The 57671-nt window shown below is 45.9% G+C and carries 43 protein-coding genes and 2 rRNA genes (1 of these 45 running past the window's edge); 23 read left to right on the forward strand and 22 right to left on the reverse strand.

Features of this window, described 5'->3' with window-relative positions:
* The 8 genes from HMPREF0999_RS06855 to der form a co-directional block, all read left to right on the forward strand.
* A 23S ribosomal RNA gene (locus tag HMPREF0999_RS06855) occupies positions 1–2197 on the forward strand; the annotation flags it as partial.
* A gap of 82 nt (positions 2198–2279) precedes the next feature.
* A 5S ribosomal RNA gene (gene rrf / locus HMPREF0999_RS06860) occupies positions 2280–2390 on the forward strand.
* A gap of 258 nt (positions 2391–2648) precedes the next feature.
* Positions 2649–3806, forward strand: coding sequence for a sensor histidine kinase (locus tag HMPREF0999_RS06865; protein ID WP_005853831.1), 1158 nt, complete (start codon positions 2649–2651; stop codon positions 3804–3806).
* Between the two features lie 88 nt (positions 3807–3894).
* A complete protein-coding gene (locus tag HMPREF0999_RS06870; RefSeq protein ID WP_005867041.1) occupies positions 3895–4485 on the forward strand; it encodes a YceD family protein in 591 nt (196 codons plus the stop codon).
* Positions 4486–4497: 12 nt separating this feature from the next.
* Positions 4498–4683, forward strand: coding sequence for a 50S ribosomal protein L32 (gene rpmF, locus HMPREF0999_RS06875; protein WP_005634607.1), 186 nt, complete (start codon positions 4498–4500; stop codon positions 4681–4683).
* A 102-nt stretch (positions 4684–4785) separates the two neighbouring features.
* On the forward strand, positions 4786–5790 hold the full coding sequence (locus HMPREF0999_RS06880; protein WP_008779906.1) for a beta-ketoacyl-ACP synthase III: 1005 nt from the start codon (positions 4786–4788) through the stop codon (positions 5788–5790).
* Complete coding sequence (gene era / locus HMPREF0999_RS06885) at positions 5774–6664, forward strand: GTPase Era (RefSeq protein ID WP_008773803.1); 891 nt, start codon at positions 5774–5776, stop codon at positions 6662–6664. The genes HMPREF0999_RS06880 and era overlap by 17 nt, the downstream gene beginning before the upstream one ends.
* A gap of 24 nt (positions 6665–6688) precedes the next feature.
* A complete protein-coding gene (der, locus tag HMPREF0999_RS06890) occupies positions 6689–8002 on the forward strand; it encodes a ribosome biogenesis GTPase Der (protein ID WP_005853839.1) in 1314 nt (437 codons plus the stop codon).
* Positions 8003–8054: 52 nt separating this feature from the next.
* Here the strand turns inward: der and HMPREF0999_RS06895 are convergent, their stop codons facing one another.
* The 3 genes from HMPREF0999_RS06895 to HMPREF0999_RS06905 form a co-directional block, all read right to left on the reverse strand.
* Positions 8055–8330, reverse strand: coding sequence for a type II toxin-antitoxin system YafQ family toxin (locus tag HMPREF0999_RS06895; protein ID WP_009275544.1), 276 nt, complete (start codon positions 8328–8330; stop codon positions 8055–8057).
* Positions 8327–8536 carry a hypothetical protein gene (locus tag HMPREF0999_RS06900; RefSeq protein WP_008773800.1) on the reverse strand — a complete coding sequence of 70 codons (210 nt, stop codon included), beginning with the start codon at positions 8534–8536 and terminating at the stop codon, positions 8327–8329. Before HMPREF0999_RS06900 ends, HMPREF0999_RS06895 begins: the two co-directional genes overlap by 4 nt.
* A 114-nt stretch (positions 8537–8650) precedes the next feature.
* Complete coding sequence (locus HMPREF0999_RS06905) at positions 8651–9502, reverse strand: DUF6261 family protein (RefSeq protein ID WP_008779909.1); 852 nt, start codon at positions 9500–9502, stop codon at positions 8651–8653.
* 498 nt (positions 9503–10000) lie between these two features.
* On the opposite strand from HMPREF0999_RS06905, the gene HMPREF0999_RS06910 reads away from it, so the two are divergent.
* Positions 10001–11308: a hypothetical protein gene (locus HMPREF0999_RS06910; protein WP_226766827.1), complete on the forward strand. Its 1308-nt coding sequence runs from the start codon at positions 10001–10003 to the stop codon at positions 11306–11308.
* Between the two features lie 290 nt (positions 11309–11598).
* Here HMPREF0999_RS06910 and HMPREF0999_RS06915 read toward each other — a convergent pair whose 3' ends face one another.
* Positions 11599–11907: a nucleotidyltransferase family protein gene (locus HMPREF0999_RS06915; protein ID WP_008779911.1), complete on the reverse strand. Its 309-nt coding sequence runs from the start codon at positions 11905–11907 to the stop codon at positions 11599–11601.
* Positions 11847–12098: a DUF2442 domain-containing protein gene (locus HMPREF0999_RS06920; protein ID WP_009275546.1), complete on the reverse strand. Its 252-nt coding sequence runs from the start codon at positions 12096–12098 to the stop codon at positions 11847–11849. The genes HMPREF0999_RS06915 and HMPREF0999_RS06920 overlap by 61 nt, the downstream gene beginning before the upstream one ends.
* A 184-nt stretch (positions 12099–12282) precedes the next feature.
* Here HMPREF0999_RS06920 and HMPREF0999_RS06925 point away from each other — a divergent pair, with 184 nt between their 5' ends.
* On the forward strand, positions 12283–12876 hold the full coding sequence (locus tag HMPREF0999_RS06925; protein WP_005867067.1) for a hypothetical protein: 594 nt from the start codon (positions 12283–12285) through the stop codon (positions 12874–12876).
* A 59-nt stretch (positions 12877–12935) separates the two neighbouring features.
* Here HMPREF0999_RS06925 and HMPREF0999_RS06930 read toward each other — a convergent pair whose 3' ends face one another.
* The 5 genes from HMPREF0999_RS06930 to HMPREF0999_RS06950 form a co-directional block, all read right to left on the reverse strand.
* On the reverse strand, positions 12936–15287 hold the full coding sequence (locus HMPREF0999_RS06930) for a glycoside hydrolase family 3 C-terminal domain-containing protein (RefSeq protein WP_009275547.1): 2352 nt from the start codon (positions 15285–15287) through the stop codon (positions 12936–12938).
* A 185-nt stretch (positions 15288–15472) separates the two neighbouring features.
* On the reverse strand, positions 15473–17248 hold the full coding sequence (locus HMPREF0999_RS06935; RefSeq protein WP_005853860.1) for a glycoside hydrolase domain-containing protein: 1776 nt from the start codon (positions 17246–17248) through the stop codon (positions 15473–15475).
* A 50-nt stretch (positions 17249–17298) separates the two neighbouring features.
* Positions 17299–18375: a TIGR04133 family radical SAM/SPASM protein gene (locus tag HMPREF0999_RS06940; protein WP_009275548.1), complete on the reverse strand. Its 1077-nt coding sequence runs from the start codon at positions 18373–18375 to the stop codon at positions 17299–17301.
* Between the two features lie 3 nt (positions 18376–18378).
* A complete protein-coding gene (locus tag HMPREF0999_RS06945; protein WP_009017949.1) occupies positions 18379–18849 on the reverse strand; it encodes a radical SAM-associated putative lipoprotein in 471 nt (156 codons plus the stop codon).
* Positions 18850–18852: 3 nt separating this feature from the next.
* Entirely contained in the window at positions 18853–19695 is an 843-nt protein-coding gene (locus HMPREF0999_RS06950; RefSeq protein ID WP_009275549.1) for a radical SAM-associated putative lipoprotein, read from the reverse strand.
* A gap of 129 nt (positions 19696–19824) precedes the next feature.
* Between HMPREF0999_RS06950 and HMPREF0999_RS06955 the strand changes: the two genes are divergently transcribed.
* Together HMPREF0999_RS06955 and HMPREF0999_RS06960 are read left to right on the forward strand one after the other, a co-directional pair.
* Positions 19825–21672 carry an ABC transporter ATP-binding protein gene (locus HMPREF0999_RS06955; protein WP_005853867.1) on the forward strand — a complete coding sequence of 616 codons (1848 nt, stop codon included), beginning with the start codon at positions 19825–19827 and terminating at the stop codon, positions 21670–21672.
* Between the two features lie 82 nt (positions 21673–21754).
* Entirely contained in the window at positions 21755–24184 is a 2430-nt protein-coding gene (locus tag HMPREF0999_RS06960) for a glycosyl hydrolase family 95 catalytic domain-containing protein (RefSeq protein ID WP_009275550.1), read from the forward strand.
* Between the two features lie 60 nt (positions 24185–24244).
* Here HMPREF0999_RS06960 and HMPREF0999_RS06965 read toward each other — a convergent pair whose 3' ends face one another.
* The 7 genes from HMPREF0999_RS06965 to HMPREF0999_RS06995 form a co-directional block, all read right to left on the reverse strand.
* On the reverse strand, positions 24245–25465 hold the full coding sequence (locus HMPREF0999_RS06965) for an OprO/OprP family phosphate-selective porin (protein WP_009275551.1): 1221 nt from the start codon (positions 25463–25465) through the stop codon (positions 24245–24247).
* A 40-nt stretch (positions 25466–25505) separates the two neighbouring features.
* Positions 25506–26180 (reverse strand): phosphate signaling complex protein PhoU, encoded by a 675-nt coding sequence (gene phoU / locus HMPREF0999_RS06970; RefSeq protein WP_005853873.1) that lies wholly within the window; start codon positions 26178–26180, stop codon positions 25506–25508.
* Positions 26181–26211: 31 nt separating this feature from the next.
* Complete coding sequence (gene pstB, locus HMPREF0999_RS06975) at positions 26212–26964, reverse strand: phosphate ABC transporter ATP-binding protein PstB (protein ID WP_005853875.1); 753 nt, start codon at positions 26962–26964, stop codon at positions 26212–26214.
* Between the two features lie 15 nt (positions 26965–26979).
* Positions 26980–27867 carry a phosphate ABC transporter permease PstA gene (gene pstA, locus HMPREF0999_RS06980; protein WP_005867077.1) on the reverse strand — a complete coding sequence of 296 codons (888 nt, stop codon included), beginning with the start codon at positions 27865–27867 and terminating at the stop codon, positions 26980–26982.
* Between the two features lie 8 nt (positions 27868–27875).
* On the reverse strand, positions 27876–29063 hold the full coding sequence (gene pstC, locus HMPREF0999_RS06985) for a phosphate ABC transporter permease subunit PstC (RefSeq protein ID WP_005853879.1): 1188 nt from the start codon (positions 29061–29063) through the stop codon (positions 27876–27878).
* Positions 29064–29242: 179 nt separating this feature from the next.
* Positions 29243–30739: an acetyl-CoA hydrolase/transferase family protein gene (locus tag HMPREF0999_RS06990; RefSeq protein ID WP_009275552.1), complete on the reverse strand. Its 1497-nt coding sequence runs from the start codon at positions 30737–30739 to the stop codon at positions 29243–29245.
* 101 nt (positions 30740–30840) lie between these two features.
* Positions 30841–31296 (reverse strand): hypothetical protein, encoded by a 456-nt coding sequence (locus HMPREF0999_RS06995; RefSeq protein ID WP_005853883.1) that lies wholly within the window; start codon positions 31294–31296, stop codon positions 30841–30843.
* Between the two features lie 260 nt (positions 31297–31556).
* On the opposite strand from HMPREF0999_RS06995, the gene miaB reads away from it, so the two are divergent.
* A complete protein-coding gene (gene miaB, locus HMPREF0999_RS07000) occupies positions 31557–32930 on the forward strand; it encodes a tRNA (N6-isopentenyl adenosine(37)-C2)-methylthiotransferase MiaB (protein WP_005853885.1) in 1374 nt (457 codons plus the stop codon).
* A gap of 60 nt (positions 32931–32990) precedes the next feature.
* On the opposite strand, the gene HMPREF0999_RS07005 is transcribed toward miaB, so the two are convergent.
* Genes HMPREF0999_RS07005 through HMPREF0999_RS07015 form a run of 3 tightly spaced genes read right to left on the reverse strand, consistent with a single transcriptional unit; the run spans position 32991 to position 39377 of the window.
* A complete protein-coding gene (locus HMPREF0999_RS07005) occupies positions 32991–34634 on the reverse strand; it encodes a family 78 glycoside hydrolase catalytic domain (protein WP_008779921.1) in 1644 nt (547 codons plus the stop codon).
* A 24-nt stretch (positions 34635–34658) separates the two neighbouring features.
* Positions 34659–36245 (reverse strand): RagB/SusD family nutrient uptake outer membrane protein, encoded by a 1587-nt coding sequence (locus HMPREF0999_RS07010; protein ID WP_009275554.1) that lies wholly within the window; start codon positions 36243–36245, stop codon positions 34659–34661.
* Between the two features lie 21 nt (positions 36246–36266).
* Positions 36267–39377 carry a SusC/RagA family TonB-linked outer membrane protein gene (locus HMPREF0999_RS07015; protein ID WP_010184219.1) on the reverse strand — a complete coding sequence of 1037 codons (3111 nt, stop codon included), beginning with the start codon at positions 39375–39377 and terminating at the stop codon, positions 36267–36269.
* A 1546-nt stretch (positions 39378–40923) separates the two neighbouring features.
* On the opposite strand from HMPREF0999_RS07015, the gene HMPREF0999_RS07020 reads away from it, so the two are divergent.
* The 10 genes from HMPREF0999_RS07020 (at position 40924) to metK (ending at position 56453) form a co-directional block, all read left to right on the forward strand.
* Positions 40924–44892, forward strand: a complete 3969-nt coding sequence (locus HMPREF0999_RS07020) for a hypothetical protein (RefSeq protein ID WP_009275556.1) — start codon at positions 40924–40926, stop codon at positions 44890–44892.
* Positions 44893–44912: 20 nt separating this feature from the next.
* A complete protein-coding gene (locus HMPREF0999_RS07025) occupies positions 44913–50258 on the forward strand; it encodes an Ig domain-containing protein (protein ID WP_009275557.1) in 5346 nt (1781 codons plus the stop codon).
* 249 nt (positions 50259–50507) lie between these two features.
* A complete protein-coding gene (locus HMPREF0999_RS07030; protein ID WP_008779926.1) occupies positions 50508–51386 on the forward strand; it encodes a cell division protein FtsX in 879 nt (292 codons plus the stop codon).
* A 27-nt stretch (positions 51387–51413) separates the two neighbouring features.
* A complete protein-coding gene (locus HMPREF0999_RS07035; RefSeq protein ID WP_005853907.1) occupies positions 51414–51653 on the forward strand; it encodes a DUF3098 domain-containing protein in 240 nt (79 codons plus the stop codon).
* On the forward strand, positions 51650–52450 hold the full coding sequence (locus HMPREF0999_RS07040; protein ID WP_008779927.1) for an undecaprenyl-diphosphate phosphatase: 801 nt from the start codon (positions 51650–51652) through the stop codon (positions 52448–52450). Before HMPREF0999_RS07035 ends, HMPREF0999_RS07040 begins: the two co-directional genes overlap by 4 nt.
* 3 nt (positions 52451–52453) lie before the next feature.
* On the forward strand, positions 52454–53161 hold the full coding sequence (gene truB / locus HMPREF0999_RS07045) for a tRNA pseudouridine(55) synthase TruB (RefSeq protein ID WP_008779928.1): 708 nt from the start codon (positions 52454–52456) through the stop codon (positions 53159–53161).
* A gap of 12 nt (positions 53162–53173) precedes the next feature.
* A complete protein-coding gene (queA, locus tag HMPREF0999_RS07050; RefSeq protein ID WP_005853911.1) occupies positions 53174–54223 on the forward strand; it encodes a tRNA preQ1(34) S-adenosylmethionine ribosyltransferase-isomerase QueA in 1050 nt (349 codons plus the stop codon).
* A 10-nt stretch (positions 54224–54233) separates the two neighbouring features.
* Positions 54234–54692 (forward strand): 2-amino-4-hydroxy-6-hydroxymethyldihydropteridine diphosphokinase, encoded by a 459-nt coding sequence (gene folK / locus HMPREF0999_RS07055; protein ID WP_008779929.1) that lies wholly within the window; start codon positions 54234–54236, stop codon positions 54690–54692.
* A 30-nt stretch (positions 54693–54722) separates the two neighbouring features.
* On the forward strand, positions 54723–54917 hold the full coding sequence (locus tag HMPREF0999_RS07060; protein ID WP_008778718.1) for a hypothetical protein: 195 nt from the start codon (positions 54723–54725) through the stop codon (positions 54915–54917).
* Positions 54918–55166: 249 nt separating this feature from the next.
* On the forward strand, positions 55167–56453 hold the full coding sequence (gene metK, locus HMPREF0999_RS07065) for a methionine adenosyltransferase (RefSeq protein ID WP_009275558.1): 1287 nt from the start codon (positions 55167–55169) through the stop codon (positions 56451–56453).
* Positions 56454–56567: 114 nt separating this feature from the next.
* Here metK and HMPREF0999_RS07070 read toward each other — a convergent pair whose 3' ends face one another.
* Together HMPREF0999_RS07070 and HMPREF0999_RS07075 are read right to left on the reverse strand one after the other, a co-directional pair.
* Positions 56568–57338 (reverse strand): ABC transporter ATP-binding protein, encoded by a 771-nt coding sequence (locus HMPREF0999_RS07070; RefSeq protein ID WP_009275559.1) that lies wholly within the window; start codon positions 57336–57338, stop codon positions 56568–56570.
* A gap of 2 nt (positions 57339–57340) precedes the next feature.
* Positions 57341–57671 carry the end of an MlaE family ABC transporter permease gene (locus tag HMPREF0999_RS07075; protein ID WP_008773770.1) on the reverse strand. It continues 416 nt past the right edge of the window, so only the last 331 of its 747 coding nucleotides appear in the window; its start codon lies off the right edge, out of view; its stop codon occupies positions 57341–57343.

Genomic DNA, 57671 nt, shown 5'->3' on the forward strand with positions numbered 1-57671 from the left:
AGTCGGGGGGGGTAGACGCGAAACCGAGTGATCTACCCTTGGCCAGGTTGAAGGTTGGGTAACACCAACTGGAGGACCGGATGGGTAAGCGTTGAAAAGCTTTCCAATGAGCTGAGGGTAGGGGTGAAAGGCTAATCAAACTCGGAGATAGCTCGTACTCCCCGAAATGCATTTAGGTGCAGCCTCTTTATAGTATATCGTGAGGTAGAGCGACTGATTGGATGCGAGGGCTTCACCGCCTATCAAGTCCAGATAAACTCCGAATGCGCGATATATATTTACAGGGAGTGAGGGCGCGGGTGCTAAGGTCCGTGTCCGAGAGGAGAAGAATCCAGACCACCGGCTAAGGCCCCCAAATGATCGTTAAGTTGAACTAACGAGGTCGGATCGCAGAGACAGCTAGGATGTTGGCTTGGAAGCAGCCATTCATTTAAAGAGTGCGTAACAGCTCACTAGTCGAGCGATCTGGCGTGGATAATAATCGGGCATAAACGATCTGCCGAAGCCGTGGATGTCGCAAGACATGGTAGGGGAGCATTCCATGCCGCGTCGAAGATGAGGGATGACCCTTGTTGGAGCGCATGGAAAAGCAAATGTAGGTATGAGTAACGATAAGGGGGGCGAGAAACCCCCCCGCCGAAAGACCAAGGTTTCCTGATCAACGCTAATCGGATCAGGGTGAGTCGGGACCTAAGGCAAAGCCGAACGGCGCCGCCGATGGAAGAATGGGTTAATATTCCCATACTGCCTCATGGAGTGACGTGGAGACGGAGAAGTGACAGTCCTGCCGGCTGACGGAATAGCCGGTTGAAGGGTGTAGATATTGATTCCCGTAGGCAAATCCGCGGGGAGAGTCGAACCTGAGAGTATACGGAGCGCTTGCGCGACGTAATATGGACGTAACCATGCTCCCGAGAAAATCCGCTAAACTTATCCATGCGGCACCCGTACCGTAAACGGACACACGTGGTCGGGTTGAGAATACTGAGGCGCTCGAGTGATTCACGGTTAAGGAACTAGGCAAATTGACCCTGTAACTTCGGGATAAAGGGTCCTCGTCGTAAGGCGAGGCGCAGAGAATAGGTCCAGGCAACTGTTTAACAAAAACACATGGCTGTGCTAAATGGAAACATGATGTATACAGCCTGACACCTGCCCGGTGCCGGAAGGTTAAGAGGAGATGTCATCCGCGAGGAGAAGCGTTGAATTGAAGCCCCGGTAAACGGCGGCCGTAACTATAACGGTCCTAAGGTAGCGAAATTCCTTGTCGGGTAAGTTCCGACCTGCACGAATGGTGTAATGATCTGGACACTGTCTCAACCGTGAGCTCGGTGAAATTGTAGTATCGGTGAAGATGCCGATTACCCGCGATGGGACGAAAAGACCCCGTGAACCTTTACTATAGCTTTACATTGAGTTTGGGCAGACGATGTGTAGGATAGGCCGGAGGCTTTGAAGGGGGTACGCCAGTATCCTTGGAGCCGCCGTTGAAATACGGCCCTTCGGTTGTTTGAGTTCTAACTCCCGGACGGGAGGACACTGTATGGTGGGTAGTTTGACTGGGGTGGTCGCCTCCAAAAGCGTAACGGAGGCTTCTAAAGGTGCCCTCAGACCGATTGGTAACCGGTCGCAGAGTGTAATGGCATAAGGGCGCTTGACTGGGAGACATACAAGTCGATCAGGTAGGAAACTAGAGCATAGTGATCCGGTGGTTCCGCATGGAAGGGCCATCGCTCAAAGGATAAAAGGTACTCCGGGGATAACAGGCTGATCATTCCCAAGAGCTCATATCGACGGAATGGTTTGGCACCTCGATGTCGGCTCGTCACATCCTGGGGCTGGAGAAGGTCCCAAGGGTTGGGCTGTTCGCCCATTAAAGTGGCACGCGAGCTGGGTTCAGAACGTCGTGAGACAGTTCGGTCTCTATCTATCGTGGGCGCAGGAGATTTGCGAGGCTCTGACACTAGTACGAGAGGACCGTGTCGGACGTACCACTGGTTTACCGGTTGTCCCGCCAGGGGCACCGCCGGGTATCTAAGTACGGATCGGATAAGTGCTGAAAGCATCTAAGTACGAAGCCGGCCTCAAGATTAGATCTCCCTCAAGGGTGGTTATAGACGATGACCTTGATAGGCCACAGGTGTAAGGGCGGCGACGTCCGAGCCGAGTGGTACTAATAGCCCGGGACTTTCCTCACGTGAAGGTTGATATATTTTAAGGCGATAAGGCGAAGCTGGTCTCTTCGGATTGATGTCCGGTCAAAATCTTGATAATGAAATTAAGGTGGCTATAGCACGAGGGATCCACCTCTTCCCATTCCGAACAGAGAAGTTAAGCCTCGTCACGCCGATGGTACTGCGTAACAGTGGAAGAGTAGGTAGCCGCCGTCTTGAAGAAGGCGATAGCCGATGGAGAGGAGTCAGTCCGTAAGGGGTGACTCCTTTTTCTGTTATATACACCAGCCGTCGTAGAGACCTAGCGTGCCGCATCTCGTATCGTCTGACGATATTCTAAGTTACCATTTGAAGGGATGAGACGCTGCACGCTACGTCTCTACAATTGGGTGAGATTTCATTGTTTGCTGAATCGGGAACAATAAAGTTCGTATCTTGCCGTTATATTAAGAATTCACCGAATGATTCTGATTTATGAGCAGCATATATGATTCTCGTCAAAGATGGAAATTAGGCTTTATTTTTGCCGCTGTATTGATCGCTATGGCTTCTGTGGTAGTCTCGGATCTCTTGATTAAAGATCTGGCCCGAGAAGAGCGTCAGAAGATCGAGGTTTGGAGTGAGGCAACCCGGGTCATGACCAGTGAGAATCCAAGCCTTAATATGAATCTTATCCTAAAAATCATCCAAGGGAATACTTCTATTCCTGTTATATTATGCAGCGAGACGGATAGCGTGGTTTCTTACAATAATATAGAGATTCCGGAAAAGAATGTAGCGCAGTTCATGACGAATAAGGTTAAGGAACTGAGAACCAAAAATCCTCCGATCGTAATTGACATGGAGGATGGTACTTACCAATATTTATATTACGATGATTCGATTATCTTAAAGCGACTGCTTGTTTATCCCTATGCGCAATTATCAGTTGTATTTGTTTTTATATTAATCGCTTTTTTAGCCTTGGCTAGTACAAAGAAGGCAGAACAGAATAAAGTGTGGGTGGGGTTATCGAAAGAGACGGCTCACCAATTAGGAACGCCTATATCCTCGCTAATCGCTTGGGTTGAATATTTGCGAACGAAAGATATAGATCCTTCTCTATTGACAGAGATGGATAAGGATGTGAAACGCTTACAAACGATAGCGGAGCGTTTCTCTAAAATCGGTTCAGATCCGGATCCGGTTCCGACAAATATCGTGGAATCCATCCGTGCGGCTTTGGGATATATGGAGACCCGTATTTCCTCGAAGGTGAAAATTAATACGTATTTGCCGGAGCGGCCGATATTGGTCTTAATGAATGATTCCCTGTTCGCTTGGGTAATCGAGAACCTGACGAAAAATGCGGTGGACGCTATGGAGGGGCAGGGTGAGATTTCGCTAAAAGTAGAGGAAAGAGAGAAGGTCGTGCTGATCGATTTGGCTGATACCGGAAAAGGTATCCCGAAATCAAAATTCAAGACGGTTTTCAATCCGGGGTATACGACCAAGAAACGTGGCTGGGGACTAGGCTTGTCCTTGGTAAAGCGTATTATCGAGTCCTTCCAAGGAGGAAAGATTTTCGTGAAGAGTTCGGAGCTGGGGAAAGGGACGACTTTTCGTATAAAATTGAAGAAATATAAGGGTTAAATCGTATTATAGGAAAAAATAAGCATAAAGGTATTGTTTTTGTATTTAGTTTTTTCGTACCTTTGCAAGGTTTTTACACTAAAAGGCTTTGGGGAAATTTAAATTATATAATGTAGATTTGAAAAATCTCTCTCCGGGAGTACACGAATTCGAGTATCTTTTGGAGAACAAGTTTTTTGTGGACATTGACGGAACCGAGGTCCAGAAGGGCAAAGTGAAGGTTCATCTTACCGTAAAACGGTCGTCAATGATGTTTGAGATGAACTTTCAGATAGAAGGGGTTGTTGTTGTTCCATGCGATAGATGCTTGGACGATATGGAAATTCCTATTGATACCCACAATCGTCTGGTGGTAAAATTCGGCAAGGAATATGCCGAGGAAAGTGATGAGGTTGTCGTGATACCGGAAGAGGAGGGCGCTATTAATTTGGCGTGGTTCCTGTATGAGTTTATCGCTTTGGCGGTTCCCATGAAGCATGTACATGCGCCGGGTAAATGTAATAAGGCAATGTCGTCTAAATTGAAGAAACATACCGCCAGAAGTTCGGATGAGACCGAAGACGATTTTGAGGATGACATGGGAGGTGATGATTTGGCGTTGGAAGATGACGGAAACGCTAGTCCTGCCGATCCTCGTTGGGATGCTCTGAAAGGTTTGCTAGAGAATGATAACAATTAAATAAATAAAACAATGGCACATCCTAAAAGAAGACAAGGTAAGACAAGAACAGCCAAGAGAAGAACTCATGACAAGGCTGTAGCTCCAACAATGGCAATTTGCCCGAACTGTGGCGCATGGCACATCTATCACACAGTATGTGGTGAGTGCGGTTATTACAGAGGTAAATTAGCGATTGAAAAAGAAGCTGCTGTGTAAGTTTGTCAACTTATATGGTTTGATGAACAAAAGAAATAGCCCTAAAAGTTTTTTTAGGGCTTTTTTTTAATTGGGATAAGTAGTCCTTTTATTTTTAAAGTTATGGATAAGATAAATGCGGTTATCACAGGAGTGGGTGGATACGTTCCTGAAGATGTATTGACGAATGAGGATATTTCCAAGATGGTCGATACGACGGATGAGTGGATCATGACTCGTGTGGGTATTAAGGAGCGCAGGATATTGAAAGGGGAGGGCGTAGGACTCTCTTACATGGGTATACGGGCCGTGAAGCAATTGCTCGAGAAAACGAACCTGAATCCGGAAGAAGTAGAGGTTGTCTTGACCGCTACGACTACCCCGGATCATCATTTCCCGACAACTTCTTCTATCATCGCTTATCATACAGGTTGTAAGAATGCGATGACTTTTGATATGCAAGGTGCGTGCGCAGGCTTCTTGTATGCTTTGGAGACGGGCGCTAATTATATTCGCTCGGGGCGTTATAAGAAGGTGGTTGTCGTATCGGGTGATAAGATGACATCTATTACAGATTATCAAGATCGTTCTACTTGTCCTTTGTTCGGGGATGCTTGCGGAGCGGTCTTGCTGGAGCCAACTACCGAGGAGTTCGGTGTCTTGGATACTATTTTACGGACAGACGGCGTAGGCTATCCGCATCTGATCATGAAATCGGGCGGCTCGGCTTATCCTCCTTCTCACGAGACGGTGGACAACCGTGAGCATTTCGTTTATCAAGATGGACGTGTGGTGTTCAAGTACGCGGTTTCTTATATGGCGGACGTGGCCGCTGAGATCGCGGAGAAGAATGGCTTGACGCATGATGATATCGCGTGGATCGTTCCTCACCAAGCGAACCTGCGGATTATCGACGCTACGGCGAAACGCTTGGGCGTAGATATGGATAAGGTGATGATCAATATCCAGAAATATGGCAACACAAGCGCCGGTACGATTCCTATTTGTCTATGGGAATGGGAGAATCAATTGAAAAAAGGAGATAACCTGATCCTTGCCGCTTTTGGAGCGGGCTTTACGTGGGGAGCGGTTTATCTGAAATGGGGGTATGATGGAAAAAAAGCATAAATCGGGTTTTGTCAATATCGTTGGAAACCCAAACGTAGGTAAGTCTACGTTGATGAATCGTTTGGTCGGGGAGCGGATCTCTATTATCACCTCGAAGGCGCAAACGACAAGGCATCGTATTATGGGTATCGTGAATACCGACGATATGCAAATCGTGTATTCTGACACGCCGGGAGTCTTGCGGCCGAATTATAAGTTGCAGGAATCCATGCTTAATTTCTCTCAATCCGCCTTAGGCGACGCCGACGTGCTGTTGTACGTGACGGATGTCGTCGAGACGATTGATAAAAATAACGAGTTCCTAGCACGGGTACAGAGCATAGAGTGTCCGGTTCTCTTGTTGATCAATAAGATCGACCAGACCAATCAGCCGGAGCTGGAGAAGCTCGTGGCCCAGTGGAAGGAATTGCTTCCGAAGGCCGAGATCATCCCGATCTCCGCGCTTTCGAATTTCAATATAGATTACGTGAAGCGTCGGGTGGAGGAGTTGATGCCTGATTCCCCGCCTTATTTCGAGAAAGACGCCTTGACCGATAAACCGGCCCGTTTCTTCGTGACAGAGATCATTCGTGAGAAAATCTTGTTATATTATCAGAAGGAAATACCTTACGCAGTAGAAGTGGTCGTCGAGTTGTTCAAGGAAGATGATGAGCTGATCCATATCAAGGCGCTGATCATCGTGGAGCGTGATACCCAGAAGGGGATTATCATCGGGCATCAAGGGCAAGCATTGAAGAAAGTAGGTGCTATGGCCCGGAAGGATATCGAACGTTTCTTCGGAAAGAAGGTGTTTTTGGAAATGTTTGTCAAAGTGGAAAAAGACTGGCGTAACCGTGACAACATATTGAAGAACTTCGGTTATCAGCTGGACTAATAATAGCATACGAAAGGAGAATTTATGGGAAATATAGTAGCGATAGTGGGGAGACCCAATGTAGGTAAGTCAACCCTTTTCAACCGGTTGACGGGTACCCGTCAGGCGATCGTGAACGAGGAGGCTGGTACTACCCGCGACCGTCAGTACGGCAAGGTGGAGTGGACCGGCAAGGAGTTTTCGCTGATTGACACAGGCGGATGGGTGGTTAACTCGGAGGATGTTTTCGAGGAGGAGATCAACAAGCAGGTAAAAGTGGCCATCGAGGAGGCGGACGTGATCTTGTTCGTCGTCGATGTATTGAACGGCATCACGGATCTGGACATGGAGGTGGCGCAGATCTTGCGCCGTTGCAAGCGGCCGGTGATCGTGGTGGCGAACAAGGCGGATAATTATGATCTGCATCCGGCCTCGGCGGAGTTTTACTCGTTTGGCTTGGGAGATCCTTTCTGCATCTCGGCCATCAATGGTTCTTATACCGGGGATTTGCTGGATAAGATCGTGGCGACGTTGCCCGAGGAGAAGGTGGAGATACTGGAGGAGGAGTTGCCCCGTATCGCGATTATAGGACGCCCGAACGCGGGAAAATCTTCTCTTATCAATGCTTTTATTGGCGAGGATCGGCATATCGTTACCGATATCGCGGGCACGACCCGTGATTCCATCTACACGAAATATAATAAATTCGGCTTGAACTTCTATTTGGTGGATACGGCGGGTATCCGTAAGAAGGGGAAGGTGAATGAGGACTTGGAGTATTACTCGGTGATCCGTTCGATCCGCGCGATCGAGAACTCGGATGTTTGCGTGCTGATGTTGGACGCTACGAGGGGCATTGAGAGCCAGGATATGAATATCTTCTCGCTGGTGCAGAAGAATAAGAAGGGATTGGTGGTTTGTGTGAATAAGTGGGACTTGATCGAAGATAAGAGCCAGAAGGTGATCGACTCGTATACGACCGCTATCCGCGAGCGTCTGGCTCCGTTTACCGACTTCCCGATCTTGTTTATCTCCGCTCTGACGAAACAACGTATCCTGAAGGTGCTGGAGACCGCCAAGGAGGTTTACGAGAATCGCTCCAAGCGTGTCCCTACGGCCAAGCTGAACGAGGTGATGCTTCCGATCATCGAGAATTATCCTCCCCCAGCATGGAAGGGTAAGTATATCAAGATCAAATATATCACCCAGCTCCCGGCGGGCAGCGTGCCTTCTTTCGTGTTCTTCTGTAACTTGCCGCAATGGATCAAGGACCCGTACAAACGTTTCCTTGAGAACAAGATCCGCGAGAACTGGGATTTTACCGGTACGCCGATTAATATATTTATCCGGGAAAAGTAAATACTAGATACAAAAAAGCCGCTTCCTGTAACGGGGAGGCGGCTTTTTCTATTTAGAATAGGTCGGAATGCGTTCCGATATCGGTGAAAAGCAAGATTAGCTCCGTGTCATCTTGGCTCCATATCAGCAGCCAGTCTCCTTGGATATGGCATTCCCACAATCCTGCGTATTTCCCGGATAGCTTATGCGGGTGGTATTGGGAGGGAAGGGAACCGGTATTTTTGAGGATTTCTACAGTCTCTAATAAGAGGTTTATATCCAAGTGCCGCTTCTTGCACCGCTTGATGTCACGTTCGAATTTGGAAGTGGTATGTACGGTATAAGTCATAGCTCTAGCATTTTTTGCTTGAATGCCTCAAAGTTCTCGTATTTGTGTATCCTTCCTGCCTTCACGTCCTCCAAGGCCTCGTCCAATCCGGATTTCTTCTGTGCCTTCACCTTGCCTTCCAGCGAAGTGATGAATTTCTTCAAGATGTCGGCGTATTTCTCGGGGATGGTTACCTCGAATGTCTTTAATGATGTCGTTGTCTCCATATCGCTCTGTTTTAGGAATTTCCTTCGCGAATATACGGAATAAAAAGAGAAGGGGAATTGTTTTCCTTCTCTTTTTATTTCCCGCTTCCGCGTCGGGAGGGAGGGACGTGACGGTTAGATCTCGTCCGGGCTCTCGGAGTCTCCGCCGGGCGTAGGCTCGGGTGTAGGCTCGGGAGCGGGCGCCGGTTTCTTGGAGGCGGCCATGCGCTGGTTGTAGGCGGCGGTGGTCTCGGCGATCAGCTGGTTGAGGGCGGCGATGAAGGCGGTCGCTTTCTCGGACGGCTTCGCTATGCTATGGGACTGGGCCAGCAGGGTGAGATCGTCATAATACATGTCGATCCGCTTGCGCAGGTTGGCGCCGCTTTCCTTTTTGGAGGTGGTCCGGTTTTGGACGCGTTGCTGCGACAGGCGGTCGTAGGCGTTATTCTCTTTCTCCAGTTCGGCGAGGTAAGCGTCGAGGCCGAGCGTGGTGACGTACGGCTTGTTCTCGTCCTTGCGCAAATCCAGCAAGAGGCCCTTTATCTTGGCGGTCTCCTGCGCCATGGGGAGGCGGGCGACCCCGTTATAGGGCTTGATGACCTTGTATAGATACTTGCCCGCGTCACGCTCGGCCTCCAACGGGAGGGTACCGGCCCGTGAGATGCGGGTGATGATATAGATAGCGAGGTTGTCGCGGTTGGTATCGTGCAAGGTCATTTGCTCGGTCTCCTGCGAGGTGCGGCTCTCGTCCACCACGTCGGCCATGGCGAGGAGGTCTGCCTCGTAGGTCTCGAGGAATTCTTTGGTGAGGCCCAGCTCGGGGATGCCGTCGTTGCCGGTCAGCAGGGAGATCTCGTCGGGGGACTCGGAATCGCCGTCACCGCTATTTCCGTTGGCTAGGTCGAGGACGTGGTTCATGAAGGAGAGGTACTCGGCGTTGTTGAAAAGAGAGAGCGGAAGTGTCTTGATTTTTGTGTAAGTACTCATGGTAAATTTGATTTAGAGTTTAAAAACTTCTCTAAGTTAGGGATATTTGCTGAATAAGGGCTTCTTAGGTCTAAAAAATGGGGATTGAATGGCGCGAATAATCATCTTAGCCCTAAGAAGTCATTTTTCACCCTTCGAGGGCATTTCTTAGGGCTAAGAGACATTAAGAATCTGATTGTTTTGCGAATGTTTTAAAAAAACACGATCTTCGCGACGTATTGGAAAAATAACGTAGAAGCGTTTCGATATTATCTTGTACTGGAATCTGGACAATTTCATTACCCAAGATAATAGGAAAATGGCTCCTGCGCTTTATCTGTTATATACCTACCCATTCATGGATAGATTATATACCTGCATAAGGCGTGGGATCATTGTCTTATTATTGGGTAAGGGCAGTCCAGAGCCTCAGTACAGTGATAGACAATGGTCTCCACGCTTCTTTTATTTGTTAACCGCCTACCGGAGGAGGCACGGGAGGAAGAATGTGATAAAGATATGAGAAAATTGGTTTATTTGTTAGGTTTATTATTTTTTATGGCCTGTGGAGAAGATGCTAAAGAGGGAATTATTCCTGAACCTGATGTTCCTTATGATTATAGTGAGTTCGGCGGCTATCATGTGAAGGATACTGTCGGTTACGATATGGCGACGCTTGAGTTTTACTCATCTAATGATACGGCTTGGATTTATGCGATTAAAGGTCAAAAGGTGTGGTTTGGTATGTTCAATGACAATACGAAAGAACAAATTACGGAATGGAAGGCCTCCTCAAGTGAGGAATCAGACTACACCAGTTCATTTCTTGGTAATCCATTTAAGGTAGGAGATAAATATGTATGTTTCATGAAGATTGCTCCTGAGTTATATAAACCTTTTTTGTTGAAAGAGGAAAGCGCTATCTCTCTTAAAGAACGAGAAGCCAGTTGGGGAAGTGAGAACTTTTTTTCAGTTAGAGAGTTTGGAGAGAATATATTGGTTTATCATCCTCATTTTTATGGTAACCTATTATATTCATCAGAAGGAGTTGAGGTCATAAATTCTGTGGCTTTTCAGGATGATCCTGAATCTGATAATGAGTATTTATCAGGTTTTAAGAATGATAAAGTGTGGTTTGGTATATACGAAAATGGTGAATTGCGAGAAGAATATACGGGCGAGAATGTTTATGATAGAAATATAAAGATCAATAAAGGATATGGCGAATACGAGGAATATTTTGTGAAGGCCTTGTCTTTCGGTTATTCGAGCGGTTTGTTGAAAACAGAATGGGGGTATGTATTTTATCCTACGATCAAAGATTCTGAAAGTGGTGGTTATATTCATGATATGTTTTTTTGTAATGGAGGGAAAATGTTTCCGGTCTTTGTTGGAACATATTATTTAGATATAAGGAATTGGTATGATGGAAGTGTTCTAATGGGTAACAAAGTAGTCTTCTCTCCGGAAGGTAAGAGGCTGATAGAATTTGAAGATAATGATCTAGGAGATGATAGGATGTTGAGTGTATTTTGTAAAGAACCTAGTTCTTATACTCATATAATAAGGTTGATGCATGCAAGGATGTGGGCTGATTATACGGTGGTTACTATCGACAAATATGATTTGGAATCAAAGAATTCTCTTTGGAGCGTGAATGTGGATGCGCTGGGAGAATGTGCTGTGAATAGTAAATTTGTTGCTAAGGTATTGGGAAAAGATAAAAATATTTGGACGATGGAAGTGTCTGTGATATCATTTGAAGGACAAGAAAAGATCTCGAATTTTAAGTTGAATACGGATACGGGTGAGATTATCTATTTATAATCATTATCTGTGATAAGATCCTTTTAACGGATTAGTGAAAATATCTATATGACCATAAAACCTTCTCCGTCAAATCTTATTGTATGAAATGGAGAAGGTTTTATAGTTCCATATATTTTATTTTTCCAATATCCCTATCATGCCCCCCTTCAGCACCGGGATATGGTTTATGATAAGCGTCCAAAGAAAATCGGGATCGATCTTTAGTATCCTATTTTGGCCTACCCTCAAAGTAACTCTCAGTCTCTTCGATAGAAAGTAGCACATCATAAAGATGTTTCTCGATATATTCATCCATAGATCAGCAATTTTGTATTATCAATATTCTTTCTTAGGATCGGGTTCCGGATCGACTTGTCCTCTAGCAAGTCGATCTCCCGGTGGAAGATGGCAGATAAGGCGTTGCGCAGATCGAAGAAATTATTCACGTAATTCACCTGTTCCACCTCTTTGTCGAAATCCACCACAAGATCAATATCGCTCTTCTCCGTGAAGCGGTTCGTGAGGACGAAACCTGAAGCGAACCGCCGGCCTTGTCTTAAGCCTCCACCCCATTCCTGTACAAGTAATCCGGAGCGAAATCTGCCCCATTGTACCATTCGAGCGCCCAGTGTGTGAGCCCGAACTGGACGAAATTCCGGAGGTCTTTCAATGGCTCGAAAAGTTTCCCTTTCAGTAAAGGGAGGAAGTTCACTAATTTCACCTTACCGTTGCTAAATTCCAATCGCATGGTATAGCCCTTTACATATTCCACGCCAGTGACGCGTATTAAATCTATATCTTCAGTCATAACTTTTTCTCTTTTAAATGGGTCTTAGGGGATTTTCATCACGAATATATGGAATAAAAAAGATAAGGGTACGAGTTCGCCTCTCTTTTTTGTCTTTCTTTCATCCACATTTCCTTGAAACCCTTGGAATCCCCATTTATAATCGTACCTTTATGTCTCTTTACCTTAAAAATTAAAAATAATCATGTTTACGCCATCAATGACAAACGAGGAAATAGAGGCAGTGGCCTATAAGGACTTTCTGGAGATCCGGGGAAGAGTGGAAATCGCGAAGGATAAATTCGTACAAAGGGTGAGATGCACGCCCCCGGGATTTTGGGCCTTGCATTCCTTGCAGGAGACACATACCCTTCAAACCCGCTCCAAGAATACATGGACTGTATATTTCTATTATTTGTACACGACACCGGCCGGTGCCGTGAAAGTCTCATCTATGATCTACACCTCCCTGCCGGGAGATGAAGGCACGGATTACCTGTTTATGAATAATCTCGACCGCTTTCGGCTGGAGAGGGTGAGCTCGCGTTTCTCGCGACAATACGAGGAACGCTATATCGACCCGAACCAGATCCAACTGAACGGCCTTCTGCCCGCTATCTATTTCATGAGGACTGCCGGCGACCGGAAGATCGCTCCCTACACTCCCGATACATGGACCGAGGAAGAGAAAAAGGACAAATATCTCTTCGTGTCGGAGCAAGGGACCATGGAGGCGAAGCTGGAGGGGCGTGTGGAGACCTACCTTACTTTCTTAGAGCCGGAACAGCCGGGTGATTAATAAGTAGAGGGCGAGGTTGATACCCCGCCCTCCCGATAACTAGGTAGATACCTCCGGGCTTATCTTTTCAGAAGATCGATCCTCTCGCCGGGCAACAGTACCGCATGAACCTTCTCCGTTACCCGCCCCTTCACGTTGAAGGAATCCCTTAGGCGGATGTCGTCGGCGGAGGAGCCAATCTGCGCCTCATATTTACCGGACTCTACGACCCAATGACTGGCGCTCTCGTCGAAGGAGGCCAGATCCGTATCTTTCACCTTGAAGATGATCTCACGGCTCTCCCCCGGCTGGAGGAGTTGGGTCTTGACGAAACCTCTCAACTCTTTCGCCGGCTTATCCATGCTCTTGCCGGGGGCGGAGATATATAGCTGGACCACTTCCTTCCCGGCTACCGGGCCATTGTTCGTGATCGTGCAACTGATGCTGTAGTCCGTATCGCCCATGAACACTTTCAAGCTCGAATAATTGAAAGTTGTATACGACTGTCCGTAGCCAAACGGATAGGAGACGGGCACGCCGAACGTATCGAAGTAACGGTAGCCCACGTAGATACCCTCCTCGTAGTTGGTATAGTCAATATTCTTACGATCCGTATGCTCCGGGCCTCCTCCCATGAAACCGGCTAACATTTCTTTCAGGTCGATATCCGAAGCGTCCGGGAAATTCTTCGTGGAGGCTACGTCGGCGATGCTCACGGGGAAAGTCATCGGGAGCTTACCGGAAGGATTCACCTTTCCGGACAGGATATCGGCTACCGTGTTACCCCCTTCCTGCCCGGCTTGCCAAGCCAATAGGATGGCGTCCGGTTCCGATTTCCAGCTGGCGGTCTCGATCACGCCTCCGATATTCAAGATTACGACCACCTTCTTCCCTTCCTTATGGAAAGCGTCGGAAACCGATTGGATCAACGCTCGCTCATTCTCCGTCAGGTTGAAATCTCCCTCGATCTTCCGGTCTTGGAACTCTCCCGAGCTACGGCCTATCGTAACGAAGGCGATATCCGCCTCTTTCGCCTTAGCGGCCAGCCCTGCGGCATCCGGTACGAACTCCGGGATACGAGGGTGGTTGAAGAAAGCGGCGGCGGGACTCGTGTCTTTCGGCTGTTTCGCCTTTTCCTCGGTACTGTATTTCTCGTATAAGGCTTTCACTTCGGCGTCCATGGTATAACCGGCGTTCTCCAGACCTTCCACGAGGGATACGGTATAAGCCTTGTTCACGTCGCCGCTGCCGGTGCCTCCGGCGATAAAATCGTACGAGGTGGTACCGTAAGCCGCTATCTTCTTGATACCCGGGGCCAGCGGCAAGGCATTATTCGTATTCTTTAATAAAACCATACCTTCGGAAGCGGACGCACGGGTTACCTCGGCGTGAGCTTTCAGGTCCGGTTTGTCGGAATGGGCGTATTGGGCAAAGCGGGGGGCTTGAAGAATCAGTCGTAATACACGGGTTACGTCCGTATCCACGTCGTCGATAGAGAGAGAACCGTCCTCAAGCGCTTTTAGGAGGGCCTCTTTCTGGTCTGGCCGGCCGGGCATCAGCAGATCGTTTCCGGCGTGGATCTGGGCGGGGGCGTTCTTGCCGCCAAACCAGTCGGTCATGACAAGGCCGCTAAAACCCCATTCGTCACGGAGGATGGTCGTTAGCAAATCACGGCTTTCGGAGGCATACTCACCATTTATCTTATTGTAGGAAGACATGACCGTCCACGGGCTTGCCTCTTTTACGACCATCTCGAAACCTCTTAGGTAAATCTCCCGCAAGGCACGAGGGGTGAGGCGGGCATCCGTTCCCGTCCGGTTGGTCTCTTGATTATTGACGGCAAAATGCTTGATGGAGGTTCCCACGCCATTGCTTTGGATACCGTTTACCATCGCTGTCGCTATCCGGCCCGTCAAGTAGGGATCTTCGGAATAATACTCGAAGTTACGTCCGCAGAGAGGGCTTCGGTGGATATTCAGCGCAGGGGCCAAGAGTACGTCGCAACCGTATTCTTTCACCTCGTCGCCCATGGCGTTGCCTACGTTTTTGACCAATGCGGTGTTCCATGTGGAGGCTAGCAAGGTAGCGACCGGGAATGCCGTGCAATAATAGGTCGCCTCGTTCCCCTCGCGAGTCGGGGAGATACGTAATCCGGCGGGACCGTCGGCCACTACGATAGCGGGGATTCCCAGACGTTCGATCGGGAAGGTCGTTCCGGCGGCTCCCGGCACTATATTTTGCGTGCTGCCGACTACGGCTGATTGGCCGCCGAACCCGGGCATTCCGGTTCCGACTAACAGGGATACTTTCTCTTCGGCAGTCATGGCGGCTACGATTTTCTCGATAGGATCTTTACCCAATTGCGGCAAGGTTTGGGAGTGCCCTACTTGCATGGCCATCGTAAGGCATGTGCCCATTAATAGTTTGTTCATATAGAATGGTTTTTGTGTTTTTCAGTGCCCCAAAAATAGGCGAAGGAATCGAGGCGGACAAAGAAAAAGAAAGGTATCGGAGGTAAGGATTTCGTTTTTTGATGAATATCAAACATTGTAGGGGCTTGATGATATATTTAGGGGACGCAGACTGCGTGCTCTGCGTAGTCTGCGTCCTGTACTATTTATAATGTATTCAGAAGTTTATGAATCTCATTAACCATCTGCGTAGCGGATTCTTGTGTCTCGGATAAACCTTCCGGAGTGATCTTGGCAACCGTCTTGTTCAACTTCTCGAGTTTGCCTTTAGCTCCTTTCGTTGTCAGCTCTTCCCGGAGGATGCGGATCTTCTCGCAATCTTGTATACCCTCGACCAAACGTTCGAAGCGAATGCTACTGCGTGGACCGGGATAAATACTGTATGTATCGCCTGCCGCCCAAGTGCGGAAACGCGAGTCACGCAGAGGATCGGCGGTCCAGCTATTAACTGCCCAACGTAGATAACCGTCGTAACCACCGGCTACGGCGTGCAAGACCGTCCACGCCGCTTCCGCCGGATCGGAGAAGGTAAAGGTATTCGGGAACGCTTCTGCGCAACAGGTATAAACGGTACTGATCTGTCCCGCTTTATCACGGGCAGCCTTTACGTCTTCTGGGAATTTATGTCCATAGGGAATACTTAAATAGTATAAGTCCGATTGAATTTCCGGATGATAATTTCCGGCCAGCGTGATCTTGAACTCCGGATCGGCTTGCTTGATAACCTTGATCGCCTCACGCATCGCTTCCATCGGACGCTCGTCCATAGAGATAGCGGTTTTCTCGAACCAGCCTTTCTCGCGAAGGTGGCGGGAGAAATCTTTTAGGAAAGTACCCCAATAGTCTGCGTAAGCGGCGTCACCCGGTTTAGTGTTGAGGAATTGTACACGATTTGTCGCCTCGTCGTAATAATCGAAAGATAAAGCCCAAGGGATCATGGTGTAGCAACTGATCATATCATTGATACCGATCTCGTTCATCATGAATTCCACCCATTTGTCGAAGACGGCGTAATCATATGCCCAAGTGCCGTCTATCTTCTTGATCCGGGTGATCATGCTGTCGAAATGATCCTCGGTTTGTCCGGCCCAAGGTTTATGCATGATACTGGTGGTGATAGCGCGCTGTCCGGCGTTCGCCAGCATTTTCATGATCGGGCGCATAGCGTCGAAATGTTCTTTGCTCCAAAGAGGAACTTGGTAGTAACGGGCCACGGAATACGGGTTCTGCCATAAGTCCAGATGGAAAGCCCAGTCCTTCGGGGCGGGAAGTGTGCGGTTCAATACGTCCACTTCTATTTGTAATTCCATGGGGGAGGTATTTTTTCCCGTGACGGTCAATGTCCCTTTATATTTACCGGCTTTCGCGGATTGAGGTACCCAGATATTCATCCAGATCGGCTGGGTGGTGCGTGCCTTGATATCACGGATCTTTACGATATCCAATACATCGGCTACGACGGAGGAATCCCATTCCGCCTTATTCTCTCGGTGGCCGCAACCGCCTTTACGGTCTTTATTCAACTCATCGGTCATGACGTAACGGACAAAGTTCGTCGTGATCGCGGAGGATGGGATGATGGAAGAACCGCTCTTCAAGTCGCTCACGGTGATAGAGGCATCCTCGAGTCCCACCTTGGTCCATAACACGGCTTGCGCGTTTACCCGTTCCCCTTTCCATGCTTTCGTCTGCCAGCGATTGCTTTTCTTGACATCGGGAATACTGAGTTTCGGATATCGTATATCGGTCGTACCCCAGCTTAATTGGGTTGGGGCCGATAACTTGTCCCAGATCTCGTCGCTGTCATGCGGTTTCGTGTCGGTCAATTCCGTATAGTCGCCTAGCGGGTATTTCTCGGATTGCTGGGCTACGGTAAAAGAACTTAGTGCCAGAAAGGCACAAAGGATGAAAGTGTTTTTCATACGATTGCTTATTTTAGAATATTAACTAGGGCAAAGATAGGAATTAATTGTCACTTGTCAACTAACCTCTTGTAGTGGCATACGAGCAGATTCCCCTCATCATCGTATAAGTGCATGCCGTTGCCCTCGCAATAACGGAACATCTTACAATCCGCGCATTCCCCTTTTTTAGCCCACTGGCGGTTACGATACGGTTTAAACTCATTATTCCAGATATCAATGAAATCGTCTTTATAGATGTTCCCTTGGTGGAAGTTCGCCCGTATACTGGGACAACCGGAGATAGCGCCATCAGCGAGGACAGAGGCCGTATTGATACCGGCGTTGCATTGGAAAATCGAGTCTCTCACCTCTGCCTCATAATTCCCGAGGAAGCCCTCACAGCCGTAGCTAACGTGTATCTTACCCTCTTTCCGGCAGAAGCGGATGAAGTTCATGACCCATGTGAACTGTTCGTTCGTCAGTTGCAAATCGGTCTCAGTCGCGGCACGTCCAACTGGGAAGATCGTAAAGATACGCCACCGTTTTACGCCCATCTCGATCAAAAAATCCTTGAAGAGCATCAAATCCTTGAAGTTGTGTTGGTTTACGCAAGTCACCACATCCCAGATGATCTCCTTTTCCTCGGCCAACATACAGATGGCATTCAGTGCCTTCTCGAAACTTTTAAGATTACGGCGAAGCCAGTTATGCGCTTCCTCGAAACCATCCAAGCTGATAGTTGCCGAGTGCAATCCGGAAGCCAAGAGCGAGTCGAGCCGTTCCCGGGTCATCAGATAACCATTGGAGACGATCCCCCAAGGATATCCCCTGCGATACAGTTCCAGCCCGCATTTCTCGATATCCTTACGAATCAACGCCTCGCCTCCGGTAAAGATGACGAGTACTTTGTTCGGCTCGACATAAGGCGTGATATCGTCTATGACTTTCAGGAAGTCCTCGACAGGCATATCCGGGACAGAGGCCGAGACATGGCAATCGCTCCCGCAATGACGGCAGGATACATTACAACGAAGCGTACACTCCCAAAAGAGTGTACGCAATTCATGTAATTTAGCCCTGTTCTTCTTGATACTTCGAAAAAGCTCTAGGGCGATACGTTTTTTGATGTTTGGGCGTTTGTCCATATTTTATTCTTTTTTCTCTTTAAGTTTGATGTCGGGGATGTTAACCTCCGCTTTCCCATGGAACCAAGATTTACCTCCCTCAAATCCTTCGATCTTGACATCTATCGAATCCGTCTCGAATGATCCGTTTTCAGGCCCGTCAATATCTTTAGCGATAATGCGTACGATGCCCATTGGGGAATCCTCGAATTTTATATCGTAACTTCCGTCTTTTTGGGTTTGGGGCGATTTATACATCTCGCTTATATATGAGGAAAATAATACGTTATTATATATGCCTCCATAGTTGAGCTCTATTCCTTGGATGGGATCTCCGTTCATATTTGTAACTTTTCCTTTCAACTCGTATTCTGCGTAAGGGCTACCATACTCATCTGTAGCGCCACAGGAAGTAACGCTGAAGCCTAGTAGAGAAAGAAGCCCCGCTAAAATCCAGTTAAAACCTTTTAATATGGAATGATACACTGTTCCCATTTTCTAGTTTTTGCGTGTTAGTTGGAAGTTAATTTCTTTTGATCCTTTACCCATTAACATCCCTTTCCCTTGTGATAATTCAATTTCGGCGAAATTTACGATAATAGAATCAGTTTTGCAAGCGTTTGGGTCATTCCAATACGAAGATAATTTTGTGTAGATGGTATGTTCGATTGTCGTAGCCTTATCGTAGGTGAATTGATATCGTCCGGTCTCATCCGTGATAGCCGGAAAGCTGGAAAGGTCGTCCTCTTGAGTAGGGGTATATGCCGGTGAGGTTAAGATTGCGACTCCGGCCAGCGGATAACCTTGATCATCAGTTACTTTTCCGTAGATCGTGTATAATGCGTAAGGTTCCGTATGTGTATCTACATATTCCTTAAGTGTGATCTTGATTTCCTTTGAGGCGCTACCTTCGTACCATCTATCGCCTCCAGTAAGTTCCTCGCTGTCGAAGATTACTTGAGTCGTATCGGATGCGAATTGTCCTCCGTTCATTTCTTCATCTATGTCTTCCGTGATGAATCGGTATTTTAGGATTGGAAAATCAGTTTTCTTCCAATCAAACTCTCCGTTAGCGTCGGTCCTTACGGTATCGGTATGCAGCCATCCGTAAGGATAAATTCTTGCGTCATTTCGATTGATACGTATTTGGGCGTTAGGTATCGGATGATCGTTTGTATCCACGACTTTTCCTTTTATCTGAAAATTGGCGTAAGGAGTGCCATATTCACAAATTATGGGACCTTCTCCCTCGTCGTCAGTGCAGGAGAAACCTAAAAGCATTAATAAACTCGCCAATACGCAGTTGGCTTTTTTCAACAATTGCAAGTGCATCCTTTTCATGGTGTAAATTATTTTTATTTACGATTCTATTTATTTGATGAATGGGGCAGCAAAATAGTTGCATGCGAATGCGTAAGAAAATGTGATGACTTTTTGTATCTTTGCCACTTCAATGTAACAGATCAATTTATGAGAGATTTCATACGTATTTTAAAGCGTTTCGTTCCCCCTTACAAAAAGTATATGGTTCTGAACATCGTGTTCAATGTACTTTCCGCTATCTTGAACCTGTTTTCTTTCGCCTTGATTATCCCGATCCTTCAGATCTTGTTTAAGATGGATGAGGGGAATTACACCTTTATGGATTGGAATTTTAACGCGGGAAGCTGGGAGTCGTGGAAAGCCTTGCCGGAGTTGATCAAAAATAACTTTTTTTGGTATGTATCCGATCTGATAGAGGTACACGGAGGTTCGTTCGCCTTGATTATGTTGGGAATCTTCCTGATCGTGGCGACTTTCTTGAAAGTGGCGACCATGTATCTGGCCTTTTATACGATGATCCCGATTCGAACCGGAGTCGTTCGTGATATCCGTAATCAGATTAACAAGAAGATTACGCAGTTGCCGTTGAGCTTTTTCTCGGAGGAGCGAAAAGGGGATATTATCGCCCGTGTATCCGGAGACGTGAACGAGATTGAGACATCCATCATGAGTTCATTGGACATGTTATTCAAGAACCCGATCCTGATCGTGATCTATCTGGTGGGTATGATCGCTATCAGTTGGCAACTTACCGTGTTCGTCTTGATCCTGCTGCCGTTGGCGGGTTACGTAATGGGACAAGTCGGCAAGAAATTAAAACGGAAGTCTTTGGAAGGACAGCAACAATGGGGATTCCTGATGAGCCAGATCGAGGAGACATTAGGCGGACTCCGTATTATCAAGGCCTTTAACGCCGAGAAGAAGATACAAGACCGCTTTGAGCGAAGCAATGATACTTTCCGCCGGTTGACGAACCGTATCTATCGCCGCCAACAAATGGCGCATCCGATGAGCGAGTTTTTGGGAACCGTTACGATCGCTATCGTACTTTGGTATGGAGGTACGCTGATCTTGAGCGCGAATAGCCCGATCGACGCTCCTACGTTTATTTATTATCTGGTTATTTTCTATAGCATTATCAATCCCGCGAAAGATCTAAGTAAGTCGGTTTATGCGATCCAGAAAGGTCTGGCCTCTATGGAGCGTGTCGATAAGATCTTGAAGGCGGAGACGGATATCCATGACCCGGAACATCCGAAGAAGATCGCCTTGAAAGAGAAAATCAGTTATAAAGATGTTTGGTTTAAATATCAGGAAGCTTGGGTCTTGAAAGGAATCAATCTGGATATCCGGAAAGGAACAACCGTGGCTTTGGTCGGTCAATCCGGTTCGGGTAAAAGTACCTTGGTGGATCTATTGCCTCGCTTTTATGATGTGAATAAAGGGAATATCCGTATTGATGATACGGATATCCGTGAGGCCACCCTTTTCGATCTTAGGGGATTGATGGGAAATGTCAATCAAGAGGCTATCTTGTTTAACGATACCTTCTTCAACAATATCGCTTTTGGAGTGGAAGGGGCTACGATGGAACAGGTGGAGGAAGCCGCCCGCATCGCCAACGCTCACGATTTTATCATAGCGAGTGAGAAAGGTTACGATACCAATATCGGCGACCGGGGTGGAAAACTGTCCGGCGGACAACGCCAGCGAATCAGTATCGCCCGTGCGATCTTGAAGAATCCCCCGATCTTGATCTTGGATGAGGCCACATCCGCCTTGGATACGGAATCCGAGCGTTTGGTACAAGAAGCGTTGGAGAACTTGATGAAGAACCGTACGACCGTAGTGATCGCCCACCGTCTCTCCACGATCCGTAACGCGGATGAGATCTGTGTGATGCATGAGGGTGAGATCGTAGAACGGGGCAAACACGAGGAGTTGTTGGCTTTGGATGGCTATTATAAACGACTATGTGATATGCAAAGCTTTTAGGGTGATACTGCAACCCGGGTTGCAGTGGATCGCCTCTTCGGCTTTTGATGGAAAAACAATAACAAGGAATAATCGTATGAATATGAAAGGACTTTATTTGATTTTGTTATCGTTCCTTTTCGGTTGTAATTTACCGGATATGCAGACCGGGAAGGAGGTCTCTTATTATTTTGACCAACCAGCGCAGATATGGGAAGAAACCTTGCCTTTGGGAAACGGCCGTATCGGTATGATGCCGGATGGTGGTATTGAGCGGGAGAATGTGGTCCTGAATGAGATCTCCCTGTGGTCCGGAAGTAAGCAAGATACGGACAATCCTTATGCGTATTACTCTTTGGCGAATATTCGTCGCCTCTTATTTGAGGGACGGAATGACGAGGCACAGGATTTGATGTATAAAACTTTCGTCTGCAAAGGGACCGGGAGTAATCTGGGTGACGGTGCGAACGCTCCGTATGGGAGTTACCAATTATTCGGAAATCTAGTGCTGAGATATATGTATCCGAATGAATCGGATTCTATCGCTGAGTATCGCAGGCGGTTGAACCTAAGCGAGGCTATCGCTTCCGTCTCTTTTAAAAGGGGGAATGTGAATTATCAACGGGAAATGTTTACCTCTTTTTCCGGGGATCTGGGAGTGATTCATTTGGTAGCGGACGCAGATCGGGCCTTGAATTTCTCATTGGGTATGAATCGTCCGGAACATGCGACGATCTCTTTGGACGGAAAGGACTTGCTGATGCGGGGACAATTGCCGGACGGGGTGGATACGTTGGAGATGAAAGGGATGCGTTTCGCCTCTCGTGTCCGTATCGTCTTGCCGAAGGGGGGAGATTTGACCGCAACGGATAGTAGTTTATCGGTGCGAAGTGCCTCGGAAGCGATTATCTTGGTAAGTTTAGGTACGGATTATTTCGATAAAGACGGTGTCGGACAATTCTTGGAAAAATACTTATCGCAAGCGGAATCTAAGGATTTCTCCACCTTGCGCCGGGAACATACGCTCGCTTATCGCTCCCTGTTTGATCGGGTCTCTTTGGATTTGGGAAAAGGCGAAAGGGATCATCTTCCGATCCATGAGCGTTTGGCCGCTTTCGCTCAAGATAAGAACGATCCGGGATTGGCGGCTTTATATTTCCAGTTCGGTCGATATTTATTGATTTCCTCGACCCGGCAGGGATTACTGCCCCCGAATTTGCAGGGCTTGTGGTGTAATACGATTCATACGCCTTGGAACGGGGATTATCACCTAAATATTAATTTACAGATGAATCATTGGCCAGCGGAGGTAACGAACCTTTCCGAGTTGCACCTTCCGCTAATCGAATTGACGAAACAGCAAGTCCCTAGCGGCGAACGTACGGCCAAAGCTTTTTATAACGCACGAGGATGGGTCACGCATATTTTAGGTAATGTCTGGGAGTTTACCGCCCCGGGCGAACATCCGTCGTGGGGCGCCACGAATACATCCGCCGCATGGCTATGCGAGCATTTGTACACGCATTACCAATATACATTGGATAAGGCGTATTTGAGGGATGTTTATCCGACGATGAAAGGGGCTGCCCTATTCTTTGTGGATATGTTGGTGCAAGATCCCCGGACTAAATATCTGGTGACGGCACCTACTACCTCTCCGGAAAACGCTTATAAAATGCCAAACGGAAGTGTCGTGAGTATTTGTGCCGGATCGATGATGGATAATCAGATCTTGCGGGAATTATTTACGAATACCATTGAGGCTGCTGGGATTTTAGGTGTGGATAGCGCGTTCGCTGCTGAGTTGGCGGCGAAACGAGATCGCTTGATGCCTACGACGATCGGTAAAGACGGCCGTATTATGGAATGGCTCGAGCCGTATGAGGAGGTAGAGCCTACCCATCGTCATGTCTCTCATTTATATGGGCTTTATCCCGGGAATGAGATCTCGATAGAGCATACGCCGGAGTTGGCAGAGGCGGCTCGTAAATCCTTGGAGGTCCGTGGCGATCAAAGCACGGGCTGGTCTATGGCTTGGAAGATTAATTTCTGGGCCCGTTTACAGGATGGTGATCATGCTTATAAATTGCTGGGTGATTTGTTACGTCCCTGTGTAGATGAGCATACGAAGGAGGTGAAGGGAGGAGGTTCTTATCCTAATTTGTTTTGTGCCCATCCTCCTTTCCAGATTGATGGTAATTTTGGAGGAACAGCCGGTATTGCGGAGATGCTGATACAGAGTCAATCCGGATTGATCGAGTTCTTGCCCGCTTTGCCATCCGCTTGGAAAAATGGAAGCTTTAGCGGTTTAAAAGTCCGGAATGGCGGGGAGGTGTCGGCTAAATGGACGGAAGGTCTGTTGACGGAAGCTCGATTGAAAGCGATCGTTCCCGGTTCTTTCCTGATCAAGCTTCCGGCGAATTCCGCGAACATGAGCCTCAAAAAGAACCAAAAGCCGGTTTCCCTACCTGTAGTCGATGGAAAAGTAACAGTGGACTTGTTACAAGGGGAAGAGTTTGTGTTGCAATTCTAAGTTACCATTCTGAGGGGATGAGACGCAGCATGCTGCGTCTCTACAACAAATGAGAAAAATTTAATATAACGGTAATCTATAAATGAAACCGATCGAAAGGCGTGCGGTGTCGTCCAAAGAGGCATCGAGCGCCTTCGCTCGTTCAGATAGGTTATATTTTTTACCTATGGCAGTCAAGAAGATATGTAGATTATCATCGGCCATCGGATAGAACTCTAGTCCTCCTTGATACCCCCATGCCGTACGGTATTTTCCTTTCTCGTAAGTATCGTAGGCTTTATAGATCGATGCGCTTTCATACATTCCTTTTGCGAATAGTTGCCATTTGGGATGAAAACGATATTGTATTTCTCCCACCAGCGAAAGATAATCGATGTTTTGCATACGAACTGGTGGTTCCGGTTCCTCTTCCTCTTCTCCGGCGACTTCGGGCTGAGTCAATTCGGTCAATAATCCTAACGGATCTAATTTCCCCCGTGAATACATGACATCGAAATAAGCATAGACCGGTCCGGCCTCTATACTTTGACCGGTAAAGACGCTATACATATATTTTCCTTGGGCTTGCTCTGCGGCGGATACGGAGTATCGTAAATGAATCAACTCATCCAGAAAGTTACCGTTCCAGTTCAATGTGTAAAACAAGGGAACTCTCGGTTTCTTAAATCCTTCCGGCAGACGTCCATACTCATCTTCCATCGATCCCATACGACTGTTCGTCACCTGTAAGCGGATCTCTTGTGACTCATTCGGCTGATACCCCAGCCCGATTCCCGTAAGGTAGCAAAGGGAGTATTCATTCATATCGCTATACTCATAAATAAGCAAAGGATTCTCGTCGTACTCAAAACCACCGTAGAACACATCTTGTTTTCCGGCGGTTAAGGTAAAACGCTCATTCAGTTTATAGCCAATATACGCATATTCGATCGACTCATTCAAATTCTCCAAGGCTTGTCCCTCATAACCGCCATTCAGCGTTTGGCGATACCAATAGAATAACCGATCGTTCACTTCTCCGGTAACATCAATTTTGACATCCCTGAAACGAAAGGCGGCTTCATCCAGCTTCCCCGAGAAAAAGTCCGCGTTGAATCCTGCATGCATCTCCAAGTCCAGATTGAAAACCTTGTTGCGTTTCGGAATCTTAGTTGCGTATTCAAAAAGAGATACCGAAGAAGAATCCCGCTCTGGGATCGGAGAATTTGTCTGAGCGTAAGACGTTAACGCGGAACCGATAAATAAGAAGGCCGACAGCCAAGCCACTGTGAGTCGTTTCATTTACTGATGTTAATTATTAAAGTGGCCGCAAAGATACGAATTATTGCTCGGTTTTGCCCATATGCTTCATGACTTTAGCGTCCAGATAGAAAATGAGTTCTTCCGCTATATTCGTACAATGATCTCCGAAACGTTCCATTTTCCGGATAACACCGGCCATATATAACCCTGCCAACGCGCTACCTTTATGCTCCTCTATATATTTGGCGATAATAGCGGTAGAATTATGATTGATCTCATCGATCAAATTATCCTTCAAGAAGATACGGGAAGCGATCTCTGAGCTTTCTTTCTCAAAAGCCTCTTTGGTGAGTGAGATCATGCTTAATAACTCCGACAGCATTTCTTCTACCCGGGTTTCCTTGACCAGTTGCGGGTCAATCGGTTCCCCCTCGGGAAGGTTTCCTGCGAAACGGGCGATGCTTTCTGCGAAATCTCCCAGACGCTCTAGGTTTGTATTAATCTTATACATCGCCAATACGAAACGTAGGTCGATCGCTACCGGTGCGTACAAGGCGATGATATCCTCGCAATCACTGTCGATCTTTAGCTCGAAAGCATTTACCCGGCGTTCCCGGCTGATTACCTTATAAGCGAGTTCCTTATCTCCGGTAAGCATAGCCTCCCCTGCGTTGTATAATTGCTGGTGAACCAATGCCCACATCTCACTGATACTATTTTTTAAAGAATGAATCTCCTGCTCTATAACCTTCATACTCTTCTAATTTTCAATTTTTAATTTTCAATTACCCAAACCGTCCGGTAATGTAATTCTGTGTAGACTCTTTCTCCGGATTGGTGAAAATCTTCCGGGTATTATCATATTCAATCAATTCCCCTAAATAGAAATATCCGGTCTTGTCGCTAACACGAGCCGCTTGTTGCATATTATGGGTAACGATTACGATCGTATAATCATTTTTCAGCTCATGTATCAAATCCTCGATCTTACTGGTTGAAATCGGGTCCAACGCGGAAGTCGGCTCGTCCATCAACAAGATAGAAGGCGAGATCGCCAAGGCACGGGCGATACATAAACGTTGCTGTTGTCCGCCGGAAAGAGCGAATGCCGATTCTTTCAGTTTATCCTTTACCTCGTCCCAAAGGACGACCTGCTTTAAAGTCTTGACCACCGTCTCCTCAATATAATTCTCATCGTTGACACCGTTTACCCGCAGGCCATAAGCGACATTCTCATAAATCGTCTTAGGAAAAGGATTCGGTTTCTGGAAAACCATCCCCACGTTTTTACGTAAGCGATCCACTCTCTCGCTTTTCGTATAAATATCCCTTCCATCAATCAGGATCTGACCTTCCATGCGAGTGTCCGGAATCAAATCATTCATGCGGTTGAACAGGCGGAGGAAAGTAGACTTTCCGCAACCGGACGGTCCTATGAAAGCGGTGGACGTATTCGGCTCTATCTCCATGGAAATGTTCTTCAATGCATGGAAATCCCCATAATAAAAGTCTACGTTTTTAGCATCAATCTTTATCATAATTGTCTTATTTTTTTAATTCATTTTTACCTTCTTGGCGAAATAACTACGTAAAGCGTTCGCTAAAAGGTTTACTAATAATACGATGACGATCAGCACGAGCGCCGTGCCATAAGCCATCCCCCGGGAAGCCTCGATATCTGTACCGCTTGTAGAGATAACATATAAGTGGTAAGGTAATGCCATACATTGGTCGAAAATACTTTTCGGCAATTGCGGCAAGAAATAAGCGGCCACCGTAAAAAGGATAGGAGCGGTCTCTCCGGACACACGCCCGATCGAAAGAATCAATCCCGTAATAATATTGGGGAACGCCATCGGTAGCACGACCCTGCGGATGGTCTGCAACTTCGTAGCCCCTAACGCTAGGCTACCGTGACGGAAAGAATCATCGATACTTTTCAAAGCCTCTTCCGTCGTGCGGATGATAAGTGGCAAGGACATCAGCGCCAAGGTAAACGAACCCGCTATAATAGAGTCTCCCCATCCCAAGGTACTTACGAATAGAGACATACCAAATAACCCGAAAACAACGGATGGGACACCGCTTAGGTTATTCGTCATGATACGGATGAAACGGATGAGTTTCCCGTTTGTGGCGTACTCGTTCATATAGATACCACTCATGATGCCGATGGGAAAACTAATCAAGCTACTTCCGATCACTAAATAGAGTGTACCTACGATAGCCGGAAAAATCCCCCCGGAGGTCATGCCCTCTTGGGGTGCTTGTGTCAGGAAATCCCAACTGATCACGCTCGCTCCCTTTAAGATAATGAATCCCAGTATTACGAATAAGATCACTACGACCAAATAACTCAGGAAAGAAAAGAAACCGAAAGCAACCTGTTGAGAGGCCCGTTTCCTCTTGTCTATATTCCCTAAATGTTGAATAGGTGCCATATCTTTAATTAAATTTTACGTTTGGATGAAATATATTCTACGGCGATGCTCAACCCCAAGGTGATGAGGAACAACACGGCTCCCAGCATAAACAAGGCTTGGTAATGCGCTCCACCTGCGGGAGCCTCACCTAATTCCGCTGCTATCGTGGCAGGAATTGTCCGTACCGGTTCGAAGAACGAGGTAGGGATAACGGCGGCGTTTCCGGTTACCATCAATACGGCCATCGTCTCACCGATCGCACGTCCTATACCTAATACGACAGCGGACGTGATACCGGATATGGAGTAGGGGATTATTACTTTGTAGATGGTTTGCCATTGCGTGGCTCCCAATGCCAAGCTGGCCTCTTTCATGGCTCGTGGGGTAGTTCGCATGGCATCTTCCGCTACCGTGATGATGGTCGGCAACGCCATGATCGCTAAAACCACGCTTCCGGCGAAAGCGGTCTCGCCTACCGGAAGGTCTAAGGTCTTTTGGATAAGGGGAACGATCACCACCAATCCGAAGAAACCATAAACGACTGAGGGAATACCTGCCAATAACTCGATAATAGGCTTTAGCAAATTACGGGTTTTTGTATTGGCAATCTCTGCCATATAGATCGCTACCGCTACTCCGAAGGGGAGGGATAAGGCGATCGCACCTATACTTACTAAAAGTGTGCCTAGTAATAGAGGGATCAAGCCAAAGATCGGAGCGGGAGCGGAGGTAGGATACCATTTCGTCCCTCCAAAGAACTCCGAAGGTTTGATCGTGGCTCCCGATATGATTTTTCCCGTAAAGTTCTCCGACTTGTATTGTTCCGGAAAGAATGCGATAATCCCCGGCTCTTTATGGATAAGTTCATTGATTTTCTCGGGAACATATTGAAATTCTTCACCTAGCTCTTCTTCCGTATAATAGTTGGTTAGGTCCGAGAAACGGAAGACAAGTATATCTTGATTTTCTCCGTTTAAATCTTCCCAATTGGTGATATTGGCATCGAAGACATCCATGATTTGCTCGGGAGACAAATGTTCGACTGGATTTTCCTGATTCACAGCCAATATATATCCTTCCTCTACCTCCGGGCTGTTAAAAAGACCTGCGGCCTCTTTAAATAAGAAGACAATGATCAACAAGATCGTAAAGCTACTGACGCTTCCACTGATCAAGAATCCTCCTTCCACTAATTTTTCTATAAACTTTCTCACAATCTTTGCCTATTTATTCTGCTGCAAAGAAAGAGCCTCTATATTAAGGAGAGATTAAACCCGCTTGAAAGAATTGTTTCAAAATTATTACAAATGTATTACGCATTGTCTGCTATGAGAATAGGGCATGAGTTCGGTTGAACCCATGCCCTATGAATTATGCCTGTAATATGTTTGTATTACTTATTATACTTGTTCCAATCCACATTGTGCATATCGCCGCTGGCCGCTAGTTCCTCATGGAAAGCGAAACAGCATTTCAGGTTTTGAGGCGTATGTCCCTTGATACCCATAGCGAGGTATTCTTCCAATAACGGTTTGTAATCCGGATGAACACAATTGTCGATGATGCAACGAGCGCGTTGGATCGGAGATTTACCGCGTAAGTCCGCTACACCATATTCCGTGATAATGATCTTCACGGAGTGCTCGCTATGATCCAAGTGAGATACCATCGGTACGAACGCGCTGATCTTACCCTCCTTCGCTGTAGACGGAGTCGTGAAGATCGATAACATAGCCGAACGGGTAAAGTCGCCGGAACCACCGATACCATTCATCATACGAGTACCGGATACGTGCGTAGAGTTAATATTACCGAAGATATCAGCCTCCAAAGCCGTATTGATAGCAATCAAGCCTAAACGGCGGGCAACCTCCGGATTGTTAGAGATCTCTTGCGGACGAAGCAATATCTTATCCTTGAAGAAATCGAGATTTGCGTAGATCTCACGGATTACCTCATTACTTACGGACAAAGAGCAACCGCTGGCGAATTTAACGCGACCTTGTTTCATCAATTCGATAACCGCATCTTGAATAACCTCAGTATATACATTGAATGCGGGGATAGACTCATTAGCTCCCATGCAGCCCAAGACTGCGTTAGCCACGTTACCTACACCACTCTGCAATGGAACGAATTCTTTCGGAAGACGGCCGGCCTTGATCTCGCTAACCAAGAAGTCCGCAACGTTTTTACCGATCGCCATCGTAACATCATCCAGCGGAGAGAATTTTCCACCTTCATTCGGCTCATCGGTTCTTACCACACCAACGATCTTAGCCGGGTCTACTTTTACACAATCGTTACCGATCCTGTCAGAAGGAGTGTAGATAGGGATCTCACGGCGTAAAGGAGGATCAGCCGGCTCGTAAATATCATGCATACCGCGGATTTCTTTCGGGTGACGGCAGTTCAACTCAACGATGATACGGTCTGCCATACGACAGATAGTAGGTAAGATACCAACACCTGAAGTCGGAACGATCTCACCATCCTCAGTAACATCGGCAGCCTCTACGATTGCGACATCAATCTTACCCAAGAATCCGTAACGCAAGCTTTGTGCCAATTCAGACAAGTGCAAATCGAAATATTGTGCCTGATGAGCGTTTAATGCGGCACGTAAGTCTTTGTTAGATTGGTACGGTGTACGGAATTTGATGGCGTTAGCGCGAGCCAACTCTCCGTCTAGCTTATCACCAGTAGAAGCGCCGGTAAACATACCGATTTGAAAAGGGTTACCTTTAGCGTGTTCTTCCGCTGCCTTCCGGGCGATAGCTCCGGGAACGACTTTCGGGCATCCTGCGGGTGTAAAACCACTGAAACCGACATTGTCATTATGATGCACATAAGATGCGGCTTCTTCAGCTGTAATAAATTTTAATGCCATGATAATTAGTTTTTATGTTTTTAGGTAAATACTTACTGTTCAATATTTCGGGCGCAAACTTACATAAAATTACGCTGAATCGAATATAAGTGTGGCGTAAATTAATACTTCCGGTTTAGAATCTCCGCACAAATGATCGCTTTCTTCAATTCCTCGATGTCTCTGAAGGTATCTTCTGGCATAAGCCCCGGTTCTTCCTCGATAGCACTCATCCTTACGGATGGCTGGGTCGCGATATGATTCGGGATATTCTTCTCGGCGGAAAGGAATGGAGATGAGGCAGGCGATGAGGTTACGACTTGCGGTTTCTCAACCTTTGACTTTACCTGCTTTTGTCGGGGAGCGGGCTTAGGTTTTTGCGTTTCCTTTTGCATATCCTCCAATATCTCCCAGAAGCCTTTTCCTTCTGTAGGCTGGTCATTAGGCACAATTTCCCTGTCGGGTTGCCCCAATATATCGGGGCGACTCTTCTTCTTTTTGTCTTTCGAACTGAATAAGCCACTGACGGCGGCGATAATCAGGAAAACAATATATAACCAATCTCCTACGTTATCCATAAACTTTGATTATTTTTGCACCTCCAAATGTAAGAAGAATAATTGAGAAGTGAAAAGATGGGAGTATATAAAACATCAGATAGGTATAAAAGTAAATAAGGGTAACTTCACAGCCACCCTTATTCGATTTAACCAAAACCTTAACTATGAAAAAATTTACGTTTTTCGAATGCAAATATAACGGTGGGATTCGAACTATGCAAGCGTTTGCGTAATTATTTTTAAGAATCTTGCTTATTTAAATTATATTAACATATAGTATGGTAAATCAAGAAAACGGTGTGGACTTAAAATCCGCTACCCAAAGCGATGAACGAAAGTTGTTTATCGAGACCTACGGCTGTCAGATGAATGTGGCGGACAGCGAAGTTGTAGCTTCTATCATGAAGATGGATGGCTATAGTATGACGGAGAATATCGAGGAGGCGGATGCCATCTTCGTGAATACTTGCTCCGTACGCGACAACGCCGAACAGAAAATCTATGGGCGGCTACAGTATTTCCAGTCTTTAAAACGGAAAAAGAAGTCCTTAATTGTCGGTGTATTGGGATGTATGGCCGAACGAGTGAAGGAAGATCTGATCCATGTGCATCATGCCGACTTGGTGGTAGGACCGGATTCTTATCTGGACTTGCCGAACTTGGTGGGAGCGGTAGAGCACGGAGAGAAAGCGATCAACGTGGAGCTTTCTACCCAAGAGACCTATAAGGATGTTATTCCTTTGAAGTTACCGGGCGTACATATCTCCGGTTTCGTGTCTATTATGCGCGGTTGTAATAATTTTTGTACGTATTGCATCGTACCTTATACAAGAGGACGCGAGCGTAGCCGGGATATCGAGAGTATCTTGAATGAGATACGGGATATGCACGAGAAAGGCTTTAAGGAAGTTACGTTGTTGGGACAAAATGTAAACTCCTATTCTTTCGAGAAAGAAGGTGAGACCATAACCTTCCCGATCTTGTTGGATCGTGTGGCGAAAGAGGTTCCCGATATGCGAATTCGTTTTACGACCTCCCATCCGAAGGACATGAGCGATGATACCTTGCGTGTGATTGCCGCAAACGACAATATCTGTAAGTTTATCCATCTACCTGCCCAATCCGGCAGCAGTCGCATCTTGAAGGTCATGAATCGTAAATATACCCGTGAATGGTATCTGGACCGTATAGCGGCGATCCGTCGTATCGTACCGGATTGCGCTATCTCGACTGATTTATTCTGCGGTTTCCATTCCGAGACCGAGGAGGATTATCAAGAGACTTTATCCTTGATGCGTGAAGTGGGATATGATAGTGCTTTCTTATTTAAATATTCCGAACGTCCGGGTACATATGCCGCTAGCCATTTGGAGGATAATGTACCGGAAGAAGAGAAGGTACGTCGTTTGCAAGGTATGATCGATTTGCAAAATAAGTTGTCCGAGGAAAGTAACTTGCGGGATATAGGCAAGACTTTCGAGGTTCTGATAGAAGGATTCTCGAAACGTTCCCGTGAGCAATTGTTCGGACGAACCAGCCAAAACAAGGTGGTTATCTTTGACAAGAAGAACTATCATGTAGGTCAATTCATAAAAGTCAAGATCCATAAGGCTTCCTCGGCAACCCTGTTCGGGGAACCTGTGGAGGAATAAGAAAAAGAAAACGCCAATACGTTCCATTTCGAGCGATATTGGCGTTTCTCTTATTATCTTCTATCTTTGGAATATCTCCGGGTATTTGTTGATGAAATAAACCGGCGTGCAACTCCATGCGTGGCAATAACTATTGATCGGGAAAAATCCGTAAGGTGATAATTCGTCATTGTTCGGATCATATACCTCCCAGAATGTATCGGCTCCTTTATTCACCATGCCGCCCCAATAACTGGTTAAGAGCGAACGGGCCTCTTGCCGCATTCCACATTTCAACAAGGCTTCCATTACATAATGATAAGCGTACGGACATCCCGGATAGCATGCGTCGGGCATCGATAGGACGGTGGCCATCGCTTTTGCTCCTTCCTTGGCGGTAAGCGTCTCCGATAGGATCATCCACACTTGTGATAGGTAAGACACCTGACGGTTAGGGCCGCTTACGATCACCCCGTTCTTTTGGTCATAGAATGTTTTCCGGGCGGCTTTCTTTATCTGGCCGGCGATACGAGGCCAGTCTCCAGCCTCCTTCTCTTTTCCCAGCATTTTAGCCAGCTCATAGCTTTTCTCTAATGAGAATGCCGTAAGTCCCTGCATGGATGCTTGGCGATCATAATTATCTTTCCAGTCGAATACCAACCAATAAATCGGCTTCTTTTGCATATCGTAGATCCAATCGTCCGAGTATTGACGCAAGGCCATCTCTATTTGGCGGACCACTACCGGCCATAAGTCCAAGGCGACCTCCTTGTCTCCGGTCTCTTTCAGGTATTCCAGCAACGCTACGTTATACAGCAGGGAATAGTCCAAGCAATGCGTACCGTTTTGCGGATGAGGGGTCGGTGTCTCCAATACGGTGGCGTGCAGCAGTCCTTCATCATTGGCTAGAGCCGCTAATAAATAGAGGCAACGTTTCGTCAAGTCGTGGTTTTTATACGACCATGCGTTCGCTAGCGCCTCCAGATACAAGTCTCCGATCCATAACCGGCGATCCCGTTTCGGGCCATCCTCATAGACGGTCTGCATACATTCTTTTAATGTAAGCAATCCTACCTCATTGATTTTACGGATCAAGGGATCGGTCGTGGAAGCCAGTGGCAATGGAGCCGTCTTAGCCGATGTCTGCGCACGGAACGTTAGCTTGTCGAAGGCGAAATCGAAACTGGAAGCGCCTAGCAACTCTATCTTGAGATACCGAAAAGACACCCTTCTGGGGATGGAGGCCTCGATGGGTACGGTCATTAACGTCATCACCTCATCTTGTAGCCAAGCCCTTGACAGACCGCCCGGATAAGGGTCGAAAGGCGTGTTCAATTCCGAGGGAACTTCGGCGAACGTGAATTTGATACGTACCGGAGCGTCCGAAACCTGTTGGCTAAGGAGCTTGAGCGAGAAATCCAAATACCCCGTCAGATGCTCACCGAAGTCAACTATAACCGATGGATGTTTCTTCAGGGACTCATTGAATAACAGATCCGTGCTTCCTTCGTCCCGCATGCGCCAACCTTGGTAGGCTGACGCATCTTTGATGGAAGTGACCCGTTTGACCGGCTTATGTTCCGTATAGGTTAACACTGGCTTGCAGGCCTCACTCTTTTGAAGCCATGAAGCGCTTTCTTTGAAATAACGACTTTGTGCTGATAGGGTGAATACACCGACACAGCATAGTAAACTTAGCAGGATTTTCATATGTGCTCTTTTCATGATGCGAATATAAGAATAACTTCGTTAATATCCGGGATTTTGTTTAAGCTCGCTGTTCAAGTCGATTTCTCGCAGAGGTATGGGCAACAAGCATTTATCTGGGTTGAACAGATAAGCGTTCGCCACGGGTTGAACACCGTCGGGCCAATAATAAGATTCGGGATTTGCCTTTATCTTTTGTCCATGTCGTGTCATGACTTCCACGGCTCGTCCCGTTCTCAGAAGGTCTGTCCAGCGTTTGTTCTCGAATGCCAGCTCGATCCGTCTCTCTTGGTAGATAGCCTCTCTCAACGCATCTACATTCTGGGATTTGACAGGAGCTAATCCCGCCCTTCCCCGGATACTTGCTTGCCCGAAGGTGTCATTCAGATAATGGATAGCCTCGTCCGGCCTATTCTGCTCGTTGATAGCTTCCGCCAGAAAGAGCAATACCTCCGCGTACCTGTAGACCGGCCAGTTGTCATCCGTGTAATAGGGCTTTATATGCTCATGAAAATATTTTTTGATAAAAGGATAAGCGGTTATTCCCGGAGCTGGCTCATAGTCAACTATACTTTTCACGCCGGTAGCGTCGAGGGCGTAGCTATCGGTGAGCTTACCTTCCACCATACCGATGGATGCGTCCAACCGTTTGTCTCCCTTTTCGTATGCGTTGATTAGATCGATCGTAGGGGTGTTAAACCCACCATGGTCTACGTTGGAAGGACAAGGATTAGGGGTTGTTCCCGTGATGGCAGACGGATTCGTCATATAGGGCAAGAATCTGTATATGAAATCACTTTGTTGTTCTAATGAGGCGTCTTGCATGTATTGGATCTCGAAGATAGATTCCTTATGGTTCTTGTTCGAGATGGAATAGATGGAGCCGTAATCCGCTAATAACTCATACTCGCCTGAGGATACCACCTCTTTCAGCGTTTGTTCTGCTTCCGCCCATCGTTTTAGTACCATGTATACGTTTCCCAATAAGGTCTGTGCGGAGCTTTTGGAAACTCTTCCTACCTCTTGCCTTGATTTTACAGGTAGGAGATCACTGGCTTCTTGTGCGTCTTTCATGATTTGCTCATATACTTCGTCTACGCTCGCACGGGGTTTAAATGCCTCCTCATACACGGTAGAGGGTGTCGTATGCAGAGGTACGCCGCCAAAGTATTGTACTAGGTTGAAATAGCAGAATGCCCGAAGGAACAAAGCTTGTCCTTTGAGGTTGCTTTTTGCTTCTGCGTCAAAATCCGCTTGGTCTATTTCTGAGATAATCCGGTTACATCGTCCGATGATTACGTAGCAGTTATTATACTTCGTACCGACATTACCATTGGTGGATGTCTCAAGGAACTGATCCGGATCTTCTCCGTCTAAGGATGATTTGGCGATATGGATGATATACGTCGTATTATCCGATTTGGCCTCTCCCAGATTCCACTCTTCCGTGTTGTACATGTTCTGTAAAGGTTCGTAAGCTCCATTTACGGCTTGCCTGAAATCCTCCTCGTTCTGGTAGAAGTTCTCGGCGGTGATCTCGCTATACGGCGTAAGATTCAAGAAATCACTACAGGAGGCACAACTACATCCTAAAGCGATGCTTATGGCTATATTGAATATCGTTTTCATATATTTCGTATAATTAGATAGTTAGAAGTTAACATTTAAACCCAGCGTAATGGTCCGTGGAACGGGATAGGTGGTATAATCGAATCCTTGTTGCAAGCTATTCGCCGTTGTTCCCGTATTGCTGATATTCACCTCGGGATTAGCGCCGATGTAGCTAGTGAACGTATATACGTTCTGGAAACTGACGTAAGCTCGTAATCCTTTAATGATATCCCGGTTTCTTAACGGAACTTGGTAGCCTAAGGTGATATTCTTGATTGTCAAGTAGTTTCCGTTATAAAGGAAACGGGAACTGAACCAGTCACGTTCTGGTGCCGTGGTACCCATCTTGGTCGTTCCATAACGGCCGTTACCCGGATTCTCCGGTGATTTCCAGCGATTGTCTACCGCTTTATACACGTTGAACACACCATCCAGATTTCCAGCGAACTGATCTACCATATTGGCTAACTCAAAACCAAAACCGCCGGATACGACAATTGACAAATCGAAATTCTTGTAGGTGAACGAGTTTGTCATGCCTACTATCCATAAAGGGACCGGATTGCCGATGATATCGCGGTCATCCCCTTGGGTAACTTTGCCATCCCCGTTCACATCCTTGAAGCGAATGGTTCCGACATCGGCTTGTGCGTGTTTCGGGTATTTGTCGAATTCTTCCTTGTTCTTGTAGACCCCTTCCCATACTAAGCCGTAAAACTGTCCGATCCGTTCCCCGACTTGCGTGATGTTGTTACCGATGATCGGGGCGTCATCTACACCCAGTTGCAAGCATTTATTGTCATTGTAAGATATGTTCAGGTCGGTAGTCCATTGTAATTTGCCTGTCAGGTTCTTGGAGGATACGCTTAATTCATGTCCCCAGAACTTCAGTTTGCCTGCGTTCGACTGGATGTTGTAGAAGCCGGAAGAGATCGGTACCTCTAGCGAGAACAGCAGGGCGTCCGTTCGCTTGCTATAGTAATCGTACATGATGGATAAGCGATTATTGAAGAAACCGACATCCAGACCGACATCGACTTGCTTATTCCTTTCCCAGCCCAGATTCGGGTTTCCCATTCCCGAGATGCTTCTGCCGCTGGCCAAGGCGTTATTGAAGTTGCTGTTCGTGGTGGTGATCGTCGCCAAATGCGTATAGTTACCGATCTGGTCGTTTCCCACGATACCGTAACTGATACGGGCCTTGAGGAAAGAGATCGTTTTCTCCAATGGTTTCATGAACTCCTCGTCCGAGAGTATCCAGCCCGCCGATACGGATGGAAAATTACCCCAACGATTGTTCTTACCGAAACGGGAGGAACCATCCCTACGCATCGCTGCGCTTAAAAGGTACTTTCCTTTGTAATTATAGTTTATACGGCCGATATAGGATAAAAGGGACCATTCGTTTATGTTTCCATCCGCCGTGATGGTAGGGGCGGCATTGAATGTCGATATTTTATCGTCGGGAAAGTTCGTTCCGGTCACCATCGTATATTCGCTATGGTATTTTTGTGCGGATATGCCGAACAGGAGATCAAAGGAATGATCTTTTATCTGCTTGCTGTAGGTGGCGGTATTCTCCCACAGCCAAGTGTAGAATAGATTATTGGATTCCTTCGCCTCGGGGATCTGATAGGGAGCCTTATAGATCTCTCCGGAGGTGGAGGGCTTGAACGAGTTCCATTTATTCTGTGTCAAGTCCGCGTTGATGCTGGTCTTTACTTTTAAATCTTTGACCGGCTCTACCTCCAAGAAGGCGTTTGCGATCAGATGGGTGTTCTGGGTCTTGTTCTTGTTGAGGCTAACCACATTATACCAGTTCGGGTTATCGAACAATCCCGGCCCACTGGCCACAAGCGGAATACTGCCATCCTCATTCTTATAGGGTGCGAGAGGTGTTGTCAACATAGCTCCTTGCAGGATGGAACCTTTATCTTCCGTCCAGTTACCGTCCGATTGCGGGCTATTATTGATGGAGAAGCTAGGCGCTAGGTTCACGCCTACCTTGACGATCTTCGAGAATACGTATTCCGTATTGGCTCGTGCGGAGAACCGTTGGTAATTAGAGTTTGTCAACACTCCGTCTTGGTTGAAATAGCTGGCTACGGTGGATGATTTAAACTTCCCGTCTCCGTTGCTGTACGACAAACTGTAATTCTGGATAGCGGCGGGACGGAATAATACGTCATACCAATCCGTGCCTTTACCCAGCGCTTCGGGATGCTGGTAAGCGGGATCGACCGCCAATCCGTTCTCTTCAGCGATCTCTTTCCTGAACCGTGCGTATTCGGAGGCATCCATCATATCCGGCCTCCCTTTCTCGGGTACGTATTGTATGCCTCCATATACGTCGACGCTTAGTTTTTTCCCTGATTGGGCAGTCTTTGTCTGTATCAATACGACTCCATTGGCAGCCCGGGAACCGTAAAGTGATGTGGCAGAAGCGTCTTTTAGCACACTGATACTTTCTATCTCGTCTGGATTGATCGTGCTGATATCGCCCACGATAGGCATTCCATCCACTACATAAAGGGGCGTGGTTCCTCCGGACAGTGACGCTTGTCCCCTGATTCGCATGGTCATTCCTTGTCCGGGTTTACCGGATACTTGATTGATTTGGACACCGGCGAACTTGCCTTGCATCTTTTGCGAGATCTGGGCTACGGGCATATCCGCCATCTCTTCCGACTTGATGGATTGCACGGAGCCGGTTACCGCCCGCTTGATCTGTGTTCCGTACCCGACTACTACCACTTCATCGAGCTTCTGCGTGTCTTCCCGCAGCTGTACCTTGATATGATTCTCTCCTGCGCCGACCATAACGTCCTTGCTGTTATAGCCGATAAAAGATACTTGCAGGGTTTCACCATCCGATAATTCGATCGAGAATTTACCATCTAGATCCGTGATTGTCCCATTATTGGTACCTTTCACCACTACGTTCGCCCCGATGATAGACTCTCCGTTGGCGTCAAGCACGACACCTGTCACTTTTCTTGTTCTCTGTTGAGTTACGGAATCATCGTTCCGCTCCGTATACGGGTTCTCTTGTGATGGATTTGTAGCGATAGCCAATGCCGGCGATACGCAGAGGAAGAGCAAAGACAATGATCCCATCGCCACATTCCAAGTTCTCATTTTACTTTTCATACTTTTCATTTGTTCATAATTGAATAGATAATGTTAACTACATACGATAAGTCTGATAGATTCAGATTAACTAATACATTATTAGATATACTCCATAGGCTATATGTTATAAAGTTATTAAGTACCGTAGGAACTCAATGGGTAATTTATGTATAGGATATTAGAGGAGAGTGGTTTAGGATTGATTGCGGATCTGTTATGTCATTTATCTAACAAGAAATGTCATTTTTGTAACCATTTGATTCTTATTACTTCCCATCTTTGCCATATCGAAAGAGAGAGATAGTAAGGATTTAGTTCCTACGGAACTGTGGTTTTTTCTTGCGTATTATTTTATAGTACACGTACGTAAATTATGTTTATAGCTTCCCTTTTCATAATAGCGACAGCTTACCTTGATTTTTATTAGCCGTTCTTTTGGGTTCTTAATGCATTGTACTGATATTTTTCTGGAGTGGTACCTTGAGTATGAAATGAAAAAACTAAATCATCTACCATATCTGCCATTATCTATATAAGTATCTAATTATAAGAAATTTGTTGAATGGTGGTAGATAATAAACATCTACCACTATCAGCTTGCATCTACCACTATTTACTGCTTTTCAACCACTAAATGCAGCCGTTCACTATTCGCTAACCACATTACTCGTTCTGCGAGGGTATGCCAACAGGTTGCCTGCTTGGTTATTTGTATACCTTGTGTACGGATTTAATGTATTGAATAATAGGTATTTATAGTTTTTTTAGGCATAAAACAAAAGTTTTCATAGCGGAAAACTTTTGATTTGTGCTTACGAAACTTTAGTTTTCCCTAGAAGAAACTTTAGTTTTCTCTAGGAGAAACTCTTTGTTCCCCTAAGGGAAATGTCTTTCAAAAATAACACGTTTTCTTATCCAATGCAAAGAAAAAGTATCAATGTCAAGTATAAGTGGTAGATGTTGAATGATAATTGTAGATGTCAGGCTATCTACAACCTATATGTAATGCTTTGATTTATAAAGCATACATGGCGTAGTGGTAGATATTGTAGATGTTTTCATAAAATCAATATTGTAGAATTCCTTTTATCTCAATTATGTATAGTTGCAGTCTGATATTTGGTTAGTTATGCTATTCCACATGCTTTAAGAAGAGAATCTTATAGCTTGTGATGATATAAAGTTTTTATGGTAGAAAATTTTGTTTACGTAAAAATATTTGATCTATAAGTATTCTGTAATAGATAAAAACGCCTAGTCTAAACGATCGTTTATTCTAGGCGTTAAAGATAGGCTATATTTTTGAATAAAACAAAATCCAGAGAAACTTTTAAAAATTGATTATCAACGCATAAACGTAAATATGGACGCTTATGCGTTGAATTCAATAAAACGCCAGAATAAAATGATCGTTTAGACTAGTCGTTTTATAACCGATGATTTCGCATAACTGCTTGTAAATGATGATTATGAGAAGACTGATATGCAGGAAACTACAGAGTTTATGAATATAGGGTAAATGTTTTAAATAATTGAATATTACTAACTTATAAAAATTAATCGTATGAAAAGAAGACTACTTTTTTTGTTCGCCGTCTTTATGGTGGGTGCAAGTGTGGGGTGGGGACAAATGATCCCTACATACTACAAAGTGGCTGTAGGAACAGGTGGTGATGGATCATCTGCTGGTTCACCCATTTACAAGGCAAACTTGGAAGCAGCATTGTCTGATGCGGCATTATCTTCATTAGATAGTGTGATCATATTGTTACCTGAAGGGGAATACTCGGCTAATGCAGCTCCTTATTCTATCACCAAATCATCATTGGCTATCATTGGTGAAGGTGATACCTCAACAGTTACAATTAAGTCTCCGGTAGATATTGAGCTAACAAACGGAGGGAATGTGTCTTTCCAAAAGGTACATCTAACAGCAAAAACATCGACTGGACGAGGAGTTGTCGATATTAAATCCTCTAAAACGACAGTGTCTTTCAGTGAGAGTAAGATAACGATAGAGGGGCGGGGAACGGGTGATAGTGGTTCCGGGGCTTGTTTCGGTATAGTGTCTCAATTAACTGTAAATGAGAATACCGTAAACTTTATCAACTCCCGTATGTATATGTCTGAGGGTTTTGAAAGAGGACTTGCATTTCGTGATGGTGGAGGCCATACACTCAATTTTATAGGAAGTAAGATGGAGGGGCCTTCAGCTAAAGGTTTATATCCTTACGTGATCGGCATTTGCTCATGGGTGGGAGGAACTGATAATACTAATCCGGTAACTTATAATATAAGGAATTCTGTAGTAGATGTGAATTATTATGCAATATTTGCCATCAACCAAGCGGGGTACACAAATGCCGTAAATATAACTATCGACAATTCCAGTGTAACTGCTTGGGCCGCACTTTTTCTAAGAGGTGATTTAGTAAATGAAGCCTACCCGCATAATGTAGCGATCTCTAATACTCATTTGTATGGACGTTCTTACCAAAATGGGCCAAGTGATGGATTTGGAACTGTCGTTTTGGATAATTGTCAAAATTTGACTATGACGATGGACTCTAAAAGTTCTATCGTTTCAGAGAATAAAGCACCGATAGATAGCCCCATCACCTATATGTGTGTGGCTGATGTCCGTAAGAATACTTCCGGTACTTGGACGTTTACATCCACCGATGGCTCTAAGGCTTTAATCCAATCCAAGAATGACAAATATGCTCCTACATTATTTTTTGATGATGCAGGAACATATTTGGAGGTTTTAGGGGTTGAAAATGTTGAGTTTAAGACTGAAAACGAGAAGCCTTGCATTGTCTCGATTCATAAGAACGGGACTTTGAACAATGCGGCATCCAGTTTAGACGTATTATTGACGAATATGATTTTAGAAGAGGAGGATAAAGTGATTTTCCCGGAAGGAGAATATACTTTACCAATGACGCTGCCTCTGGATAAATCAATCACGCTTCATGGAGCTGGGCAAAGTCAGACAATTGTAAATGGGCATATTTCCGTTAATTCACCATCAGGAGGCTCAGTTGCATTGACCGTAAGCGATATGACCTTAAAAGGAACTGATAATTCCTCTGCGCATGGGCTTATTGGTATGATTGGAACGGGCAAGGATATCGTAAAGTTAACCAATTGTAAGTTAGATGGTGGTGCGGTTACCGCTCAAACCGCTGCCGTAGGTGTCCGTATGGAATCAGTGGGAGCGGAGTTAAGCTTGACGAATACGGATATCGATGTCAATTATTATGGAATAGGCTTACGGAATAAAGAGCAAGTCTTAGATATTACGGGAGGAACCTTTACCGCATGGGGGGCGATCATGACATCAGCCGGAAGTATGAGTCCAAGTGATGGTACATTAGCTAATACGAATACCCGGATAACGGCGAAAGACGCGACATTCATCAGTAGGACTCTTCTGAATGGGAAAAGCAATAGTTATGGAGCTGTTATTCTTCAGGAAAAATACAACGGAGTTACAGCTGATTTCACGAATTGCGAGTTGCGAGCGGTAGATGGATTAGATCCTTTGATAAATGCTACCCAAGCTACGGCTACGGATATACGTTCGTATGGAAATACGATCACATTTACAGGTTGTACGTTGTCTTCTTTGGAAGGAACGAATAATCTCCCGGATGGAAGTAACGGATATTTACATGCCGGAGTTATTCGGCTAGGTTGGAGTGGAACGGATGATAAGTCGGAATTTGCGGATAATACGATAACGATCAACAATTCTACATTGAATGGCAAGGAGGGAGAGAACTGGGTCTATTCACATCGCGAAAAGGAGGCGAAAAAATACGACAAGCTGACGATCAATGGAACTGTTTATGATCCGGCCTCGGGTCTTATTTGTTATGGAGAGCCAGATATTCAGAATAAGATTGATAATGCGGTAGCGGGAGAGACGATTTCTGTTCCGGCGGGAGAACATGCGGGTTTCAATGTCACTACCGCTGATGTCCGGATAAAGGGAGTTTATGGAAAAACGATTATTAAAGGAACGAAGAAGTATACGGGTTCTTCCATAGCTTGTATCTCTGCGGATAAGGTGACTTTGATGAATCTTTCTTTCAAGAGTTCAACGGATGGCTCGAATCGTCCAACAGCATTGTTTGTCGGTGGAGGTACGGTGGAGATTGATAGTTGTATTTTTGAGGATAAGCTACTCCAAACAGGTTTATATTCGGAACCGGGTAGTACTCTTAAAGATGCGACCTTGTTGGTTCATAACAGTACTTTTAATGTATATGATAAGAATTTGTTGATCTCAGCGGGACGACTTAACGCTATGGTCAAGAATAATGTTTTTACGGATAGTGATATTTCGGTAGCGAAGAATGACGGCTCGAATGTCGTTGAATCAAATGAGTTTCATAATTGTGTCGTGAAAGTTGAGGATGGTGTAACATTCCAATATAATAAGATGTACCCGGGCGACCAGACATATGTATATTCCATTCGTCCCAATAATTTAGAGGGAACGGTTGTTGCGCCGAATAATTATTGGGGAAGTGATAATCCGGATTTTTCTGCCTTGATTGATAAAAGCAGGGCACCGAACGGATCTGTAGATTATTTCCCCTATTATTCGGATGTCGCTTTGGGTACCTTAATCTATAAGATGGTAACGATTTCGGAAGATACGGTCTGGGCCACTCCGCATCCAAATCAAAAGGTCACCGTCTTGGATGGCGCGACTTTGACGTTGTCTGTTCCAATGTCTTTAGATACCGTTACCATGAGAGAAGGTGCGCAAATAAAGTCAAATCTTGCGGATCAAACAGGAAGCGTGACCACTAAGTCTCTTCGTTTCTCTCCGGATCTCTCCGGTACTGAGTGGAAGGCGTTAGGAGTGCCATTAGCCTCTGCCGTGATCAAGAACTCTACGGAGGAGGAGATCTCGGCTCCAAGTGTTCAAAATGTTGATAATGGTATCTGGTTCGCTAGGCTGAAGGATAACAAGACTCCGGAGTTCGTGGTGGATGAGAGTGCTTTTGGCATGGCTGGTCTTTGGGCGGCTAATGGCGATACCTATACGATCTCTTCTGAAGGAGCTTTTGAATTCAAGACCTTGGAAGAACCTGCCGCTCCAACTGAAACAGGTACTTTCTTGATGTGCTCGAATCCGAATACATTTACGATTACCTTGAAACAATCTGCTTATATATTGACAACGGATGGAACCTCTTTCGAGCAAGAGGCAAATCCGGAGATCAAGCCTTTCCAAAGCTTTGTCTTGACAGACGCCAAGACATTGAGTACGCTTCGCTCTTTACGTATCGGCGATGGCGTGGTTACGGGCAACCAGACGATCGAGCCGGTAGATGGTTATTACGTGACTACCGATCGTGGCGCTATCGTGATTCACACGCCGGAGCCTATGGACGTGGTGGTTATCAGAATGAATGGCAAGGTCGCTTATCGTGGCGAGGTTACGGACGGACAGCGGATCATGGTTCCTTCGGGCATCTATGCCGTGAACGGTCAATTAGTAAGGGTTAAATAACGATTAAAACAAAGATAAACATGAAAAAGAGTATATTAGCGATATTCCTTGCTGTCATTGCGATGGCACAGGTACATGCGCAAGATTCAGATTTACGTTCCGCCCCGGATCTTCCGACGTTCAAGGTGACATTGAATTATAGCTCGGCGAATACGGATCAAGGAACCATAATCAGTACGGTAGCCACAGGTTCCAAGGTGGCATATAATAGTAAACCCGTTTTCACGATCACGGCGAAGCCCGGATATGTCCTGTCGGATATAACGATGAATACGGCTACTATTGGCACGTTACCGAGCGGTACTTTTCAAAATGATAATACGACCACCTATTCCTATACTTCCACCGCTTTGACCGGTAGTACGGAAATCAAGGCGGTGTTCAAGGCAAAAGAGCAGGTGACAGTCACGATCTCTCCTGAGTATGCCACCTTGGATGAGATAAGGGCGAAGGTGAATTTGCCCAAGGTTACTTTTGACCCGGTTATTACGGGGTATAAAGTACAATACAGGGAGGATGGCTCTGCTGCTTTGACGGATGAGTTACCCGAAAAGGCTGGACTTTATTATGTTGTCGTAACCAAGTCGGAGACTGATACGCAAGCCGCCATAAACAAGGAGATTCTATTCAAGGTACAACCGCCCCATACGCTTTCTTACTCGTTTGAGGAGGCGCAAGGATCTGTAACCGCTTCTATGGATGGCTCCATTATCGCCAGTGGTGATGAGATCGTTTATAATAAGCCAGCCGTATTGAAGATTGCCTCCAAGCCCGGTTATGTGTTGAGTAGACTTACCGTAGATAATAATGAGGTGACTTTGCCGAAAGGAACTTTTAATTCTTCTACGAATGAGACTTCCTACGCGGATTATACGACATCGGCGTTGACCGCTTCTACGGTTATTGACGTGCGATTTGCCGCGAAGAAAACCGTATCTGTAACAGCCAATCCATTATCTGCCACGAAGGATGAGGTTTTGGCTGGTAAGAATCTTCCGGTTATTACATTTTCCCCCAATACGATAGCGGGGCAGAAGGTTCAATATAAGAACGCTTCCGGAGCTTTATCCGATAAACTTCCTGCGGCGGATGGTGTTTACACGGTCGTCGCGACCAGTCCCGAGACCGCGGAATATGCCGCCTTGAAGGATGAGAACATGAAGTTCACGGTATCTAAAGCGAATGTATTAAATTATAACGTGGAAACGGCCGGACAAGGTACGGTTACCGCCAAGATGGGCTCTACGGACATGGCAAGCGGTAGCGAGATCATTAACGGGCAACCTGCCGTATTTACAATTATCGCTAACCCCGGATTTCTATTGAATAAGATTGTTGTGAATGGAACCGCGGTATCAGCCTTGCCAAAAGGTGCGCTTAATAAGGATAACACCATCTCTTATACCTATACGACCGCCTCGTTAACCGCCTCTACGACCTTATCGGTAGGTTTCGCCGCAAAGAAAACGATTGCTGTGAATGTAACAGGTTCTTCGGCGACAAAAGATGAGATCGTGGCCGGGAAGAATTTGCCGGTTATTAAGTTTACGCCGGAAATAGCGGGACAAGCGGTTCGATATCGTGCGGCCGATGGTTCGGAGACTTCCACGTTACCGCAGATAGTCGGAGCTTATAAGATCGTCTTATTTAGTCCGGAGATCATGGAGTATGCCGCGTTAGAGGATTCCTCTAAAACGTTTACGATCCGTAATGCCAATACCTTGGCTTACGCTGTCGATGGTGGACAGGGCACGGTTACCGCCAAGATGGATAACAAGGACATCATGAGCGGTGGTGAGATCGCTTACGGTAAGCCCGTCATTTTCTCGATCGTATCGAATGCCAACTATAGGCTAGGGGCTATTAAGCAAGCCTCTTCGGATGTGGATATCTCGAAGATCAAGGGAACGTATGCTAATGGAAATACCTCTTACACGTACACGACTCCTAATCTGATGAGTGGCGATAGCTATACTTTTGCGTTCGTCTCCAAGGATACGGTGAGGTTCGTGGCTAACAACCTTGTCCAGACGGTCGGCTCCATCAAGCCGGTCACGGTAACAAGTGCTGTGGAGGATATCAAGATCGAATATCAATTGAGCGGTAAGGCTTGGGTTACGACATTGCCTTCCACGCTGGCCGTGGGTTCTTATAAGGCCCGTTTGAGCCGTGCGGAGGACTTGACATACCGTAGCCTCTCTGATACGGTTACGTTAGTGGTGGAGAGCAAGAAAGAGGTGGAGAGTTTGGTGTTACCTACTCCGGGTCGTATTGAGGAAGGACAGGCTTTATCGGCGTGTACCTTGATCGATGGAACTTCTTCCGGATCATTTATCTGGAAAACTCCGAACGAGATCGCTTCTCTGGATAAGAAAAAGTACGACTTGATATTCGAACCGAATGATCCTGTTCTCTATGCGGCTAAAGATACGTTTATAACCTTGAACGTAATTCCTGTTTATTCTATGAATGTTACCGCCGGTAATTTCGGTACTGTCATCTTGGAGGGGCGTACCGCAAATGATAAATACGCGAGAGGCTCGGTTTTGAAAGCGACAGCCGTTGCGGATAAGAATTACCGGTTTGCCGGTTGGAGTGATGGGAATACATCGGCTACACGGGAGTTGCAAGCGAATACGAACTTGGATATCGTAGCCCGTTTCGATTCGATCGTTTATGGCGTGACGTTTACGAATCCGATGAATGGTTCCTTGAAGGTCTTCGCGAATGGCGTGGAGGTAAAGAATGGTGCTGAGTTTTTGCAGGGAACCTTATTGACTATCACGGCGACTCCGGATCCGGGCTATATGGTTCAGTCCGTGAAGGTGAACGGGGCTTTGGTGAATAACGGTTCTTATACTTTGATACAAGCCGCTGATATATCGGCCGATTTCCTTCAAAAAGAACCGGATAAACATTTGGTAAAGGTTGGGGAGTTGAAGAATGGTAGCGTGAATCTGATCGAGGTGGATACGAAGGCACCCGTTACTCCCGGTGAGGCTATCTCTGAAGGTGTGAAAGTGAAGGTGATAGGAAATGCGGATTATGGCTATGAGCTGGCATCCGTGAAAGTGGAAGGCGCGAATTATAATGAGGCTGATGGCTCATTTATGGTTGGGACCGGAGATGTTACGGTGAACGCGAGTTTCCAATTGGTGAAATATCAAATAACCTCGGCGTTGAATATCCCCAATGCGGGTAAAGTCGTATTGAAAGATAAGGCCGGTAAAGAGGTGGCTTCCGGTTCAAAGGTACCTTATATGACTCAACTGACCGCTTCTGTTGAGACGGAAACGGGATATCGTTTTATGAATATGATGGTGAACTCTTCCGAGATCAAGGATGGAGACGTATTCACCGTTTCTGGCCCTATGGTTGTTACCGCTAATTATGTGGAGAAGAAAGATTTGGCTTCGCTGATTGATAAGACGACGCAAACGGTAGTCTATAATAAGCAATACCGGAATTTCGAGGTTAAGATTACGGGCTATTCCGGTTTGGACTTTAAGGTCGCATATTCCCGGAGTGGGGTAGAAATGACAGAGAATCCTAAATCGGCCGGAACTTATAAAGTTCGGATTACCCGTGGCGAGGATGATTTATTTAAAGCCGTGGATGTAACTGCCGAGCTGATTATCAAGAAGGCTGGTATGGCATTGCTGAAAGAACCGACTATAGAAGGGGAGGATTATTCAAAGATTGACGCTAAACTTACTCAAGACTTCGAGGATGTGGAATGGAATCCTTCTACACAAAAATCGGCGCTTCGTGCGAACGTGACTGGAAGCCCGACAAAGGATCAGGTAAATATTCTGCGCTTTACCCCACTTGACAAGAGTAATTATGAATCGGTAGATTATTCAATGCCGGTTGGTGAAGTAAAAACGTTTTCTTTAAGTGCCTCAAATACGGAGGTTACGAATGGAGGCTTGGTTATTAGCGATTATTCTAAAATTCCGGAGAATACGGTTATAAAGTTACGGGCGGTAGCTCCTAGCGAGAATCAGCGTTTTGATTCTTGGGGTGAAAATGTCTCAAGCACCGATAGAAAGAACCCAGAGATAACGGTTACTTTGGCGGCTGATGCGACATACACCCCGAATTTTGTGGATAAACCTAAAATAACGGCGAATCCTTCAGATTTGGAGTTTGTTTATAATGGTTCCGTAAGGCTTGTGGAATTGAAAGACATTTTGAGCGGTAGTTATCCGACAGATGTAAATATTAAATATTCAAATACGGATGGATCGGTTGCTACCCCATTGAACGCAGGTACTTATCTTGTGACTGTAACACGTACCGGGGACGAGAACTGGCGATCTTTCGAGGCAACCAAGAAATTAGTGATAAAGAAAGCGAAGGTCGTAGAGGTAGTAGCTCCTACCGCATCTACGATCACGGAAGGTCAGTCCTTGTCGGAATTCCTATTATCCGGTGGTGTTGCGAAAGGTGCCGATGGAACTACCATATCCGGTAAATTTGAATGGGCTGATGCGTCAGCTATATTGAAACCCGGCGATAGCCAGAAAAAGGAAGTGATCTTCACGTCGTATGATCCGAATTATGAGGATGCGACTACGAATGCGGAGGTTACGGTGAAAAGTTCGGATGCGTTAGTTGTCACGTTCGCTCAACCGGAAAATGGTTCTTTGAAAGTCTATATGTTGAAAGGTGAGGGCGAGAAGACCGAGATAACGAGTGGAACCGCTGTGGCGAAAGCGACTAAGCTAACCATTGAGACAGAAGCCAATCCGGATTATGAATTGGCCGTTATTCAAATAGGCGAAGAGAAGTATACGACTTCGCCTGTAGAGATTGAAGTCGATAAGTCCTTGGCTATTATAGCAGAGTTCAAGCCGGTTTCTACACCTCCGGGAACAGATGTGGCTGTTACGGGAGTTTCTTTGAATATCACGTCCAAGGCATTGGCCGTAGGTGAATCTTTTGCCTTGCAAGCGAAAGTTACCCCTAATAACGCCACTATGAAAACCGTCTCTTGGAGTAGCAGCGACGAGACGGTGGCTACTGTTGACGCGGATGGTGTCGTTACCGCATTGAAGATCGGTACTTGCAAGATTACCGTGGCTACCGATGATGGAAACAAGACGGCGTCTTGTGTGGTAACTGTCTCCGGTACGGTAGGTATCGAGCAAATCATCGACGATCATCAAATCTATTGCGAGCGAGGTGCGATAACCGTTCATCCGGCCCGTCCAATCTCGATCCGTATCATAGCGGTGACTGGAGTTAGCCTGTATGGCGACTCAATTATCGGACCTACCCGCATCCCGGTATCGACAGGAATCTATCTGATAGAGATCAACGAGAATGGCAAGCATATAACAGTGAAAGTAAACGTTCGCTAACAACCTTATTTTAAGAAACTAACCCTTGAGTCTTTAATGTTGGGGAAGGCCGCTAGGAATACTCAGTTCCGGCGGTCTTCTTTTTTATCATTGTATATGTACGAATAGCCTTTGTTAGAGTTGTAGAGGTTAAATATTCTAAAACCCTTTCGGCTTACTTATTTTATTCGTTCTTTTGCAAGAAAATTGGGAGGTGTGTTCTCTGTACGCATCTCCTTAATTTATTTAACGTTAATAAGTGAGAGTCTGATGGCTGAAAATAAAAAAGTTAGTTCTGTTTCTTTCTTTAACTCCCGGCTTACGTCTGTTATTAGTATCTCCTTGGTACTATTCTTGCTAGGACTCATTCTATTGATAGGGATGTTGGGTAATAAACTCTCCGTTTATGTGAAAGAGAACTTATCTTTCTCCATCGTGCTGAAAGATAACCAAAAAGAAACTGAGATAAAGAAAATGCAGAAGAGCTTGGATGCTCTTCCTTTTATAAAATCAACCGAGTATATATCGAAAGAGCAAGCCGCGAAAGAGTTGGAGGAAGAACTGGGCGAGAATCCGGAAATCTTCTTAGGCTTTAACCCTTTACAGGCCTCGATTGAGGTGAAACTGCATTCGGAGTACGCCAACCCCGATAGCCTCCAAGTGATAGAGAAGAAGATTAGAAACTATACGTCGGTCTCGGAGCTGCTTTACCGAAAGGATATGATGGAGATAGTCCATAATAATATGAAGCGGTTGGGCTTGATCCTGCTTACCTTGGCGGCGGTACTGATGATTATCTCGTTCGTGTTGATCAGTAATACGATTCGCCTGTTGATTTATTCCAAACGATTCTTGATTCATACGATGAAGCTAGTGGGGGCTACTTCCGGCTTTATACGTAGGCCTTTTGTGAAATATAACATAGTAAGTGGCATTTTCGCCTCTATCTTGGCAATATTGATGCTAACCGGAGCGTTATATTATTTGCAAAATGAATTGAAAGGTTTTATCCAGATATTGGATATGCAAACATTATTATTGGTTTATGTGGCAGTGTTTGCTTTAGGTATTGTCTTGTCCGTGATCGCGACCATTTTTGCCGTGAATAAATATTTGCGGATGGGGGTCGATAAGTTGTATTATATTTAATGTACGAATAATAAAGAGTTGAGAAAGATGGCTAAAAGAGATTTTGCTTTCGGAAAAGAGAATTTTATACTGATTGCGGTAGCGGTTGCCTGCATCGTGCTTGGTTTCATATTGATGAGTGGTGGAGGTTCCGGGGATAATACGTTCAATCCCGATATATTCAGCGCCCGCCGTATCGTGGTAGCTCCGGTGGTTACGGTTATCGGTTTCGTGATGATGATTTTTGGAATCTTGAAGAATAGCAAAGATAAAGAAGTAACAGAATGAGTTGGTTTGAGGCCTTGATACTGGGTATCGTACAGGGATTGACCGAATATCTGCCGGTGAGCAGTAGCGGTCATTTAGCGATTGGCTCAGCTTTGTTTGGTATAGAGGGAGAGGAGAATCTTGCGTTTACGATCGTCGTGCATGTGGCGACCGTATTCAGTACGTTAGTGGTTTTATGGAAGGAAATCGATTGGATATTCCGTGGTTTATTTAAATTTCAGATGAACGCAGAGACGAAGTATGTGATCAATATCTTGATTTCCATGATTCCGATCGGGATCGTTGGGGTATTCTTTAAAGATACGGTAGAACAAATCTTTGGATCGGGTTTATTGGTCGTTGGTTGTATGCTGCTATTGACGGCGGCTTTGCTGGCATTTTCGTATTATGCCAAACCACGCCAGAAAGAGTCGATCTCGATGAAAGACGCTTTTATTATCGGTCTGGCTCAGGCTTGCGCCGTGATGCCGGGTTTGTCTCGTTCCGGATCAACGATCGCTACCGGTTTGTTATTGGGAAATAATAAGGCGAAACTGGCCCAGTTCTCTTTCTTGATGGTAATTCCTCCGATCTTAGGAGAGGCGTTGCTGGATGTGATGAAGATGGTGAAAGGTGAAGATGTGGCTGGGGACATTCCTGCGTTATCATTAGCGGTAGGTTTCATGGCCGCTTTTGTTTCCGGTTGCGTGGCCTGTAAATGGATGATCAACATCGTGAAAAAGGGGAAACTGATTTATTTCGCTATCTATTGTGCGATTGCGGGATTGGTGACAATTGCTTGTACATTACTTAAATAAAGAATGGATTTTATAGCTGGAGAGATTTTATATTTTAATAAACCGCTAACGTGGACTTCTTTTGACCTAGTTAACAAATTTCGCTATAAGCTAAGTCGGAAACTGAAGGTAAAGAAGATTAAAGTTGGACATGCGGGGACACTGGATCCCTTGGCTACAGGTGTGATGATCGTTTGTACCGGAAGGGCTACGAAGCGAATCGATGAGTTTCAATACCAGACGAAGGAGTATATCGCTACGTTGAAGTTGGGAGAGACTACCCCGTCTTTCGATTTGGAGAAAGAGATAGACGCCGTGTATCCCACGGAACATATAACCCGTGAGCTCGTGGAGGAGGTTTTAAAGACATTCGTGGGTACGATCCAACAGATTCCCCCGGTGTTCTCCGCTTGCAAGGTGGAAGGTAAGCGTGCTTATGAGCTAGCTCGGAAAGGGGAGGAGGTTGAACTAAAATCCAAGACATTGGTTATAGACGAACTGGAGTTGCTGGAGTGTGATTTGCCTGTTATAAAGATACGGGTGGTATGTAGCAAAGGTACCTATATTCGTGCGTTGGCTCGTGATATCGGGAAGGCCTTGGATTCCGGCGCTCATTTGATTGGCTTGGAACGGACTCGCATCGGAGAGGTAACCTTGGATATGTGTATGTCTCCGGAGGAGATCGATGATTTCTTAGAGCAGAATGTGGTAAAAATAGAAGAAGAAAAATAAATAGAGTGCATTATGAAGCTTTCGAAATTCAAATTTAACTTACCGTCGGAATTAATCGCTTTACATCCGGCGAAGAACAGAGATGAGTCGAGGTTGATGGTCGTTCATCGTGATACGGGTGAGATCGAGCACCGCGAATTCAAGGATATTCTAGACTATTATGGAAAAGGTGACGTGTTTATCTTTAATAACACGAAAGTTTTCCCCGCTCGCTTGTACGGTAACAAGGAGAAAACAGGGGCGCGTATCGAGGTGTTCTTGTTGCGCGAGCTGAACGAGGACTTACGTTTGTGGGACGTATTGGTGGATCCGGCTCGTAAGATCCGTATCGGTAATAAGTTATACTTTGGCGAGGATGATTCCATGGTCGCGGAGGTAATTGATAATACGACTTCGCGTGGTCGTACGCTCCGTTTCTTATATGACGGGAACCACGACGAGTTTAAGAAGGCTTTGTATGCCTTGGGCGAGACTCCGCTGCCTAAGTATATCGAACGTGAGGTGGAACCGGAAGACGAGGATCGTTATCAGAATATTTTCGCCGCGGAAGAAGGTGCGGTTGTGGCTCCTGCTGCGGGATTGCATTTTAGCCGTGAGTTGATGAAACGTTTGGAGATCAAGGATTGCCAGTTCGCTTTCTTGACATTGCATTCGGGCTTGGGTAATTTCCGTGAGATCGACGTGGAAGATTTGACAAAGCATAAAATGGATTCTGAGCAAATGGTCGTAAATGCCGATGTAGTGGATATCGTGAACAAGGGAAAGGATGAGGGGCACAAGGTTTGTGCGGTCGGAACTTCCGTGATGCGTGCGATCGAGACGGCCGTAAGTACGGATGGTCATCTGAAAGAGTTCGAGGGCTGGACGAATAAGTTTATCTTCCCTCCGTATGATTTCAGCGTGGCTACCAGCATGGTGACAAATTTCCACATGCCGTTGTCTACATTATTGATGATGACAGCTTCTTTCGGTGGTTATGAGTTGATCATGGACGCTTACGATATCGCTTTGAAAGAGAAATATCGTTTCGGTGCTTACGGCGACGCTATGCTAATCCTTTAATCCGGTTTCTATGGCGACAGCTTACCTTGGATTAGGTACGAACGTAGGTAATAAACGAGGAAATTTGGTGACAGCGGCGGCGCTGTTGGCTGAAAGGGTGGGAGATGTTCTTGCCCTTTCTGATATGTATGAGACGGAGCCTTGGGGATTTGAATCGGACAACACTTTCTTGAACGCCGTGATCGTTATGACGACGGAACTTTCCCCTATGGAATTATTAGACGCTACCCGTTTGATCGAGATCGAGATGGGACGTATCGAAAAAAGTGACGGTGCGTATCATGACCGTATCATCGATATCGATCTGTTAATGGTGGATGAGCAAATCCTGCATACGGAGCGGCTGACGCTACCGCACCCTCTGATGCACAAACGGTCGTTTGTTATGGAACCGTTGGCAGAAGTAGCTCCGTTGGTGAAACATCCTGTGTTTGGCAAGACGATGCGTGAACTTTTATCCGAATTATAAGTTTTAATTATGAACTACGAGATTTGAGTTATGAATAAAGAAATTAATAAAGCGATGACGCAAGGGATCGTCTTCAAGAAAGCGAAAGGCGAAGCGGAAGATTCGAATGGTAAGAAAATCAAGTTCTCTGATTTCTTGAAAGGGACACATGGCTCTGATTCAGCGAAATGGAAGGCCGGTTTTAAATATAAAAAAGCCTTACGTAATTCCAAAAAGAAGAAATAATTTTCAATTTTCAACTTTCAATTCTCAATTATTGCGTATCTTTGCGAATGAATTGACGTGGATAGATTTGTATTGCTTGCAACCACGGGAAAAAATGCTAAAAACATATCCTTTTCGTTGCCGTCCGGCAGAAAAATCCTTCCAAGTTCAATTCAGTCATAGATTAATAACTAACGAGCATTGTCAATTGCGACCTGTGGTTTATCCCCTAATTCTCAATTTTCAATTCTCAATTTTCAATTTAAAACGATGAGTTATTTATTCACCTCCGAATCGGTGTCTGAAGGGCACCCCGATAAAGTAGCCGATCAAATATCGGATGCTTTGCTGGATGAGTTCTTGGCGTATGACAAGAATTCGAAAGTTGCTTGCGAAACCCTTGTTACAACCGGACAGGTTGTCTTGGCTGGAGAAGTTAAATCAAGTGCGTATGTGGATGTGCAGGAAGTGGCACGTGGCGTGATCGAGAAGATTGGTTACACGAAAAGCGAGTACCAGTTTGAAGCGAAGTCATGTGGTGTGTTCTCTTCTATCCATGAGCAGAGTGGCGACATCAACCGTGGCGTAGAGCGTGCGGATCCCTATGAGCAGGGTGCCGGCGACCAAGGTATGATGTTCGGTTATGCTACTAATGAGACTGAGAATTATATGCCTTTGGCGTTGGACTTATCTCATAGTTTATTATGGGAATTGGCGAAGATCCGTAAGGAAGAACCGGATTTGATGCCTTATTTGCGTCCGGACGCTAAGAGTCAGGTTACGATTGAATACGATGATAACGGTAAGCCGTTGCGTATCGATACGATTGTGGTATCCACGCAGCATGATGAGTTTATCGGTCCGAAAGGTATTTCACAGAAGGAAGCGGATGAGGCTATGCAAAAGAGGATCGCCTTAGACGTGAAGAAGATATTGATACCTCGTGTGAAGGCTCAATATCCGGCTCATGTACAGGCTTTGTTTAATGATAATATCATTTATCACGTGAACCCGACCGGTAAGTTCGTGATCGGTGGTCCTCACGGTGATACCGGTTTGACCGGCCGTAAGATCATCGTGGATACATACGGTGGCAAAGGTGCTCATGGCGGTGGTGCTTTCTCTGGAAAGGACCCTTCTAAGGTAGACCGTTCGGCTGCTTATGCCGCTCGTCATATCGCTAAGAATATGGTTGCCGCCGGTGTGGCGGATGAGATGCTGGTACAGGTGTCTTATGCGATCGGTGTGGCTAAACCGATGAATATTTTCGTGAATACTTTTGGCCGTGCGAAGGTGAATATGACAGACGGAGAGATCGCCGCGAAGATCTGGGATATCTTCGATATGTGTCCGAAAGCGATCGAGGAGCGTTTGAAATTGCGTAACCCGATTTATTTCGAGACCGCTTCTTATGGCCATATGGGACGCAAACCCCAGACGGTGACGAAGACATTCTCTTCCCGTTATTTGCAGAAGCCGGTTACTTGTGATGTGGAGTTATTCACATGGGAGAAATTGGATTATGCAGATAAGATCAAGGACGTGTTTGGTCTATAAAAAATAAGTGGAAAAAGTAAGCTGGCTTAAATGGCGAAGTATGTTAAGATACTTTGCCATTTAAGTTAAGATACTTAGCCGATGAAGTTAAGATACTTTGCCAAGTATGTTAACTTACCCTTCCTCTTGGAGCATTTCTACTTCTTTTACTTTCCTGAACAGGTCGGACGCAAAGATGAAATCGTTCAACGCTTGGTTATTAGAGGTGATTACCTGCTCTTTTGTTCCTTGCCATTCCTTCACGCCTTCCTTAATAAAGATGATATTATCACCAATATTCATCACGGAGTTCATGTCGTGGGTATTGATAACGGTCGTCATATTGTACTCCACCGTAATGTCGTGAATCAAATCATCAATCAATAGAGAAGTCTTGGGGTCTAGTCCGGAGTTCGGCTCATCGCAGAACAGGTATTTAGGATTTAGGGAGATCGCTCTTGCGATGGCGGCACGTTTCATCATACCTCCACTGATCTCGGAAGGATATAGATGTCCAGCCTCGGACAGGTTTACACGTTCCAAACAGAATTCCGCACGTTTCCTGCGCTCTTTCGTTGAGTCTTTAGAGAACATATCTAAAGGAAACATTACGTTTTCCATTACCGTCATGCTGTCGAATAAAGCGGAACCTTGGAACAACATACCCATTTCCCGACGCAGCATATTTAACTCATACTTGTTCATCGTGATCAAGTCTCTACCGTCGTATAATATCTGTCCGGTATCAGGTTTCATTAACCCGATGATATTCTTGATCATTACCGTTTTACCCGAACCGCTTCGTCCGATGATCAGATTCGTCTTACCATCCTCGAACGTCGTACTTATATCTTTCAAGACGACACGTCCATCGAAAGACTTCGTTATATTCTTAACTTCGATCATTTTTAAGTAAGCATTAAATGGGTTAATATTACGTCGGCAAGTAAAATCATGATACTGCTCATGACCACGGCATTCGTACTTGCCTTACCTACCTCTAGGGCGCCTCCCTTTACGTTATAGCCAAAATAGGCAGCGATGGATGAGATGATGAACGCATATACTACGGATTTGATAATAGAATACCAAATGTAAAACTCGTTGAAGTAGAATTGCAAACCGTACTCGAACGAGGAAGGAGTCATTCCCGTACTCGTTGAGTAACTGGCGAATATGCCGCCCATGATACCGGTGAACATACTGAAGATAACCAATACCGGAATAAAGATCATCAAA

This window comes from Parabacteroides sp. D25, from assembly GCF_000307475.1.
Lineage (GTDB): Bacteria > Bacteroidota > Bacteroidia > Bacteroidales > Tannerellaceae > Parabacteroides > Parabacteroides distasonis.

What these genes read in the sequence shown, in the direction of transcription:
- HMPREF0999_RS07015 (WP_010184219.1), bottom strand. Translation starts at nt 39,377, where the DNA reads ATGAAAAGTAAAATGAGAACTTGGAATGTGGCGATGGGATCATTGTCT.
- HMPREF0999_RS07070 (WP_009275559.1), bottom strand. Translation starts at nt 57,338, where the DNA reads ATGATCGAAGTTAAGAATATAACGAAGTCTTTCGATGGACGTGTCGTC.
- pstB (WP_005853875.1), bottom strand. Translation starts at nt 26,964, where the DNA reads ATGATAAAGATTGATGCTAAAAACGTAGACTTTTATTATGGGGATTTC.
- miaB (WP_005853885.1), top strand. Translation starts at nt 31,557, where the DNA reads ATGGTAAATCAAGAAAACGGTGTGGACTTAAAATCCGCTACCCAAAGC.
- HMPREF0999_RS07060 (WP_008778718.1), top strand. Translation starts at nt 54,723, where the DNA reads ATGAATAAAGAAATTAATAAAGCGATGACGCAAGGGATCGTCTTCAAG.
- truB (WP_008779928.1), top strand. Translation starts at nt 52,454, where the DNA reads ATGGATTTTATAGCTGGAGAGATTTTATATTTTAATAAACCGCTAACG.
- HMPREF0999_RS06900 (WP_008773800.1), bottom strand. Translation starts at nt 8,536, where the DNA reads ATGGAGACAACGACATCATTAAAGACATTCGAGGTAACCATCCCCGAG.
- folK (WP_008779929.1), top strand. Translation starts at nt 54,234, where the DNA reads ATGGCGACAGCTTACCTTGGATTAGGTACGAACGTAGGTAATAAACGA.
- der (WP_005853839.1), top strand. Translation starts at nt 6,689, where the DNA reads ATGGGAAATATAGTAGCGATAGTGGGGAGACCCAATGTAGGTAAGTCA.
- HMPREF0999_RS06925 (WP_005867067.1), top strand. Translation starts at nt 12,283, where the DNA reads ATGTTTACGCCATCAATGACAAACGAGGAAATAGAGGCAGTGGCCTAT.
- HMPREF0999_RS06865 (WP_005853831.1), top strand. Translation starts at nt 2,649, where the DNA reads ATGAGCAGCATATATGATTCTCGTCAAAGATGGAAATTAGGCTTTATT.
- HMPREF0999_RS06920 (WP_009275546.1), bottom strand. Translation starts at nt 12,098, where the DNA reads ATGACTGAAGATATAGATTTAATACGCGTCACTGGCGTGGAATATGTA.
- HMPREF0999_RS06995 (WP_005853883.1), bottom strand. Translation starts at nt 31,296, where the DNA reads ATGGATAACGTAGGAGATTGGTTATATATTGTTTTCCTGATTATCGCC.
- HMPREF0999_RS06955 (WP_005853867.1), top strand. Translation starts at nt 19,825, where the DNA reads ATGAGAGATTTCATACGTATTTTAAAGCGTTTCGTTCCCCCTTACAAA.
- HMPREF0999_RS06915 (WP_008779911.1), bottom strand. Translation starts at nt 11,907, where the DNA reads ATGGTACAATGGGGCAGATTTCGCTCCGGATTACTTGTACAGGAATGG.
- phoU (WP_005853873.1), bottom strand. Translation starts at nt 26,180, where the DNA reads ATGAAGGTTATAGAGCAGGAGATTCATTCTTTAAAAAATAGTATCAGT.
- HMPREF0999_RS07030 (WP_008779926.1), top strand. Translation starts at nt 50,508, where the DNA reads ATGGCTGAAAATAAAAAAGTTAGTTCTGTTTCTTTCTTTAACTCCCGG.
- HMPREF0999_RS06930 (WP_009275547.1), bottom strand. Translation starts at nt 15,287, where the DNA reads ATGAACAAACTATTAATGGGCACATGCCTTACGATGGCCATGCAAGTA.
- HMPREF0999_RS06965 (WP_009275551.1), bottom strand. Translation starts at nt 25,465, where the DNA reads ATGAAACGACTCACAGTGGCTTGGCTGTCGGCCTTCTTATTTATCGGT.
- HMPREF0999_RS06905 (WP_008779909.1), bottom strand. Translation starts at nt 9,502, where the DNA reads ATGAGTACTTACACAAAAATCAAGACACTTCCGCTCTCTCTTTTCAAC.
- HMPREF0999_RS07025 (WP_009275557.1), top strand. Translation starts at nt 44,913, where the DNA reads ATGAAAAAGAGTATATTAGCGATATTCCTTGCTGTCATTGCGATGGCA.
- HMPREF0999_RS06895 (WP_009275544.1), bottom strand. Translation starts at nt 8,330, where the DNA reads ATGACTTATACCGTACATACCACTTCCAAATTCGAACGTGACATCAAG.
- HMPREF0999_RS06910 (WP_226766827.1), top strand. Translation starts at nt 10,001, where the DNA reads ATGAGAAAATTGGTTTATTTGTTAGGTTTATTATTTTTTATGGCCTGT.
- HMPREF0999_RS06940 (WP_009275548.1), bottom strand. Translation starts at nt 18,375, where the DNA reads ATGGACAAACGCCCAAACATCAAAAAACGTATCGCCCTAGAGCTTTTT.
- pstA (WP_005867077.1), bottom strand. Translation starts at nt 27,867, where the DNA reads ATGGCACCTATTCAACATTTAGGGAATATAGACAAGAGGAAACGGGCC.
- HMPREF0999_RS07035 (WP_005853907.1), top strand. Translation starts at nt 51,414, where the DNA reads ATGGCTAAAAGAGATTTTGCTTTCGGAAAAGAGAATTTTATACTGATT.
- rpmF (WP_005634607.1), top strand. Translation starts at nt 4,498, where the DNA reads ATGGCACATCCTAAAAGAAGACAAGGTAAGACAAGAACAGCCAAGAGA.
- HMPREF0999_RS07005 (WP_008779921.1), bottom strand. Translation starts at nt 34,634, where the DNA reads ATGAAAAGAGCACATATGAAAATCCTGCTAAGTTTACTATGCTGTGTC.
- era (WP_008773803.1), top strand. Translation starts at nt 5,774, where the DNA reads ATGGAAAAAAAGCATAAATCGGGTTTTGTCAATATCGTTGGAAACCCA.
- metK (WP_009275558.1), top strand. Translation starts at nt 55,167, where the DNA reads ATGAGTTATTTATTCACCTCCGAATCGGTGTCTGAAGGGCACCCCGAT.
- HMPREF0999_RS07040 (WP_008779927.1), top strand. Translation starts at nt 51,650, where the DNA reads ATGAGTTGGTTTGAGGCCTTGATACTGGGTATCGTACAGGGATTGACC.
- HMPREF0999_RS06960 (WP_009275550.1), top strand. Translation starts at nt 21,755, where the DNA reads ATGAAAGGACTTTATTTGATTTTGTTATCGTTCCTTTTCGGTTGTAAT.
- HMPREF0999_RS06950 (WP_009275549.1), bottom strand. Translation starts at nt 19,695, where the DNA reads ATGAAAAGGATGCACTTGCAATTGTTGAAAAAAGCCAACTGCGTATTG.
- HMPREF0999_RS07010 (WP_009275554.1), bottom strand. Translation starts at nt 36,245, where the DNA reads ATGAAAACGATATTCAATATAGCCATAAGCATCGCTTTAGGATGTAGT.
- queA (WP_005853911.1), top strand. Translation starts at nt 53,174, where the DNA reads ATGAAGCTTTCGAAATTCAAATTTAACTTACCGTCGGAATTAATCGCT.
- HMPREF0999_RS06880 (WP_008779906.1), top strand. Translation starts at nt 4,786, where the DNA reads ATGGATAAGATAAATGCGGTTATCACAGGAGTGGGTGGATACGTTCCT.
- HMPREF0999_RS07020 (WP_009275556.1), top strand. Translation starts at nt 40,924, where the DNA reads ATGAAAAGAAGACTACTTTTTTTGTTCGCCGTCTTTATGGTGGGTGCA.
- HMPREF0999_RS06945 (WP_009017949.1), bottom strand. Translation starts at nt 18,849, where the DNA reads ATGGGAACAGTGTATCATTCCATATTAAAAGGTTTTAACTGGATTTTA.
- HMPREF0999_RS06935 (WP_005853860.1), bottom strand. Translation starts at nt 17,248, where the DNA reads ATGAAAAACACTTTCATCCTTTGTGCCTTTCTGGCACTAAGTTCTTTT.
- HMPREF0999_RS06990 (WP_009275552.1), bottom strand. Translation starts at nt 30,739, where the DNA reads ATGGCATTAAAATTTATTACAGCTGAAGAAGCCGCATCTTATGTGCAT.